This window comes from Microbacterium testaceum, from assembly GCF_020781835.1.
Taxonomy (GTDB): domain Bacteria; phylum Actinomycetota; class Actinomycetes; order Actinomycetales; family Microbacteriaceae; genus Microbacterium; species Microbacterium testaceum_H.
Genome location: NZ_JAJGNJ010000003.1, coordinates 113,709 through 170,472 on the forward strand (window position 1 = coordinate 113,709; position 56,764 = coordinate 170,472).

A 56,764-nucleotide genomic window follows, 5' to 3' on the forward strand; every position below is an offset into this window, starting at 1 on the left:
TGTGCGCTGATCACCCGGGACTCGCGGTAGATCACCTGCGACCGGCCGTAGAACCACCGCATCAGGAGGTACAGCGGGATCCCCATGACGGTCAGCACCAGGCCCGACTGCCAGTCGATGAGGAACAGCGCCCCGAGGGTGAAGAGTCCGTACAGAACGCCCGACACGAGCTCGTTGAGGCCGCCGTCGAGCAGTTCCCGGATCGTGTCGAGGTCGCTGGTCTGTCGCGAGATGATGCGCCCCGACGTGTACGACTCGTGGAACTCCAGGCTCAGGCGCTGCGTGTGCAGGAAGATGCGCTTGCGCAGGTCCAGCATGACCGCCTGGGTGAGTCGCGCGGCGACGACGACGTACCACCCGATCAGCACCGCACCGCCGATGCCCGCCGTGAGATAGATCGCGACGACGAGGATCGTCGGCATCCAATCGTTGTTCTGGATCACCGCGGGCAGGGCCGTGTCGATGCCGATGGCGATCAGCGCGGGGCCGGCCACGCGCAGCGCCGTCGAGACCACGAGCACCGCGGCGGCCAGCACAAGCTGCCCGCGCAGCGGCGACACGAGCGAGCCGAGAAGCCGCAGAGAGCGCTGGCGGATCGCGCGGCTCTCCTCGCGCGTGTAGTCCGAGCGATCCTCGCCGCTGGTCCCGGTGACGGTGGTGGTGCTCATCGGGTCGCCTCCTTCGTGGACGAGGGTTCGTCGGCGGATGCCGCGGTGTCGGTGCCGGTGCGGATCACGGGGATCGCGCCCGTCTGCGCCTCGCGCTCGGCCTCGGCCTCCTCGAGGCTCGAGATGACGTGACGGTAGGCCTCGCTCTCCCGCAGCAGGTCGGAGTGGGTGCCGACGGCCGTGATGCGGCCGTCCTGCAGCAGCGCGACCCGATCGGCGAGCGTCACCGTCGAGGGACGGTGGGCGACCACGAGCGCGGTGGTCTCGCTGAGCACCTCGCGCAGCGCATCCTCGACGAGCGCCTCGGTGTCGACGTCGAGGGCCGACAGCGGGTCGTCGAGGACGAGCACGGCGGGGCGCGCCGCGACCGCCCGGGCGAGCGCCAGGCGCTGGCGCTGTCCGCCGGACAGGCTCAGGCCCTCTTCGCCGATGACCGTGTCTAGGCCGTCGGGCAGATCATGGACGAAGTGCGCCTGCGCGACCTCGAGGGCCTCGCGGAGAACGGCGTCGGCTTCGGGCGATCCCGGTGGGAGGTCCTCCCGACCGAGGAGCACGTTCTCGCGCACGGTCTGCGAGAACAGCGTGGCGTCTTCGAACGCCATCCCGACGTGCCGCCGCAGCTCGGCGAGCCGGAGCTCGCGGACGTCCACGCCGTCCAGCAGCACGCGACCGCCGGTGACGTCGTACAGCCGACCGGGGAGGGTCGTGAGGGTCGTCTTGCCCGACCCGGTCAGGCCCACCAGCGCCATCGTCTCCCCCGGGCGCAGACGCAGGTCGACGCCGTCGAGAAGGTCCGGCTCGGTGTCCGCGGCGTCCTGATAGCGGAAGTGCACGTCCTCGAGCACCAGTTCGCCGCGGGGCTCGGTGATCGTGCGCGGCTCGGCCGGGTCGACGATCGCGTTCTGCTCGTCGAAGACCTCGAAGATGCGGTCCGTCGCGGTGCGCGCGTCGAGCAGGAAGGAGAAGAGGAAGCCGATGGACTCCATCGGCCAGCGCAGCACGGTCGCCATGGCGAAGAACGCCACGAGCTCGGCGACCTGGATCTCTCCGAGCTGGGTCAGGACGATGCCCGCGCCCAGGCACACGGCGAAGGCGATATCCGGCAGGAGCACCAGCCAGAACCAGACCCAGCCGATCGCCCGTGCCTTGCCGAGTTCGGTCTCGCGCAACGACTCGGCCTGCCGCGTGAACTTCTGCAGCGCGTGCTTCCCGCGCCCGAAGGCCTTGAGGACCCGGATGCCGTGGACGCTCTCCTCCACCGAGGTCGCCAGGTCGCCCGCCTGGTCCTGGCTCTGTCGCGCGAGCGCGCCGTAGCGCTTCTCGAACCGGTAGCCGGCGTACCACACCGGTGCCGAGGCGATCAGGAACAGCGTTCCCAACAGCCAGTGCCAGCGGAAGAGCAGCACCGCGCCGATCATGATCGTCAGCACGTTGACGACGAGCAGGATCAGGCCGAACGCCAGCCAGCGGCGCAGCATGCTGATGTCCTGCATCATGCGCGAGAGGAGTTGCCCGGACTGCCAGCGATCGTGGAACGCCACCGGCAGGCGCTGCAGCCGCGAGTAGAACGACTGCCGCAGGTCGTATTCGACCTTGGTCGCCGGGGCGAGGACGAACCACCGGCGCAGCCACACCATGCCGGCCTCGGCCAGACCGAGTCCGAGGACCAGCAGCGCGCCCCACGCGAGCTGACCGGGGTCGCCCGAGCCGATGGGACCGGCGACCAGCTGCTCGAGCACGAGCGGGATCGCAAGGGCGAGGACACTGGCGCCCAGCGCGCTGACGGCACCGAGGGCGAGCCGTGGCAGCACGGGCCGCGCGATGGGCAGAAGCCGCGCGAGAGAACGAAGCGTCGACAGGTGAGGGCGGTTTTCTGCGGTGGTCATGATCCTCGTGGGGTCGAAGCGACGCGCCGGTGTGTGGCGCGGGAAAGGGATGCCAGAGTGCGGCGGGGGTCCGCCGGGACGTGCGACGCGGAAGCGGCGGAGCGCTACGGGCGACGGGCGGGGCGGGGCGCGACGGAGAAAGAGGCACCCACGACGGTGGCGTCGATCTGGTCCATGGCATCCTCCTCGGTCGGTACGCAGCCGCCGGGGGGCGCGGCAGCTTTTCAGAATATGCCTGGGAGTTGGCTGAGGGCAAGACTCGAAATCGTGAGCAGGGATGCCTCGAACCCGTGGAATCTACGCCCCGGGCCGTCGGTCGTCGCCGTGCTCGAGCGCTCACCCGACTTTCGCACGGCAACGTGCGAGCTCTGGCTCCCCGTCGAGCGGGTCTGAGGACTGCCCGGTCAGGCCGCGGCTTCGCGCGCGAGCAGACGGCGCTTGATGTCGACGCCCCAGGCGAAGCCGCCCATCGTGCCGTCGCCGCGGAGCACGCGGTGGCACGGCACGAACAGCGCGGGCGCATTGCGCGCACAGATGGATGCCGCCGCCCGGACGGCTGTGGGCGATCCCAGGGCCGTCGCGAAGCCGGTGTAGGTGAGCGGCTCGCCGGCGCGGATGGCGCGCAGCGCCGCCCACCCGCGCTGCTGCAGCGGGGTGCCGAACTGCACGACCTCGACGTCGTCGATCGCGCCGAGGTCGCCGTTGTAGTACGCCGCGACGGCCGCGGCGGCCCGCGTCTCGCCCGTGACGATCTCGGCGGGGCGGTTCCTCGGGTGCAAGCGCGCCAGCACGGCATCCGCGTCGTCCGTCCACCCCGCGACGATCACGCGGTCGCCGTCGTCGGCGAGGATGGCGAACGGCCCGTCGGGGGTGTCGAGGAACTGGAGGGTCGCGGTGCTCACGGCGCGGGCTCGCTTTCGGTCGAGGGTGTCGGGGTGCGCCATGCCTGGGTCACGGGGGCGGCGTACCAGTAGTGGGCCATCGCATAGCTGCGCCACGGCGCCAGCCGCTCGGACCATGCCGTGAACGCGGCCGGGTCGAAGGGCAGTCCGAGCGAAGCGGCTCCGGCGCGCGCGGCGACATCACCGGGAAGGAGAACATCGGGGTCGCCGGTCACCCGCATGCGGACGTAGTCGGCGGTCCAGGGCCCGATCCCCCGCATCGCGAGGAGTCGCGCGCGTTGCTCCGCGCCGTCGTCGCCCGGCCCGAGCGGCAGAGAGCCGTCGGCGAGGGCCGCTGCCGCCTCCACGATCGCGCGCCGCCGCGCCGCGGGCCCGCGGAGCACGTCGAATCCCCGCTCGGCGATGACCGCCGGGTCGGGGAACAGTGTCATGGCGGTGCCGCCGATCTCGGTGCGCTCACCGAGTTCGGCCGACAGCCGCCCCTGCAGCGTGCGCGCAGACGCAACGCTGATCTGCTGGCCGATCATGGCTCGCAGCAGCATCTCGGCGGCATCCATCGTCCCGGGTACGCGCACGCCGGGGATCGCGGCGACAGCGGGAACGAGTTCGGGATGCCGCGCCAGCGCCTCGTCGATCGCGAGCGGGTCGGCGTCGAGGTCGAACAGACGACGGACGCGTGCGATGAGGGTGCCGAGGTCGGCGAGCGCCGTGAGTCGTGCCCGGAGGCGCAGGCGGGAGTCGGCGTCGCGTCGCACTTCGAACCACGTCGGGCCTCCCGGCATCCGGACCACGCGCGCGAAGGATGCGTCGCCGCCGACCTCGACCCCGGGCACCGCGTGCGCCCGCATCCAGCCGAAGAGGCCGACCGTATCGATGGGTCCGCGTGCGGGGAGGGCCAGGTCGATCTCGCCGGCGGGGATCTCTCCCGCCGCGCGCGAACGGCGCGCGCGGAGAGCGGTCGGCGACATGCCGAAGACCTCGCCGATCGTGTCGGTGAACTGCCGGACGCTCGAGAACCCCGCCGAGAACGCGACGTCGGCGGACGACAGATCGGTGCCGACGAGGAGGGCGCGGGCGGTGTGGGCGCGCTGCGCCCGAGCCAGGGCGAGCGGGCCGGCACCGAGTTCTGCGGTGAGAAGTCGACCGAGGTGCCGCGACGAGTAGCCGAGACGACGTGCGAGCCCGGGGACGCCCTCGCGGTCGACGACCCCGTCCGCGATGAGGCGCATCGCGCGGGCGGCGACATCACCGCGGACGTCCCAGGCCGGCGAGCCGGGCGCGGCCTCGGGAAGGCAGCGCTTGCACGCGCGGTACCCCGCCTCGTGCGCTGCGGCCGACGTCGCGTAGAACGTCACGTTCGCCTCTTTCGGCGTGCGCGCGGGACAGCTCGGCCGGCAGTAGATGCCGGTGGAACGGACGGCAGTGACGAACTGCCCGTCGAAGCGCCGGTCGCGCGACTGGATCACCCGGTAGCGCTCGTCGAAGCCCCGGGCTCCTGTCGCGGTGATCGTCATGGCATCCACCCTGCCACCGACCGCCGACACGGTCCGGCGGAAATCGGACATGAGGATGCCCGACGCGCGGGGTGCGGCCCCGGCGCCGCGCCCCCGGGCGCCGCGCCCCGCCGAGTGTCCAAGACACGCCGCATCGGGCCCGGCGTATACGGCGTGTCCTGGACACTCGACAGTGTGGGCGGGTGCCGCGGAGCACGGGCAGGGGCTGCGACTCAGGCGGTCGCCGAAGTTTCGCGCAGGATCACCGCGCCGCCCCAGACCACCAGGGCCAGCACCAGCACGACGAAGCCGAGGAACACCGGCACGAGCGGGAGCGCGAGGAGTGCGACACCGACCGCGAGGGGCGGCAGCGTCATCCCGGCGAAGGCGAGGAGGAACACTCCGGAGGTGATCTCGCCGCGGGTGCGCGGGTCCGCGAGCGCCCCGGCGGTCGCGAGGGCGCCGCGGAAGAGGAGCCCGACGCCCGCGCCGGCGACGATCCCGCCGACGACGAACAGGATGCCGGAGGTCAGGAGGTCGGCGGCGGCCAGGCCGACGAGTCCGGTGATCATGGCGGCGAGCCCCAGCCGCAGCTGCGTGCGGGTCGTACGGGACGCGAAGACCACCTGAGCCACCGCAGCCGCGCCGAAGACCGAGAACGACACGGCCCCGGCGACGAGATGATCCGTGACGCCCAGCCGCCCGGCGAGGAAGGTCGGAGCGACCGAGCCGAACAGACCCGTCACCGCGAAGGCGGCGAACGCCGCGGTCCCCGCCGCCCAGTAGGCGCGCCGTCCGTCCGCGGGGATGCGCACGCGCTGGGGGTGGTAGCGGAAGGAGCGGTCGACCTCGACGGTTTCGGGGACGAAGACGTAGGCGAGGCCGAGGGCGAGGAACCCGACGAGGAAGACGACGTACGGGAGGACGAGCGGCGCGGGGGTGAACTCGGCGAAGAGGCCGCCGATCAGGGGTCCGAGGGCGAGACCGCCCATGTTCGCCACCCCCGCGACGGTCGCCGCGAACCCCGGGGATGCCGGGTGCGACACGCGCCGCAGATCGGCCAGGTGGGCGGTGGCCGAGGCCGTCAGGAGGCCGATGCCGAGCCCCGCGACGAGACGGGCGGCGATGACGCTCCCGACATCGGCGCGCAGCACGAACACCACGGCCGCGGCGATCTCGAGCACGGTGGCCGCGAGGATGAGCGGGCGGCGGCCCAGCCGGTCGCTGAGGTGGCCGGCGAGGTACAGCGACGCCATGACGCCGATCGAGTACGCGGCGAACATGACCGTGATGAGGAACGTGGGGAAGCCGTCCCGCTCCTGGTACAGCGCGTAGAGCGGGGTCGGCACCGTGTTGAAGGCCATGAGCGCGAGGAACGTGGCGGCCGTGACCCAGAACCCGGTCCGGTGCGAGAGGCGCGCGGAGGTCGCCGGAGCGGCCACCGGAAGGGTGATCGAGGAAGTCATGACGTCAGGATGCCGCGTGCAGAGCATCGAGGGAAACGAACGTTTTCGATTGCATCAATCGTTCACGTCTATGATCACGTCATGGAGACCCGACTGCTGGAGTACTTCGTGGCCGTGGCCGACGAGCGCAACGTCACGGCCGCGGCGGGCCGCCTGTTCGCCGCGCAGTCCACCGTGTCCGCGGGCCTGGCGAGCCTCGAGCGCGAGCTGGGCGTGCGCCTGTTCGAGCGCTCGACGAAGGCGGTGCGGCCGACCGCGGAAGGAGAGGCGCTGCTCGCCCACGCCCGCGCGGTGCTGGCCGGCGTCGAAACGCTCCGCGGCGTGGCATCCGAGTCCGGGACCGGCGTTCGCGGGCTGGTGCGGATCGGGACCTTCGCGGGGTTGCGGGTCATCGACCTCCCCGAGATCCTCGGCCGTCTGCGCCGTTCGCACCCGCTCGTCGACGTCCGGGTCACCGTCTCGGCCTTGGGCTCGCGCGGGCTGTTCGACGACCTCGATCGCGACCGCCTGGATCTCGCGCTGACGGCGCTCCCTCCGGCATCCGGTGCCGTGTCCCGCCCCCTCGGCTCGTTCCCGTACGTCGCGGTGCTGCCCGAGGCGCACCCCCTCGCCCGCGTCGACGGACCGATCGCCCTGGCGGAGCTCTCCCGCGACGACTGGATCGATGTGCTGCCCGGCTTCGGCAATCGCGTGCAGCTCGACGGCGAGCTCGAGCGGCGCGGCGTGACCCGGCACATCGTGGCCGAGGTCGGCGAGCTCGCCACCGTGCCCGAGTACGTCGCCGCCGGGCTCGGCGTCGCCGTGATCCCCGACGTGGTGCCGAAGGCCGGATGCCGCGTGCGCGCCGTCGCCGACGACCTTCCGCCGTGGACCGTCTCGCTGACGGTGGGCCCGTCGGCCGCGCATCGCCGGCACGTGCAGGCGGTCGTCGAGGCGATCCACGCCCCGCGCTGAGGCGTCCCCCGCCGGGTTCGGGGCGTCGTTCCGGGCCCGGCGCCCCCGGCTGCCGGGCACCCGGATGCCACCGCGGCGCCGACCCGTGCGAGGTCGACGCCGCGGTCCGGCAGCGGCCGGGAACTCAGCGCTCGGCGACCGCGAAGCCGCCGGGCGGGAGCACCACCGCGGTCTCGCCGTCGTACGCGGTCGTGCGCAGCAGCGCGCCGTGGGCGTCATAGACCCGGACCGTCCCGCCACCCGAGACGGTCGTCCGCTGCGGCGTCGGCGCACTGGAGTGCACGAGCTCGCTGCGGCTGTCGCCGCCCTCGAGGACCAGGCGCGAGACCCACGGCCGCACGATGAGCCCATCGAGCACGAGGTCGCCGCGCTGCGCGGTGACGTTCACCTCGGTCCGGCTCTCGGGAACCGAGCCGGTCAGCGCATGCGGGAGCAGCGCGCCGGACGTCGGCGAGATGCCCTGCACGGGACCGGTGATCTTGAGCACTCCGTTCCCCCGCCAGCGGGAGAGCGACTGCTCCCCCGGCCGCGAGAACACGACGGGCTCGACCCAGCGCCGCGAGTCCGCGGGACCGATGTCCCACGTGGCGCTCTGCCGGGGCTCGAGGGTGAGAGCGTCGCCCGACCAGCTCGACTCCCCCGTCCACGATTCCGGCGTCGACACCGTGCCGTCGGTGGACGTGGCATCCTCGGCCTGCACGAAGGTCAGGCCGACGCGGTCCGTGACGGAGGTGAGCGCCACGGCGCGCGCGGCGATGTCCGGGTGCGCGTCGAGGGCGAGCGCGGTGAGCTGGCCGTGGATGGTCGACTCCGCCCCGCTGTTGCGGTTCACCGTGCCGTCGGGCTGCAGCCCGTCGAACGTCACGCCCGTGGCGGGGTCGTACATCCGCGCGCCGGCGTGGTTGCCGCCGAAGAACCACGCCGCCTGGATGCCCGCCAGGTCGGCGAACGCCGGAGAGCCCGTGGTCTCGGCGAGCGCGACGAGCGACTGCACGCGCGAGTCGGCGCCGTACGCGATCTGCACGCGGTCGGTGGGGCTCGGGAACCAGCCGTTGTCCGGTCCACCCGCGGTCAGCAGCGTCGTCGTGAATCCCGTCGCATCCGCGATCGCGGGTTCGGCGAGCGAGGGAGCATCGAGCACGTCGGCGGCCACGGCGAGCGCCGCGGGCATCTGCGAACCCCACGCGTGCCACATGGCGGGCGACTGCGCCCACGGCAGCACGGCTCCGTACGGCCACTCGCGGGAGGTCCCGGATGCCATGGCCGCCACGCCCTCGGCGAGCTGACGCGCCGCGGTGGCCGAGGAGTCGTCACCGGCCCGCACGGCGGCTGCGAGTCCGAGGACCGCCTCGGCCGAGGCATCCGCCCCGTCCACGATGAGCCACGCGGGGACCTTCTTGCCGTCCGCCTCGACGTACTGGCCGTACTTGCTGAGGACGTCGCGCTCGATCGCGCCGCGGGAGAGCGCCAGGCGCGCCTTCAGGAAGGCGGCGAAGTCGGGGTCCTCCTCGGCGAACGCCGCATACCCCTCGCCGAGCGCCCACACCGTGCGCGCGAGCCAGTAGCTCGGGCCGGAGTCCGACGGGTCGGGCAGCTCGACCGGCTCGGCCGACGGGTTCAGTTCGCCGTCCGGCTGCATCCACAGCACGACGTTCCCGGCATCCGGGCCCTCCGTCGTCTGGTGGTAGGCGACCGTGCGCAGCAGTTCGTAGGCCTTGTGTCGACTGTCAGCATCGCCGGTCTGCTGCCAGTGCCGCAGGTAGACCACGGCGGCCCGCGTGGTGTCGTCGGCGTTGTAGGCGCCCTGACTCCAGTCGCCCGTCGCGGGGTCGAGGCTGCCGCCCCCGATGCGCTCGAAGGTGCCGCCGTCGCGGGCGTCGGCGTAGGTCCACGGCGCGAGGAGCGTCGGTTCCTCGGCGAGGCGGTACGTCGTGTGCCCGGCGACGCCCGGAGGCGGAGCCGGTGAGCCGAGCAAGAAGTCGAGGTGGTCGAGGTTCGGCAGCGGCGCGGCCGCCGCCGACGCAGCCGGGGCGGTGGCGGGCGCCAGTGCCGACGCCGGCGCGGCGCTCAGCGGCACCGCCAGGGCGACCGCGCCCGCGAGGGCCAGGCCGCGCGCACTCCATCGTGCGTTCATGGGGGGGGGATCCTTTCGATGGGGGTGGGACACAACTCCTGCAGAACCGCCCGTGACTCGCCCGGGGGCGGTGGTGACGGCGATTCCGCAGGAGTTGTGCGGGGCGCCGTCCGCGAGCTGCGGCCGACGCGCGACTCACTCAGTCGGTGCGCTCGAGCAGGGCGACGCCGATCTTCGAGTCCGCCATGCCGTAGAACACGAAGTGGCGGCCGTCGATCTCTTCGATCGCGGTGGGGAAGACGACGTTCGGCACGATGCCGCTGCGTTCGTCGTCGGTCTCGGGGGCCAACAGCGGCTCGGGCGTCCGCGTGATCACGCGGCTGGGGTCGTCGGCATCCAGGATCAGAGCGCCCGCGGCGTAGTTCACCTTCTGCTGCTGCGAGAACGCGCTGTCGATGACGCCCGTCACGCCGTGGTGCAGCACCAGCCACCCCTCGGGGATGCGCAGCGGCGGCGGCCCTCCGCCGATCTTCACCGCCTCGAAGGGGAACTCCGGCCCCGCGACGAAGCGGTGCTGCTCCCACAGGGTCAGGTTCGCGAGGTCCTCCCGGACGGATGCCACGGGCACGTAGCTGATCCAGATCGACTGCCGCTCGTCCTCGATGCCCGCCGGCACACGCACGCCCTGTCCGGGCTTGGTCTCGCCGAGGTCCCACATGGGGCGGTGGAGGACGGCGAACGCCTCGGTGCCGTCGGGGGCGGTGACCGGCTCGGGGAAGAAGACCGTGTCCTTGTTGTGGAACAGGTTCAGGTCCATGTCCAGGTCCTCCTGGTAGCGGAACAGCACCGGACCGAGACGCCGCCACTCGCGCAGATCCTCCGACACCGCCACGGCCGTGCGCGGACCGAGCGGTCCGTAGGCGACGTACGTCATGACGTGCAGGCCGAGGGCCTCGACCCATGTCGTGCGCGGGTCCTCGGTGCCGGCGTTGTCGGCACCGCGCTCCCACCCGCGGTCGGGCTGGAGCACCACGCCCTCGCGTTCGACGGCGACGGGCACACCGTCCTCGACGACGACGCGGGCGAGGCCGACGCGCGAGACGTTGCCCTCGGCCACCAGGCGCGGCAGCAGGTACAGCTCGCCGTCCGGGCCGCGGCCCGAGGCCGGGTTGAGCACGCCCTCCGCTTCGTCGATGTTGCCGGGCTCGGGGGTCATCACCACACCCACACGTGTGAGGCGGTAAGGGACGGGGGAATCGGGGGTCATTGTCATCCTTTCACTCCGGATCCGAGGTCGTTCGAGGTGAAGTAGCGCTGGAAGATCAGGAACAGCGCCACCGCGGGAGCGGCGAGCACGACGGCGCCGGCCATCATGGCGCCGAAGGGGTTGGCGGTGGATGCCGCGATGGTGGAGATGAAGTTCGCGAGCGAGACCGCGAGGGGCTGCATCGCGGCGTCCTTCGTGATGAGGAACGGCCAGAGGAACTCGTTCCACGGGCCGATGAACGTCAGCAGCACCGCGGTCAGCAGCGCGGGGCGCACCAGCGGCAGCGCGACGTTCCAGAGGAGGCGGAACTCCCCCGCGCCGTCGATGCGCGCCGCGTCGAACAACTCCCGAGGCAGCTGCAGGAAGTACTGCCGGAAGATCACCACCGCGGTGGAGTTGATGAAGAACGGCAGGATCATCCCGAGGTAGCTGTCGGAGAGCCCGTAGTCGCGGGCGATCATGACGTACAGCGGGATCATCAGCAGCTGGAACGGGATCACCTGCACCAGCAGCACGAGCGCGAAGGTCGCCGACCGCCCGCGCCACTTCAGCACCGCCAGCGCGTACCCGGCGAGCACCCCGAACACGATCGTCCCGAGGATCACTCCCCCGGTGAAGATCCCGGAGTTCACCAGGCCGCGCAGCATGTTGATGCGCCCGTCGATCGCCGTGTAGTTCTCGAGGGTGAGGTTGGACGGGTGCGGGAAGGCGCCCGCGATCGAGGGGTCGGGACTCGTCTGCAGCGACCCGACGACCATGTAGTAGAAGGGGAACAGGAACGCCAGGGCACCCACGGTCAGAACGCCGTACGTCACGAATCGCGTCCTCATGATTCCTCCCTCCCCACGAACCGGCGCTGGAGCGCCGCGATGATCAGCACGAAGATGATCAGCACCACCCCGATGGCGGCGGCCACGTCGGGGTTCTGCTGCTCGATGCCCTTCTGGTAGATCAGCAGCACGGGCGACGTCGACGCCCCGTTGGGGCCGCCGCCGTTGGTGAGCAGGTACGGCTCGGTGAAGAGGTTCGCGCCGGTGATCGTCGCCAGCAGCACCACGAGGAACGTCGCCGGACGCACACCGGGAACGGTCACCGAGAAGAACTGCCGCAGGCGTCCGCCGCCGTCGACGGCGACCGATTCGTACAGCTCGCGCTGCACGTTCTGCAGTGCGGCGAGGTACAGCAGGATGTAGAACCCCAGCCCCTTCCACGTCACGAAGAGTGCGATCGTCGGCATCGCGAGCGCCGAATTGACCAGCCACGACGGGCTCGGGGCGAGGGGCCCCAGGGCGTTGTTGATGAGTCCCGAGTTCGAGAACAGGAACAGCCACACCGCGACCACGGCGACGGATGCCGTGACGTAGGGCACGTAGAACGCGACACGGAAGAACGCGCGGGCGCGCACGACCCGGTCCAGCGCCGTCGCGAGCAGGATCGACAGCACCACCGTCAGCGGGACGTTGATGAGCAGGAAGATCCCGACGTTCCCGAACGACCGCCAGACCGCGGGGTCGGTCAGCGCGGTGACGTAGTTGTCCAGCCCGACGAACGGCCGATCCACCTGCGCGCCGGGGGCCGTGAAGAAGTAGTCGTGGAACGACATCCACACCGCGAAGACGATCGGGTACGCGAAGACGACCGCGATGAAGATCAGGTAGGGCGCGGAGAAGAGGGTGCCGAGCGGCTGTGCGCCGAACGGGCGGCGCCGCTTCTTCCCGGCATCCGTCGTTCCCCCGGCACGACCGGACCGGCCGGGGTCTCCCCCGGTGCGATCGGTCGTGCCGGTGAGATCGACGGTCATGTCAGTTCCCCGCCGCCAGATCGTCGATCTGGGTCCTGGCATCGGTCAGGAAGGTCTCCACGTCGCCCTCGCCGAAGATGACGGCCTTCGAGTAGCCGTCGCGGAACGCCTGCCAGATCTCGACGGAGTTGGGGACGTTCGGCACCTCGACGGTGCGCGCGGCCTGATCGCCGAACTGCTCGTACGCGGGGTTCGCGGCGAAGTAATCGGCGTAGGTGGAGGTCAGATCGGTGCGCAACGGCATCTGCCCCGTCTCCTCGAGCCAGATGCCGTCCTGCTCCTGGCTCGTGGCGAACTTCAGGACGTCCCACGCGGTGCCCTTGTTCTCACAGGCGGTGAACAGGCCGATGTTCTTGGCGTCGCTGAAGGTCCAGGTCTCCTCGGCCGCGGTGCCCTGTTCGGTCGGCACCGGCACGGCGCCCCAGTTCACCTTGTCCTTGTACACCGACACGGCCCACGGCCCGACGATCGCCATCGCGGCCTGACCGTCGGCGAACGAGTCGCCCTGGTACGCCTCGTTCCCGGCCAGCTGCTCGGCGTAGATCGTGCGCCAGAAGTCGGCGACGGCCCGCCCGTCGGCATCGTCGAAGGTGGCCTGGCCGTCCTCGACGAGCTGCTTCCCACCGGTCTGCGCCGCGTAGAGCGGATAGAAGTCGAACCACGACTGGAAGAACTCGCTCGTGGGCGCCGGGTTGATCGCGTACGGCGCGACACCGGCTGTCTTGAGGGTGCGCGCCGTGGTGAGGAACTCGTCGTAGGTCGACAGCTGCGGGCTCTCGGGGTCGAGGCCCGCCCGGGCGAACAGGTCCTTGTTGTAGAAGATCATCACGGGGTTGCTCTTCCACGGAAGCTGGTAGAAGCCGCCGTCGTCCGAGCGGTACTGCTCGGCGAGGTCGCCGCTGCGCTCGGTGATGTATTCCTCGCCGTCCGGGAAGTCCGAGAGGTTCACGAGTCCGCCCTGGCGCTCGAAGCCCGGAACGGCCGCGGGCGAGGTGTTGAAGACGAGGCACGGCGCGTTGCCGGCGGTGATCGCGGCGCCGATGACCTCCTCGCTCGAGGAGCCGGCGGGGATCTCCTGCGCGGTGATCTGCTCGTCCGGGTGGTCGGCGTTCCACGCGTCGACCATCTGCTGCCCCCACGCGATCTCGGCGTCGTTGTTGGAGTACCAGATGGTGATCGGGCCGCGGGCGTCCATTCCGGCTGTTCCACCGCCGCCTCCGCTGCACGCGGAGAGGGCGAGGATGCCGGTGGCGGCTACTGCTGTGGCGAGAATGCGTCGTCGCATGTCTTCCTCCTTGTGGGGCGGGCGGGGGCCCGCGGGTGTCAGCTTCGGATCGGCGGCGCGGTCGAGTCGCGCACCCGGAGCACGGGGTCGGCGAGAGCCAGGCTCTCGGGCTCCGCGCCGGCGATGGCCCGCAGAAGAGCGCGCGCGGCGGCCGCGCCCCACCCGCGGGCGTCGGTGGAGACGCTCGTGAGCGCCGGGAACAGATGCCGGCCGAGCTCGGTGTCGTCGAAGCCCGTCAGCGAGAGGTCGCGGGGCACCGACAGGCCGCGACGCTGCGCCGTGCCGAGCCCCGCGACGGCCATGTTGTCGTTGGAGTACACGATCGCCGTGGGCGGGACGTCCGCATCGAGCAGAGCCGTGGTCGCCCGCGCACCGTCGGCGGCGGAGAAGTCGGTCTCGATGACACGGGCCCGGATGCCGCGCGCTCGGGCAGCGTCCTCGAACGCGGCCGCGCGGTGACGTCCGTGGAGCATCGCGGAGGGCCCTGCGACATGGGCGATGTCGGTGTGACCGAGGTCGGCGAGGTGGTCGACCGCGAGCCGGATCCCGGCGCCGTCGTCGACGGAGACCGATGTGAAGGGGCTGTCGACATCGGGGACGCCGAGCGTCACGGCGGCGAGGCCGAGGCCCGCGACGAGGTCGATGCGCGGGTCGTCGGCGCGCAGGTCGGAGAGGATCACGCCGTCGATACGGCGGTCCTTCGCGAGCCCGCGGTAGGTCTCCTCCTCTTGGCGACCGGGGGTCGCCGCCGCGAGCACCAGGACCTGACCGGAGACGGAGAACTCGTCCTCGACACCGGCGATGAACGACGGGAAGAACGGATCGGCGGCGATGACGTCGGGGCTGCGGCCGATGACGAGGCCGCACGCGAAAGCGCGGCCCACGCTGAGGGAGCGCGCCCGCAGGCTCGGGCTCCACCCCATCTCGGCGGCGACCGAGAGGATGCGATCGCGGGTGTCGGGCGCGACACCGGCCCGTCCGTTCAAGGCGAACGACACCAGGCCCTTGCTGACACCCGCGCGGCGCGCGACGTCGGCGATCGTGGGTCGCGTCTCGTTCGTCATGCGGCACCTCTTCGTGGCATCCGGCGATCTAAACCGGTTCAGTCATCGTAGCCTAAACCGGTTCAGTCCTCCGCGTCAACCCTCCGCGCCCCACATCCGCAGCCGCTCTCCCGTTGCCGCAACCCCTCCCCGATGTCGGCGGCCGTCGATAGCGTGAGCGGCATGAGCGAACGCGAATACGACCTCATCGTCATCGGCGCCGGCCCCGTGGGCGAGAACGTCGCCGACCGCGCGGTGCAGGCCGGCCTGACCGCCGTCATCGTCGAATCCGAGCTCGTCGGGGGCGAGTGCTCCTATTGGGCGTGCATGCCGTCCAAGGCGCTGCTGCGCAGCGGCGCGGCTCTCCGCGCCGCCCGGGCCGTCGACGGAGCGAAGCAGGCCGTCACGGGCGACCTCGACGTCGCCGCGGTCCTCCGCCGCCGAGACTCCATGACCAGCAACTGGAACGACTCCGGGCAGGTCGAGTGGCTGCAGGGCGCCGGCATCGAACTGGTGCGCGGACACGGCCGCCTCACCGGCGAGAAGACGGTGCGCGTCACCGCCGAGGACGGCACCACGACCGATCTCGTCGCCCGCCACGCGGTCGCGGTGTGCACGGGCTCCGCGGCATTGCTCCCCGACATCCCGGGTCTGGCCGACATCGAGCCGTGGACCAGCCGCGAGGCGACCGCGGTGCAGAGCATCCCGGGGTCGCTCGCGATCCTCGGTGGCGGCGTCGTGGGCGCCGAGATGGCGACGGCGTTCGCGAGCCTCGGCTCCGAGGTCACGATCATCGCCCGGTCGGGTCTGCTCGGAGGCATCGAGCCGTTCGCGGGCGAGATCGTGGCCGACTCCCTGCGCGAGCGGGGCGTGACGGTCAAGACGGGCGTGGATGCCACGGCCGCCCGCCGCGACGACGACGGGAGCCGAGTGCTCGAGCTGTCCGACGGCACGACCGTCACCGCCGACGAAGTGCTGGTCGCCACGGGCCGCGTACCGCGCACCACCGATCTCGGGCTCGCGACCATCGGACTCGAGGAGGGTTCCTGGCTCGACGTCGACGACACGCTGCGCGTGCACGGCTTCGACTGGCTGTACGCCGTCGGCGACGTCAATCACCGAGCCCTGCTCACGCACCAGGGCAAGTACCAGGCGCGTGCCGCCGGTGACGTGATCGCCGCCCGCGCGAAGGGCGACGAGGTCGACGACGCCCCCTGGGGCGCCCACGTGGCCACCGCCGACCACGACGCGGTCCCCCAGGTCACTTTCACCGACCCGGAAGTGGCATCCGTCGGCCTCACCGCGACGAAGGCCGAGGAGAAGGGCCTCAGAGTGAAGGTGCTCGACTACGACCTCGCCCACGTCGCCGGCTCGAGCGAGCAGTCCGACGCGTATGTCGGGCGCGCCCGCGCCGTCGTCGACCTCGACCGGGGCGTGCTGGTGGGCGCGACGTTCGTCGGCCCCGACATCGCAGAACTGCTGCATTCCGCGACGATCGCCGTCGTCGGCGAGGTACCGCTGAAGCGGCTGTGGCACGCGGTGCCCTCGTACCCCACGGTCAGCGAGGTGTGGCTCAGACTGTTGGAGACGCTGGGCCGCGACTCGGCCTAGGGAGACGCCGTCGGATGCCGCGCGTCCGCCCGGGGAAAAACAGTCTCGGCCCGAGTTCACGGTGTCGTACGATTCATGCGGTGGATCGGACGTCCACCGCTACTCTCGGGGGTTGGCAAGGTGCCGTTTCGCAGCAAAGAAACGTTGCAGGTATGGCTCGACGAGTTCGCCGCGGATGAGGCGAACGGGAGCGGTGCCGCGTACGTGGCCGACCAGGAACCCGTCGACGGGCGCGACAGCGGCCTGGTGATCTTCCCTCTGCACAACGCCACTACCTCGGTCTACATCCAGCCGACCGAGGCCGGCGCCCCCGACTGGCGCGTCACGTTCGAGCCGCAGCCCGAAGCGACCGAACTCTCGCCCGACGCGCTCTACGACCTGTGCCGGGAGTTGGCGAACGCGGCCGCGCTGTGCGCGTTCCTCCAGGCGAAGTCGGTGGAGCACATGGCCCAGCTGAAGGCACGCGCAGGCGGGACCGACTAGGCGACCGAGGTCTCCGTCGAGGCCCCGGGGTCGACCTGTCGAGCCTCGTCCCGCGCCGCTTCGGTCGTGTGGGTCAGAAAGGCCGCGAGATCGGCCTCGACCTGCGGGTCGAGCCCCCCGATGATCCGCTCGCACGTGCGGTCGAAGCGGGCGAGCTGCGACCACGGCTCCTTCTCCAGATCAACCACCAGGTGGATGTGGTTGACCCGGCGATCGTCGGCATCGAATTCGCGACGCAGGATGCCGCGTCGCACGAGTCGTTCGACCATCGTGGTGACGCCGGCGGAGGTCACCCCGAGGTGGCCGGCCAGTGCGGAGGGCCGGATTCCGGGGTGGGTGCCGACGTAGGCGAGTGCCTTGGCGTCAAGTTCGTTGACGCCGAGCTGCTTCCTCGCCTGGGCCGCGGCCTTGTCGCGTTCCCGGATGTAGAGGGCGAGCGCCGCCATCAGAGGCGACGAATCACCCGATCCCTCCGTCATCGAACGGCTCCCTACCTTGCTCATACCCCGAAGCACTATACCTAACTCCCTAAAGTTCCGTACCTGACCATCGCGTTCAGTGACTGTCAATCATCATGACACTCAACTGAGTTTACTAACTGAGTTGATTACCTGCTATGTTGATGATCACCGGGGTTGACACCCCGACGAGCAGGACGGAAGGAAAGCCCCGATGGTTCGCAGTCTTCTCAGCCGGATGCACGCCGCCCCTGCACGGCGGTCCACGTTCGTCCCTCTGGCCGGGCGTACGGCCCTCCCCGCACTGCCGTCGCTCGTCGTCGCCGCGGCCATCACCGTCTCGCTCGGCGCCGCCGGCGTCGTCGTCCCTCTCGTCCTTTGAACCAGCCGCACACGCCAGGAGTCATCATGGGAAAGCTCTTCTACGGTTCCGACCCGCAGCCGATGGAAATCGACGACCGACTGCTTCAGTATCTCCAGGTCGTCTTCTCCACGAAGCTGCGTCGCAACGAGTCGTTCACTCTCACGTGGACGGATGCCGAAGCCTCGCACGCGCGCACCACACTGTGGATCCAGCCCTCGATCCCGCTGCGCTTCCTTTACTCGCGGCCAGAGACCGAGCGCCTCTCCGGCGCGTACCTCCGCCAGCTCGCGGACCAGGCGGCGATGTCGTCCGGCCTGATCCTGAATGCCTCGACGTGGCAGCACAACGAGGGTGCGCAGCGCGCACCGCTGGCCGCCGCCGCCTGAACCACCCCCGGTAACCGCACCCCGGTCTCGTGCTCGAGACCGGGGTGCGGTCTTTTGCGGGTCCTCCCCCGCACGAGTGCGCCCGCTCGCCCCTCCTCCGCGTAGATTTACGCGCATGACCCGTTCGATCGGTCTGCTCCGCGGTGTCGGCGGTCCCACGGCGTTGAAGATGCCCGCCCTGCGCGAGGTGCTGGCATCCGCGGGCCTCGGCCAGGTCACCACACTCCACGTGGCGGGGAACATCGTCCTCGACGACGGCGGGCGCTCGCCCGACGAGATCGCGCGGACGATCCGGGATGCCGTGCGCGTAGCGTTCGGCTTCGACCTGCCCGTGCTCGTGCGTTCGCACGCCGAGCTCGCCGACGCCCACGCGCGCAACCCCTTCGCCGACGCATCGGAGGGGCGATGGGTGCAGACGGTGTTCCTCGACACCACCCCCGCGCGGCCGCTGGAGGTGGCCGCCGGCATCCCGGAGCAGGCCGTGCTCGACGGCCGCGAGGTGTTCGTCCGCTACCCGGAGGGCATCGGGGGCTCGAAGCTGCAGGCCGCGTGGTTCGAGAAACGGCTGGGCGGGACCGGCACCGCGCGCAACGCCAACACGATCGCCAAGCTCATCGCACTGAGCGCCTGACGCCCCGTCCCCCGCGGTGAACGCTCACCGCACTGAGACAGCGCGCGGCGAGCAGATGCCGGTACAGGACGCGTTCATCGCGGGGAGGGCCGGAGCAGCAGCGATCACGGGGGCGCACGGGCGCCCCCGGGGTCCGCGCCTCAGTGGAAGAAGTGGCGCTCGCCCGTGAAGAACATCGTCACGCCGGCCGCGCGGGCGGCGTCGATGACCTCGGCGTCGCGCACGGAGCCACCGGGCTGGATGATCGCCGAGATGCCGGCATCGATGAGCACCTGTGGTCCGTCGGCGAACGGGAAGAAGGCATCGGATGCCGCGATGGAGCCGGCGGCGCGGTCACCGGCGCGCTCGACGGCGAGGCGGCACGAGTCGACGCGGTTCACCTGGCCCATGCCGATGCCGACGGTCGCGGAGCCCTTCGCGAGCACGATCGCGTTCGACTTCACCGCGCGGCACGCCTTCCAGGCGAAGATGAGGTTCGTCATGTCCTCGTCGGCGGGACGCTCGCCCGAGACGAGCTCCCAGTTCTTCGCGACCGACTCGATGTCGTCGGGGAAGCGGTCGGCGTCCTGCAGCAGCAGGCCGCCCGAGACGAGGCGCACGTCCATCGGCTCCTGCCGCCAGTCGGCGGGGAGCTGCAGCACGCGCAGGTTCTTCTTGAGCTTGAACACCTCGAGGGCTTCGGGCTCGAAGTCGGGGGCGATGATGACCTCGGTGAAGATGTCGCGGAGGTTCTCGGCCATCTTCAGCGTCACGGTGCGGTTCGCGGCGATGACGCCGCCGAACGCCGAGACGGGGTCGCACTCGTGCGCCCGTAGGTGGGCCGAGGCGATCGGGTCGAGCGCGTTGGGGGCCGTGACTGCGATTCCGCACGGGTTGGCGTGCTTGATGATCGCCACCGCCGGCTTGACCATGTCGAACGCGGCGCGGAGGGCGGCGTCGGCGTCGACGTAATTGTTGTACGACATCTCCTTGCCCTGCAGCTGCCTCGCCTGGGCGATGCCGTGGCCGCCGACGCGCGTGTAGATCGCGGCGCGCTGGTGCGAGTTCTCGCCGTACCGCAGGGTCGACAGGCGCTCGGCCTGGATCGTCAGGTGCGCCGGCAGGTCGATGTCGTCGCCGATCGTGCCCTCGGCGAACCACGTCGAGACCGCCGTGTCGTACGCCGCGGTGTGCGAGAACGCCCGTGCGGCCAGCTCGCGCCGCTGCACCAGCGAGGTACCGCCGTCGCGCTGGAGGGCCTCGACGATCGCCGGGTACGACTCGGGCGAGACGACGATGGCGACGTTGGCGTGGTTCTTCGCGGAGGCGCGCACCATCGCGGGGCCGCCGATGTCGATCTGTTCCACCACGTCGTCGCCCTCGGCTCCGGATGCCACGGTCTCGACGAACGGGTACAGGTTCACCACGACGAGCTCGAACGGGAGGATGCCCAGTTCCTCCAGCTGCGCCTCGTGGCTGGCCAGGCGCAGGTCGGCGAGCAGCCCCGCGTGCACGCTGGGGTGAAGCGTCTTCACACGCCCGTCGAGCGACTCGGGGAAGCCGGTCACCGACGAGACATCGGTCACGTCGAACCCGGCGTCGCGGATCGTCGCGGCGGTGGAGCCGGTCGACACGATCTCGACGCCCGCGCCCGCGAGGGCCCGGGCGAACTCCAGCAGTCCGGTCTTGTCGCTCACCGACACCAGCGCGCGGCGGATCGGGACGACGTCACGGGGACGGTAGTCGGCGGGGTCGTGGCGGGGTCCGGCCATGGCTGCGGCTCCTGTGTCTCGTGTCGGGGTTCGGCGCGGGCGGATGATCGCCGCGGGGGTCAGGGAGTGCGGGATGCCGTGGCATCCAGGTCGAGGTCGCCCTCGGCGATGCGACGGACGACGTCGATGAGCAGACGTCGTTCGACGGGCTTGATGCGTTCGTGCAGGCTCGCTTCGTCGTCGCCGGGGAGGACGGCGATCCGCTCCTGCGCGAGGATCGGGCCGGTGTCGACGCCCGAGTCCACGACGATGACGCTCGCGCCGGTCTGGGTGACACCGGCGCGGAGAGCGTCGCGGACGCCGTGCGCTCCGGGGAATTCGGGCAGGTACGCCGGGTGGGTGTTGATGATGCGGGGCTCCCACTCGGCGACGAGGTCGGCGGGAAGCAGCCGCATGAGCCCGCTCAGCACGACCAGGTCGGGCTGCCAGACGCGCAGCTGCGCCCCCAGTTCGGCGCCCCACTCGGCCCGCGAGGCGAACGCATCGAAGGGGACGAGGAAGGTCGGGATGCCGAAGTGCTCGGCGTGGGCGAAGCCGTCGGCTTCGCGATCGGCACCGACCGCGATCACGCGCGCCGGGAAGTCCGGGGCGGCAGTCGCCTCGAGCAGGGCGCGGAGGTTGGAGCCGGCGCCGGAGATGAGGACGGCGACCGTGAGCACGGAGGTCAGTCTACGGGGCGCGCGTCGCGGGCACCGGTCGGGCCGGTCTCGGGCCCGTCACCCCACTCGCGCGGCACCGGTTCGATCTTCGACCAGGCCTCGCGGATGCGGGCCTGGACGTCGTCATCGGCGTCGACGGGACTCGCGTTCGTGGCGGTGGGGCGGTCCGCGAGCAGGGAGGGCCGATCGTCTCCGGTCTCTTTCTCGGAGTGGTCGACCAGCCACGGCGCGGGGGCGGCCGCGAGCAGGGCGTCGGACGGGCGCTCCCGGGCTGCGCGCGTGCTCTCGAATGCGCGGTCACCCGAGCCGGCCGCGATCCTGTCGCCCCGCGCCCCGCGCCGCGGAAGCGGCGCGAGCAGGAGGACCGCGAGCCCCACCAGCACCTCGAGCCCGAGCGCGAGGGCGAGGGGTCCGGGCTGCGGCCCGGTCTCGGCGAGTCTGCCCGGTCCGATGGAGCCGTGGGAGAAGACCGCCATGAGCGCTCCCACGCCGCCGGTGAGGGCCGCGACGGAGACCGCGACGGTCAACCGCGGGGCGACCGGCTCGTGGCCGTCGCGTTCCGGCGTCTGCGCGCGCAGGATCCATCCCGCGAGGGCCCCGACGGCGAGCGGCAACAGCGCCAGGAGAAGAAGCCACGACGTCGTCGACTCGGGCACGATGCCGAGGATCGGGATGCCGGGCACCGCGCCGACCTGCGTGCCCGCCGGTGTCACGGAGGTATCGGTGCCGAGTGCGAAGCCGGGGCCTGCGGCGAACGCCACCGCCCAGAGCACGAGCGTCGGAAGGTACACCAGCTGCCCGAGCGCGAGGACGGTGGCCCCGATCGCGTCGACGTTGCTGGCCTGGAACAGCGTGATGATCTGGGTGCCGCGAGCCAGCAGCCCCGCGACGACGATCACACCCCCCACCGCCACGAGGCCGAGGGTCGTGAGCGCCACGCCGCGCAGGACCAGGGCGGGCACGCCGGCCCAGGCCGACGGCATCCGGCCGAGCCAGGCGCGAAGGCGGTCGATGGGGCCGTCGTCACCGACCCGCCATGCTCCCGCGACGGCGCCGATCAGCGCGGGGACGGCGAAGATCAGGGCCGGGAACAGGATGGCCTGCCACGTCTCGAACGACACCAGCGGAGCCGACGATGTCATCGCGATCAGCGTGGCGATCCCGGCGAAGACGAGGGATCCGGAGATCCACCCGGTCAGCGCGGAGCCCGACTCGGCCGCGCGGACGCCCGAGCGGGCGGCGAACAACCCCGTGAAGGCGGCGAAGGCCAGCGGTGCGAGCGACAGCGTGAAGGTCGCGAGCGCCGGGTCGACGCCCGTCGCCGCGAGGTAGGCGTCGGGCAGCGTCACCGAGATCGGCACGAGATGACCCAGGTGCCACACCGCGGCGGCGGCGGGCCACAGCGCGGACCACTCGGCGTCGCCCAGGGCGACGACCCACATCAGCGCGAGCGGCGCGAGCACCACGGCGACGCCGACCGCGGCGGCCAGGAGCGCGTCGAGGGCGGCGAGGAGAGCGACGAGGAGACGATGCATGAGCAGACCGACCCTACCCGCGGCTGCCGACACCGCCCCTCAGGCGCGGCGGTGTGGTGCCGCTCCCCGCAGATGACGCGAACGGGCGTCCCGCCAGCGTTCCCAGACGATCTCGGCGATCCGCGCGTCGGCTCCGATCGGAGCGGTCGTGAGGTCCGCCCCGGACCCGTCGATGACGCGCGAGAAGTGGCCGGGTGCCAGGACGTAGCTCGCGGCGACGGCGCGCGAGCCCGTCGAGCGCGCGGCGTTCACGGCGTCGGCGATCCGCGGTTCGGATGCCGCGGCGTAGGCGGGCACGACGGGACCGGCGACGCCGGTCTCGGCCAGGAGCTCGACCATCCGCTCGACGTCGACGACCGCGCCCGCCCGGGTCGAACCCGCCGCGGCGAGGACCACGGTGTCGGAGGGCTGCGCGCCGACGACACGGAGACGATCGGCGAGGATCTCGGCCAGCAGCGGGTGCGGGCCGAGGGCCGGAGCCACGGGCAGTCCGGCGGCGGCCTCCACCAGATCCACCTCGGTGTGGTACCCGGTCGAGAGCAGGAGCGGAACGATGACGATGTCGTCGGTGACCTCACGGGCCGCGGCGACGACGTCGGTGACGAACGGCCCGTGCACGTCGACGTAGGCCTCGTGGACCTCCACGTCGGCGGGAGCCGTGTCGCGGAGCAGTCCCAGGATCGCTCGGACGACCTCGCGGCCCTCCTCGAATCGCGTTCCGTGCGCGCAGGCGATGAGCACCGCGGTCATGAGTCCTCCTCGTCGGCCGCGTCGAGACGGTACCCCCGCTTGTACACGGTCCGGATCAGGTCGAGCCCGCCGAGAGCCTCCCTCGTCCGAGCGACGGCGACTTCCACAGCGTGCGCGCTGACCTCGGCCTTCGACAGCGCAGCCACGAGGTCGGCGCGAGAGACCACCGCGCCGGGTTCACGGGCGAGAGCCCGGAGGATCTCGACGCCCGTTCGGGGCAGCGGGATGAACGACCCGTCCAGGACGGCACCGGACGAACGGATGCCGAGAGCCCCCGCCGTCGTGCGGATGACCGGGGCGTGTGCACCGCCGTAGTGGGTGACGACCGCACGCACGAGAGCGCCCAGCCGGCCCCGGTCCGGCACGAGCGGCGTGATCCCCGCCTCGGTGAGGGGCGACGCCGTGATGGGACCGACCGCCGCGATGAGCACGTGTCCCGCGCGTGCCCGGGCGGCGACGCCGTCGAGCGCGCCGGCGCGTTCGGCGGCGAGGAGCCACTCTCGGGCGGCCGGGGCGGAGGTGAACAGCACCGCGTCGATCTCTCCGCGCGCGACGAGCTGCGCGGAGGCGGCGACCAGTGCCGGGTCCGGTGGCGGACCCCAGCGGTAGATCGTCAGGCTCGTCACGCGTGCTCCCGCATCGAGGAACGCCTCGTCCAGGCCGTCGGCGCCGGAGCCGTGGTGCTGCACGGCGACGTGCAGGCCCTGGATCCCCTCGGCGATCAGGAAGTCGCGGAGCTCGGCCGCCGTCTCGGACTCCGCGACCCAGTCGGCCTCGAACCCCGCCTGCTGGATGGCGCCGCGCGCCTTGGGACCGCGCGCGACGATGCGCGCGCGCCCGAGGACGTCGGCGAGCGCGTCGTGGAGGCCGGCTTCGTCCGCGGTCTCCATCCACCCGCGGAATCCGACGCCCGTGGTGGCCACGACGACATCCGGCGGGTCGTCCACCAGGAGCCGCGTCTGGGCGATGAGCTCGTCGTCGTCGACGTGGGGCACGATCGTCAGCGCCGGAGCCACACGGACACGGGCGCCGTGACGCTCCAGCGCGGCCGACAGCTCCCCGGACCGACGATCAACGGGAAGGAGGACGGTGCAGGCCTGCAGCACCGTCGAGATCGTCCGTTGCGGAACGGTCACCCCGTGCCCTCGGCGTGCGGCACCGCGACGGGCAGAAGCAGCTCGGGGCGTGCGACCTCGCCGAACACCAGCACGGCGGGATTGGCGAGACCGTGGGCCTCGGCATCCGCGACCGCCGACCCCAGTGTGGTGCGGATGGTGCGCTGCGCGGGGGTGTGTCCGTTCTCGACGAACGCGACGGGTCGATCGGTCGGCGCCCCGGCGGCCAGCGCGGCACCGGCGAAGCGGGGCAGAGCGCTCACTCCCATGAGGGCGACGACGGTGGCGGTGTCGTCACGGAGAGCGGCGAGAGTCGCCGCGGTCGGAGCCTCTTGCCCGTTCACGATGTGAAGCGTACCGGCCACGCCGCGGTGCGTCACGGGCACCCCTGCCGCTTGCGGAACGGCGATGGCGCTGCTGATGCCGGGGACGACCTCGACCGGGATGCCGGCTGCCCGGCACGCGAGGACCTCCTCGCCGCCGCGGCCGTAGACGAAAGGGTCGCCGCCCTTCAGCCGCACGACCCGCAGCCCCCGGGCGGCTCGATCGATGAGGAGGGCGTTGATCTCGTCCTGCGGCACGGGGTGATGGTGCGGACGTTTGCCCACGTCGATGAGTTCGACGTCGTCGCCGAGCTCGGCGAGGACGCCGGTGGGCCCGAGGCGGTCATGCACGACGACGTCGGCCTCGGCCAGGAGCGCACGCGCGCGCACCGTGAGCAGGTCGACGGGACCAGGGCCGCCGCCGACGAGCGCCACGCTCCCCACGAGCGGGCGACGTCGGCGGCGGAGCGGGAGGGCGCCTTCGGCGAGGCGGTCGGCGATGGCGTCGCGCACCGCCGCGCTCCGGCGCGGGTCGGCACCGGCGGTGGAGACCACGCCGATCATGACGTCGCCGCTGCGGGTCTCGGCTGCCAGGCGTGCGGTGCCCTTGCCCCCGTGACCGGCGTTGATGCACCACACCCGGCGTGCGTCGGCGGCCGAGACGACACGGGCATCGATGGCCGCGTGGCCGGTCGCGGTGTGACAGAACCACGCCTCGTCGAGGTCGCCGTCGACGAACGTGCGGGCGAGCCATTCCACCTCGCCGGCCGCGGCGAGAGCCGCGATGCCGTCGGTGGCGTCCGGGGCGATGACCCGCACGCGCGCACCGGCTGCGCGCAGGCGCGAGATCCGACGTTCGGTGACGCTTCCCGCGCCGACGCAGACCACGAGCTTGTCGGTGAGGTCCAGTCCTGCCAGTGCGATCATCGGGGATCTCCTTCCGTGCCGCCGGGAGCGGGGGCGTCGCCGGGAGCGGACGCGATCTTCACGAACACGTCGCCATCGTCCACCGTCACGGGATGAACCTGCACCACGTGGGGGTCTTCGCCCTGCGTGTCGAGGCACACGCCCGTGCGCAGATCGAACACCTGCTTGTACATCGGGGATGCCACGGTCGGCACGCCGCTGCGATCCCCGACGATGCCGCGCGAGAGCACCGCGGCCCCGCAGTAGGGGTCGATCTGATCGATGGCGTAGATGCGGCCGTCGAACGTTCGGAACAGCGCGATCTGCCGGTCACCGATCAGGGCGGCCGCCCCGCGCTCGACGAGGAGGTCGTCGACGCGGCAGACGCGGACCCAGCCGGGCGTGGCTCCGGCGGCGGCGCCGGGGGGCGTGGCATCCAGGATCGTCATGAGCGCACCGCCAGCGTCGTGCCGCCGATGAACACGGCACCGGATGTCCGCTCCTCGGCCGTCGCCGGACGCGGCTGGCCGCGCTCCGCCACGTACGCGAGCGAGGGGTCGGCCGCGTCGGGAGCGTTGACGAAGCTCTGGAACCGCTTGAGCTTCTCGGGGTCGGCGAGGGTCGCGGCCCACTCGTCCTCGTACGCGTCGATGTGGGTGGCCATGGCGGCGTCGAGGTCCTCGGCGATCCCGAGGGTGTCGTCGAACACGACGCCTCGGAGCGCCTCGATGCCCCCCTCGTACTCCTCCATCCAGGGCGCGGTGCGCTGCAGCCTGTCGGCGGTGCGGATGTAGAACCCCAGGAATCGGTCGATCGCCCGCAGGAGGCCCTCGTCGTCGAGTCCCTCCGCGAAGAGCACCGCGTGGCGAGGAGTGAAGCCGCCGTTGCCGCCGACGTAGAGGTTCCACCCCGCCTCGGTAGCGATGACGCCGATGTCCTTCCCGCGGGCTTCCGCGCACTCGCGCGCACAGCCGGAGACACCGAACTTGAGCTTGTGCGGCGAGCGGAGGCCTCGGTAGCGCAGCTCGAGTTGCACCGCCATCCCGACGGAGTCCTGGACGCCGTACCGGCACCAGGTCTGCCCGACGCACGACTTCACGGTGCGCAGCGACTTGCCGTAGGCCTGACCCGACTCGAAGCCGGCGTCGACCAGGCGGCGCCAGATCGCGGGGAGCTGCTCGAGGCGGGCACCGAACATGTCGATGCGCTGACCGCCGGTGATCTTCGTGTACAGACCGAAGTCGCGGGCGACCTCGCCGATCACCACCAGCCCCTCGGGCGTGATCTCGCCGCCCGGGATGCGCGGGACGACGCTGTAGCTCCCGTCGCGCTGGATGTTGGCCATGACGTGGTCGTTGGTGTCCTGCATCGTCGCGAGCTCGCCCTCGAGCACGTGTTCCGAGTACAGGCTGGCCAGGATGCTCGCCAGCGCCGGCTTGCAGATGTCGCAGCCGCGGCCCCGGCCGAAGCGCTCGACGATGGCCGTGAAGGTGCGCAGACCCGAGATGCGTACCGCGTCGAAGAGCTGCGCCCGCGTGAAGGAGAAGTGCTCGCACAGGCCGTTCGAGACCTCTTTGCCGGATGCCGCGAGCTCGGTCGCGACGAGCTTCTTCACGAGCGTGAAGCAGGAGCCGCACGCCGCACCGGCCTTCGTGCAGGCCTTCACCTCGGCGGCATCCGCGCACTCGTGTTCGGTGACGGCGCCCCGGATCGTGCCGGCGGTGACGCCGTTGCACGAACAGACGATGGCATCCCCGGGCAGGTCGCCCTGGGGTGCGGGGGCGAGGCCCTCCGGCATGAGGTAGGCGGCGGGGTCGCCGCCGAGAGCACGGCCGACCAGCGGACGAAGCGCGGTGTAGGCGGACGCGTCGCCGACGAGGATGCCGCCGAGGAGCGTCTGCGCGTCATCGCTCAGCACGAGCTTCTTGTACACGCCCGAGATCGGGTCGGCGTAGACGACGTCGAGGGCGTCGGGGGTCTCGGCGAAGGCGTCGCCGAAGCTCGCGACCTCGACGCCGGACAGCTTCAGCTTCGCCGAAGTGTCGAAACCGCCGAAGGCCGCCTCGCCACCGAGCAGTCGTGTGGCGGCCACCTCGGCCATCGAGTAGCCGGGCGCGACGAGTCCGATGCACTGACCCTCGAAGCTCGCGACCTCACCGATGGCGAGGATCGAGGGGTCCGAGGTGTCGCAGCCCGCGTCGATGACGACACCGCCGCGCGGGTCGACGGCGAGGTCCGCGGAGCGCGCGAGCTCGTCGCGAGGGCGCACGCCCACCGTGAAGACGACGATGTCGACCGGCTCCCACGTGCCGTCGCGAAGCTCCAGGCCGCACACGGCGCCCGTGACGTCGGCATCCACTCGGGTCGTCACGGACGAGGTGCGCACCTCGATGCCGCGTGCCTCGATGAGCCGCTGCAGCGCTTTCGCCCCGCCCAGATCGAGCTGCGCGGACATGAGCCGCTCGTTGGACTGGAGGACGAAGGGGGCGACGCCCTCGGCCTGCAGCGCACCGGCCGCCTCGAGCCCGAGCAGGCCGCCGCCGACGACGGCACCGCGCAGGGGCCGACCGAGCTGCGCCGACCGCTGCGCGACCCAGTCCCGCATCGCCGCCACGTCGTCCAGCGTGCGGTAGACGAAACAGCCGCGGTGGTCGAACCCGTCGAGCGCGAGGCGCGCCGCATACGAACCGGTGGCGAGAACGAGGCGATCGTAGGCGTGGACCGCACCGGATGCCGTCGTGACGGTGCGAGCGGCACGGTCGATGGCGGTCACACGCGCCCCCGTCTCGACGCGGACGCGTTCGTGCCCGAGCACGGCGGGATCGAGAGCGAGCTCCTCGGGTGTCTTCCCGGCGAAGAACCCCGTGAGGCCGACGCGATCGTACGGCCCTCGCGGCTCATCGCCCAGAACGGTGACGGTCCAGCGGCCGTCGGTGTCGCGGCTGGTCAGGCTTTCGACGAAGCGGTGAGCCACCATGCCCGCGCCGACAACGACGACGGAGCCGGATGACGCGGGGTGGAGCACGCCGTCACCGTACGCGGCGGACTTTGCGCGGCGGTCAGCGGCGCGTTTCACGCCGGTTGCGGTGTCGGAGCGGGCCATGCCCCGACGCTAGGGAGCGGAGATTTCCCCGGAGGTCCCGCGCGCGTTACCCCCGGGGAACGTTTCTCTCACGGCATCCCGCCGCGCGTGTGAGATTCGCGTGGGTCCGGAAGGGGCGATCAGGCGACGGGTTCGAGGACGAAGATCTCGATGCGCCGCTCGGTCTTGCGCTGGTACTCGTCGTAGTCGGGCCATACCGCCACGGCACGCGCCCACCACTCGTCGCGTTCGGTGCCCTCGGCCTGGTGCGCCTCGTACTCGCGCTTGACGTCGCCGTCCTGCAGCTCGACGCGCGGGTTCTTCACGATGTTGTGGAACCACGCCGGGTGCTCGGGCGCGCCGCCCTTGGATGCCACCACGAGGTAGCGACCGTCGTGCTCCACGCGCATGAGGGCCGTCTTGCGCAGGCCGCCGGTTTTTGCTCCGACGGTGGTGAGGACGATGATGGGAACGCCCCGCAACTCCGCGGCCTCCTGACCCCCCGTGGCCTCGAAGGTCTCGGCCTGCGTGCGGGCCCATTCGCTGGTGCTGGGCAGATACTCTCCTGAGAGCGGCATGTCCCCCACGATAAGCCCGCGTTCCCCTCCCGGCACCGACTCTCCCCCTTTTTCTGGAGCTTCCATGAGCACGCCCGCTCCCGAGACCACCGCCGCCCCCGCCCCGAAGAACGCGCTCGACCGCTTCTTCGAGATCACCGCGCGCGGCTCGTCCGTCGGCGCCGAGGTGCGCGGCGGCGTGGTCACGTTCGTGACGATGGCCTACATCGTCATCCTGAACCCGATCATCCTGTCGGGCACGCCCGACGTCGCCGGTGACGCGCTCGGCTTCCCCCAGGTCGCCGCCGTCACCGCTCTGACCGCGGGCGTGATGACGATGCTGTTCGGCCTCGTCACGCGCCTGCCGTTCGCGTTCGCCGCGGGCCTGGGTATCAACTCGTTCCTCGCCGTCGGCATCGTGGGCGGGGTCACGTGGCCCGAAGCGATGGGTCTCGTCGTGATCAACGGCCTGATCATCGTGCTGCTGGCCGTCACGGGCCTGCGTCGCATGATCTTCGAGGCCGTCCCGCTCGCGCTGAAGACCGCGATCACGGTAGGCATCGGCCTGTTCATCGCCTTCATCGGTTTCGTCGACAGCGGCCTGGTCACCGCGACCGGTCTGTCGTCGCCGCCCGTGGGTCTGGGCGTCCAGGGCTCGATCGCCACGATCCCGACCGCGCTGTTCGTGCTGACGCTTCTCATCACCGCGGTGCTGATGGTCCGCAAGGTCAAGGCGGCCCTGCTCATCGGTCTGCTCAGCGGTACGGTCATCGCGGTCATCGTCGAAGCGGTGGCGCGACTGGGTGCCCGCTCGGACGAGAACCCCGGCGGGTGGGGCCTGAGCGTCCCGACCCTGCCCTCGCAGTGGGTCGGCCTTCCCGACCTCTCCCTGGTGGGCCAGGTCGACCTGGTCGGCTCGTTCGGACGTATCGGCGTGCTCGCCGCGCTCATGCTGGTGTTCACGCTCGTCTTCACGAACTTCTTCGACGCCATGGGCACGATGACCGGGCTGTCGCGCGAGGCGGGCCTCGCCGCCCCCGACGGCACGTTCCCGCGCCTGCGCTCGGCGCTGGTCATCGAGGGCATCGGCGCCGTCGCCGGTGGCGCGACCTCGTCGTCGTCCAACACCGTGTTCATCGAGTCCGGCTCGGGCATCGGCGAGGGTGCTCGCACCGGTCTCGCGAATGTGGTGACCGGCGCGCTGTTCCTGCTCGCGATGTTCTTCACGCCGCTCACGAGCATCGTGCCGACCGAGATCGCCGCCGCGGCGCTCGTGATCGTCGGCGCGCTCATGATGGGACAGATCCGCCACGTGGACCTCAGCGACCTGTCGGTGCTCATCCCGGTGTTCCTCACCGTCGCGGTCATGCCGCTGACGTACTCGATCGCGAACGGCATCGGCGCGGGCTTCGTCAGCTGGGTCGTGGTCCAGGCGCTGTCCGGTCGCGCCCGCCGCGTCAGCCCGCTGCTGTGGATCGTCGCCGCCGGTTTCGTCGTCTTCTTCGTCCGCGGCCCGGTCGAGTCGCTTCTCAGCTGACGCGTCGCCCTCTCCCCCGCCGCGTCCCGCCGCCGCGCCCGCCGTGCCCGGCCCGGGGACCCCGGGCCCCGCGCCCCGGGCCCCGGGGGCCCCGGAGCCCCGGGGGCCCCGGCGAGTGTCCAAGACACGCCGCATGCCCCCGACCCGATGCGGCGTGTCTTGGACACTCACGGGCCACACGCCGCACGCCACACGCCACACGCCACACGCCGACGCGCGATGCGGCGGAACGCGAAAGGGCCCGGATGCCAGTGGCATCCGGGCCCGGTGAACGAAAGCGTCAGAGGCTCTCGATGATCTCGCGCATCAGTGCGGCGGTCTCGGACGGCGTCTTGCCGACCTTCACGCCGGCGGCCTCGAGGGCCTCCTTCTTCGCCTGAGCGGTACCGGCGGAGCCGGAGACGATGGCACCGGCGTGGCCCATGGTCTTGCCCTCGGGGGCGGTGAAGCCCGCGACGTAGCCGACGACCGGCTTGGTGACGTTCGCCTTGATGAAGTCGGCCGCGCGCTCCTCGGCGTCGCCGCCGATCTCGCCGATCATGACGATCGCCTTGGTGTCGGGGTCGGCCTCGAACGCGGCGAGCGCGTCGATGTGCGTGGTGCCGATGATCGGGTCGCCGCCGATGCCGATGGCGGTCGAGAAGCCCAGGTCGCGCAGCTCGAACATCATCTGGTACGTCAGGGTGCCCGACTTCGACACGAGGCCGATGGGGCCCTTGCCGGTGATGTTCGCGGGCGTGATGCCCACGAGCGCCTCACCGGGGGTGATGATGCCGGGGCAGTTCGGGCCGATGATGCGGGTCTTCTCGCCCTTCGACTTCGCGTATGCCCATGCCTCGGCGGTGTCGCCGACGGGCACGCCCTCGGTGATCACGACGAGCAGCGGGATCTCGGCATCGATGGCCTCGACCATCGCGTCCTTCGTGAAGGCCGGGGGCACGAACGCGATCGACACGTCGGCGCCGGTCTCGCGGATGGCCTCTTCGACCGAGGCGAAGACGGGAAGCTCGACGTCGTTGCCGGCGGCATCCTTGTGCGTGACGGTGGTGCCGGCCTTGCGGGCGTTCACGCCGCCGACGACCTGCGTGCCGGCCTTGAGCATGAGCGCGGTGTGCTTGGTGCCCTCGCCGCCGGTGATGCCCTGGACGATGACCTTGGAGTCCTTGTTGAGGTAGATCGACATAGTCCTAGTTCCTTGTTCCGATGTCGCGGCTCAGGCGTTGGCCAGCTCGGCGGCCTTGTCGGCGCCCTCGTCCATACCGGCGGCGAGGGTCACGAGCGGGTGGTTGGCGGCGGCGAGGATCGCGCGACCCTCTTCGACCTGGTTGCCGTCGAGACGGACCACGAGCGGCTTGGTGGCGGTGTCGCCGAGGATCTCGAGCGCCTTCACGATGCCCTCCGCGACGGCCACGCACGAGGTGATGCCACCGAAGACGTTGACGAACACGCTCTTGACCTGCTCGTCGCCGAGGATGACGTCGAGCCCCGCGGCCATGACGGTGGCCGAGGCGCCGCCGCCGATGTCGAGGAAGTTGGCGGGCTTGACCCCGCCGTGGTTCTCGCCGGCGTACGCGACGACGTCGAGGGTCGACATGACCAGGCCCGCGCCGTTGCCGATGATGCCGACCTGACCGTCGAGCTTGACGTAGTTGAGGTCGTGCTGCTTGGCCTTGGCCTCGAGGGGGTCGGCGGCATCCTTGTCTTCGAGCTCTTCGTGCTCGGGGTGACGGAAGCCGGCGTTCTCGTCGAGCGAGACCTTGCCGTCGAGGGCGATGATGTCGCCGTCCTCGGACTGGATGAGCGGGTTCACCTCGACGAGCGTGGCGTCCTCGCCCTTGTAGACGTTGTAGAGCTTGACGAAGACGTCGGCGACCTTGGGGGCCAGCTCGTCGTCGAACTTCGCGGCCTTGGCGATCTCGAGCGCCTTCTCGGGCGTGATGCCCTCGAGCGGGTCGACCTCGACCCGGGCGAGCGCCTCGGGACGCTCGACGGCGAGCTCCTCGATCTCCATGCCACCCTCGACGCTGGACAGCGACAGGTAGGAGCGGTTGGCGCGGTCGAGCAGCACCGAGAAGTAGAACTCCTTGGCGATGCGGGCGCCCGCGGCGACCATGACGCGCTTGACGACGTGGCCCTTGATGTCGAGGCCGAGGATGGCCTGAGCCGCCTCGAAGGCCTCGTCGGGGGTCTTGGCGACCTTGACGCCGCCGGCCTTGCCGCGGCCTCCGGTCTTGACCTGAGCCTTGACGACGACGACTCCGCCGAGCTTCTCCGCGGCCGCCTTCGCCTCCTCAGGGGTGTCGGCGATGATACCGGCGAGCACCGGCACCTCGTACTTCTCGAACAGATCACGTGCCTGGTACTCGTACAGATCCACGGACAATCCTTCGCTGGGCGATCGGTGGTGGGAGGAGACGAATCTCTCGATATCAAGAGATCTCGCCAAGCGTCCACCCTACTAGACGGCGCTGAACGGACCGGACGGGTGCACGTCCGAACGGAGGGACATCAGGATGCCGGGCGTCGGGCGACCAGCTCGTCGGGATCGACGCCGTGGCCGCGGTGCGGGGATCGCTCGGCCGTCAGTCCCAGAACCCGCGATGCGGCTCGGCGGCCGCGTCTTCGAGGTGCGGGCCGGACACCTCCACGACAGGGATGCCGCGCGCGAACACCTCACGCGACGGAAGGTCGAGTTCGCGCCCGCCGTCCTCCGACTCGGCGAGCGCGATGAGCCCGGTGCCCGAGAGGGCGTAGACCATGCGCCCGATGCCCGCCCAGAACATCGCCCCGGCGCACATCGCGCAGGGCTCGCACGACGTGTAGAGGGTGGATGCCGCCAGCTCGGTGGCATCCAGTTCTCTCCAGGCGAGGCGCACGAGGTTCGTCTCGGCGTGCGCGGTGACGTCGCGGTCGGTGATCACGGTGTTCTCGGCCTCGAGCACACGCCCGTCAGCGGTGACGAGGACGGCGCCGAAGGGGTGGTTGCCGTGCTCGCGCGCGCTCACCGACAGCGCGATCGCGCGGCGGAGGTGGGCGAGTTCGGTCCCGTCGAGGTCGTCAGCCATGCGTCGATGATGGCAGCAAGCCGGCCCTCGTGACGGGCTGACGGAGCAGGGTGCGGAGCTTGTCGGGGGCGACCTTGCGGACGTCGCTGAAGTAGATCTCGTGATGCTTCCCGCTCATGCTGAGCCCCTGATTCGGAATGAACTGGTGGTGCATCTCGTCCAGCACGGCTGCTTCCTCATCGAAGGATCCGCGGTGCAGTGTCTGCACGCACAGTCCCTCGTCGAGGGTCTCGATCCGCACGTCATCCAGCCGATCTGCCGACCCGGTGGCGCGGACGACGTCGACGGCCGCGCGGAACATCGCCTCGTCGATCCACTCGGGAACCAGGAGCATCATCGTCCAGTCCCACTGCGACTTGTCCCTGGCCACGGTGAAGGCATCCATGTCCTCCGCCCACCACAGACCCTCCAGCGGCGGCACCACGTAGTCGCGACCGAGGTCGCGTTTGCTCGCGAACTTCAGCTTGTACGCCACGGGGTAGAGCGCCTGCAGCGCCTGCGTATAGGCCGACGAGGTGTTGGGGTCACCGTGCCCGTCGATCATGAGATACCGCATCGCGGGGATCTCCAGAACTCGGAACTGGCCGGCCCTGGCCTGATAGCTGTCGAGGGCCTTAAAGTCGATCTTGTCCGGCATGGTGTTCCTCCCCTCGCCCCGCAAGCCTGGCAGGCCGCACCGATCACGCGATAGTGCGGGAGTGCGCCCCGTTCCTGTCGACGCCCGCGCACAGACAGCACCCGGCAACCACCGTGCGGAAACGCGCATAGCGCTTCCATAGCTTCTCTGGGCCCGGGGAAGGGATGCGTTAGGCCGCGATGAGGGCACGGCACCTTTCCTGGTGCCATGGACCCCGCATCCCCCGCTCCCGACACCGCCCCACACGGTGCCCCGACTCCGGCCTCGGCCCCCGGCCGGGCGACGCCGTCGCCCGAGCCCCGCCGCGCCCGGCGCTCCGTCACGCGCCGCGCGTTCGTCACCGGCGGGCTCGCCGTTCTGCTCACGGCCGGAGGTTCCGCGGCGTGGGCCGCCAACCGCTTCCTCGTCCCCCACGTCGAGGTCAGCGACGTCGCCGCCTACGAAGCGGAGCACTCCACGGCATCCGCCCCGGCGACCGCCACGCCCGACGCGGAGCCGGAGACGCTCACGGCGACCCGCTTCAGCGACGGGTCCACCTCTATCGACGTGTCGACGGTGACCACCGACACCCTTACCTATTACGTCGCCGACGTCGTGCTGGGCGATGCCACCGACCTGCGCTCCGCCTTCGCGAACAACCAGTTCGGCGAGAACATCACGCAGACCACGAGCGAGATCGCCGCGGCCAACGGCGCGGTGTTCGCCGTCAACGGTGACTACTACGGCTTCCGCTCCACAGGTATCGAGATCCGCAACGGCGTCGTGTACCGCGACGAAGGCGCCCGGCAGGGTCTCGCCTTCTACACCGACGGTCACGTCGAGGTGTACGACGAGACGCAGACCACGGCCGCCGAGCTGCTGGCATCCGGAGTCTGGAACACCCTCAGCTTCGGCCCCGCGATCGTCGAGGGCGGGCAGGTCGTCGACGGCATCGACAGCGTCGAGATCGACACGAACATCGGCAACCATTCCATCCAGGGCGACCAGCCCCGCACCGCGGTCGGCGTGATCGACGACAACCACCTCGTGTTCGTCGTGGTCGACGGCCGGCAGGAGGGCTACAGCGAGGGTGTGACGCTGCCCGAGCTCGCCGACATCATGCTCTCGCTCGGTGCGACGACGGCCTACAACCTCGACGGCGGCGGCTCGTCGACCATGTACTTCAACGGCCAGGTGATCAACTCGCCCTCCAACGGCGGCGAGCGCGGTACCAGCGACATCCTCTACGTGGCGGCCTGAGCGATGTTCGTGCTCATTCCCGCGTTCGAGCCGGGCCCGCGGATGCCGGCTCTCGTCGCCGAGCTGCTCCGCACCGATCCCGACCTCCAGGTGCTCATCGTCGACGACGGCAGTGGCCCCGTCTTCGCTTCGGTGTTCGCCGCGGCCCGCGAGGCGGGCGCGCACGTGATCACGCACGCGAGCAACCGCGGCAAGGGCGCGGCGCTGAAGACGGGCTTCTCCCACATCGCCGGTCACGATCGGGATGCCGACGTCGTCACCGCCGATGCCGACGGCCAGCACACGCCCACCGATGTGTGCCGGGTGGCCGAGGCGCTGCGCCTCGACGCCGCCGACGGCCGCAGCGCGCTGGTGCTCGGCGTCCGCGGCTTCGCGGGCGAGGTCCCCCTGCGCAGCCGCCTCGGCAACACGGTCGCCCGCGGAGTCTTCCGCCTCGCCACCGGGCGCCGGGTGACCGATACGCAGACGGGGCTGCGCGGCATCCCCGCCGATCGCCTGGACTGGGCACTCGGCATCCCGGGCGAGGGCTTCGAGTACGAGCAGCGGATGCTGCTGCGCCTCGGCCCCGACCAGGTCGGCGCGCACGAGGTTCCGATCGACACGGTCTACCTCGAGCGCAACGCCTCCAGCCACTTCCGTCCGGTGCGCGACTCGCTGCGGGTGCTGCTGCCGGTGCTGTTGTTCGCGTCGTCGTCGCTCGCGGCGTTCATCGTCGACACCGTGGCGCTCCTCGTGCTGCAGGCGCTGACCGGGTGGCTCGTTCCCTCGATCATCGCCGCGCGGGTGCTGTCGGCCACCGTGAACTTCACCGTGAACCGTCGCGTGGTCTTCCGCGCGGGGGGCGGATCGATGACCGGGCAAGCGGTGCGCTACGGCGTGCTGGCGCTGGCGCTGCTCGCGTCGAACATCGCGTGGATGTCGTTCCTCACCGACAACGGTCTGGCGCTGCTGCCCGCGAAGGTCGTGACGGAGGGGGTGCTGTTCATCCTCAGCTACGGCATCCAGCGGGCGCTGGTCTTCCCGCGGGCGGATGCCGAGCCCCCGGCGCGGTCGCCGACCTCACGACCTCGTCGCCCGGGCGCCGCAGTCCCCCACCCCGCCGAAGCGACCGGCACCCGGGCTTCCGACCCCGCCGAAGCGACCAGTACCGCGCCGTCCCCCCGTCCCTCTCCCCACACCCCCGCAAGGAGCACCTCATGACCACCACCGCCCTGATCCTCGCCGCGGCCGACCTCGTCGCCGCCGTCCTGCTCAGCGCCGTCTACTTCCGCCGTCACCGCCGCCGCGACCTCGTCGTCGCGTTCCTCGGCGTCAACGTCGGTGTGCTCGCCGTCGCGTCCGTCCTCGGTACCGCCGAGATCGCGCTCGGCCTGGGGCTCGGGCTGTTCGGCGTGCTGTCGATCATCCGCCTGCGTTCGAGCGAGATCACCCAGCGCGAGGTGGCGTACTACTTCGCCGCCCTCGCGATCGGCCTGATCTGCGGGCTGCCGCACACCGACCTCGTCTCACCCCTGGTTCTGCTGGGCCTGATCGTGGCCGTGCTCGCCGTCGCCGACCACCCGCGCGTGCTGTCGCGGTCGCGTCACCAGACCGTGCACCTCGACCGCGCGATCGCCGACGAGACCGAGCTGCGCGCCGAGCTCGAACGCCTGCTCGGCGGCGAGGTCACCGGCCTCACCGTGCAGCAGCTCGATCTGGTCGACGACACGACGCTGGTCGACGTGCGGTACCGGGTCACGGCCGCGTCCGCCGCGACGGGTTCCGCCCGCGGCGAGGGTGACGGGCGAGCTCCCGCCCCGCGGCGCGAAGGGGCCGAGCCCACCTTCGCCGACCTCCTCGGGGGCACCCGATGACCGCCCGCGACCTCGCCACCACCGCCATCGCCGCCTTCCCCACGATCGGCCTCGAGGCCCTCACCACCGACGCCGCGCTCCTGACCCGCGTGGACCGCAAGTACGTCGTGCCGGTGGATGCCGCGGCATCCCTCCTCCACGACCTCCGGCGATCCGCCGACGCTCCGGCGGCGCTCGAGATCGACGGGGAGCGCGAGCTGGCGTACCGCTCGGTGTACTTCGACACCCCGGATCTGCTGAGTTTCCGCCTCGCCGCTCACGGGCGTCGTCGTCGATTCAAGCTCCGCACCCGCACCTACGTCGACACCGGCGCCGCTTTCCTGGAGATCAAGACGCGGGGAGCGCGGGGCCTCACCCGCAAGGAGCGCGATGCGTACGATCTCGACGCCGCCGACCGGCTCACCGCTCAGGCCCGAGACGAGGTGGCGGGCGCGCTCGACGCGATCGGGGTCGCCCCGGCGCGCGCCGACGATCTCGACGCTCGCCTGCAGACCCTCTACCGCCGGACGACCCTCCTGCTCCCGGGCGCGATCCCCTCGCGCGCAACGATCGACCTCGACCTCGGCTGGGTCGACGCCGACGGCACCGGCTTCACCCTCCCCCGCTACGCGATCGTCGAGACGAAGTCGCCCGGTCAGGCGGGTGCTCTCGACCGGGCGCTCTGGCGGGCCGGATACCGCCCGCAGCGCGTCAGCAAGTACGCCACCGGCCTGGCGGCGCTGCGCCCCGACCTCCCCCGCAACCGCTGGACCCGAGTGCTCACGGGTCCCTTCGCGTCATCCCTCCTCACTCGAAAGGACGCCTCATGCGCCGCCTGATCCCCCTCGCCCTCCCTCTCACCCTCGCGGGCCTCGTGCTCGCCGGGTGCGCCGTCACCGCGCAGCCCGCCGCGAGCCCGTCGGCGTCGTCGCTCAGCGCCGAATCGAGCGCCGAATCGAGCGTGCAGTCCGCCGCCGAGGTCGACACCGCCATCGCGACGGCCGCTGCCGAGCTGCTCGAGGCGAACGCCGACGGCACCGTCGTGAACGACGACGAGTGGGACATCGCGGATGCCGAGACCGTCACGCTCTCCGGATCGACCGCGTCGAGCGACTCGGCGGGTGTCCGCATCGACGGCTCCACCGTTACGATCACCGCCGCGGGGGTGTACCGGCTGACCGGGACGCTCGACGGGCAGGTGGTCGTCTCCGCCCCCGATGACGCGCAGGTCGTTCTGGTGCTCGACGGTGCCACGATCGAGAGCACCTCCGGCGCGGCGATCCAGGTCGTGACCGCCGACGACGTCGCCATCAACCTCGCCGCGGGCTCCACGAACACCGTCACCGCCGCCACCTCGGCCGACGCGGACGCGAGCGCGGCGATCTACGCCGACAGCGACCTCACCCTCTCGGGCTCGGGCGCGCTCACCGTCACCGACACCGGCAACGACGGCATCTCCGCCACCGACGACCTCGCGATCATCGGCGGCACGATCACGGTGGATGCCGCCGACGACGCCCTCCGCGGCAAGGATTCGATCGTGGTGGACGACGGCACGCTCACCCTCACGGCCGGCGGCGATGCGCTCAAGAGCGACCAGACCGACGACGCCACTCAGGGCTACGTCTGGATCGCCGGCGGCACCGTCACGGCCACCTCGACCGACGACGGCATCGACGCGCAGACGGATGCCGTCGTCACCGGCGGCACCGTCTCGATCGCGGCCGAGGGGGATGGCATCCACTCCGAGATCGCGCTGGCGATCGCCGGCGGCGACGTTACGGTCAGCCGGTCGTACGAGGGTCTCGAGTCGGCCGACATCCGCATCGCCGGCGGCACCACCCGCGTCACCTCGTCGGACGACGGCATCAACGCGTCGGGCAGCTCCACCTCGGCCGGCGGCGGCATGGGCGGCGGGGGCATGCAGGACACCGGCGAGACCGTCACCATCTCGGCCGGCACCCTCATCGTCGACGCCGACGGCGACGGACTCGACTCCAATGGCAGCATCACGATGACCGGCGGAGACGTCACCGTTTACGGCCCCACCGCGCAGAACAACGGCGCCCTCGACTCCAACGGCGGCATAGACGTCTCGGGCGGCACCCTCGTCGCGATCGGCAGCAGCGGCATGGCCGAGTCGCCCGACGAGTCGTCGGCGCAGGGCTGGCTGGCCGCGACGGTGTCGGGCTCCGCGGGATCGACGGTGCAGATCACGGATGCCAGTGGCTCGGTCATCGCGGAGTACACGGCCCAGAAGACCTTCGCGACGGTCGTGTTCTCGTCGTCGGCGATCACCGACGGGCAGACGTACACCGTGACCGTGGACGGCACGGCGACGTCGGTCACCGCCGGTGTCGCGGTGGCCGGCGGGATGGGCATGGGCGGAGGTGGGCGGCCCTGAGCGTCGCGCGAGGGTCCTCACCTGCACCGGCGATGCCGAGGGCGTAATACTCCTCGAGGAACAGCTGACCCGACGTGTAGAAGCCGTGGGTCAGCGGGCCTTTCTGTTTGAGGAGTTCCTGGCTGCGCTCGACGATGCGTGACATCGCGCTGTCCCAGTCGGTCTTGACCAGTTCGCCGTTCTCGCGAATCAGCGGACGTGTGAGCCGGTCGGGGTTCGCCATGCCCTGCCAGCTGCCGAACAGGCCCTTCGGTCCGAGGCAGCCGTGATTGACGATGTCGACCGCGCGGCCGCGCACGCCGACCATCTGGCCGTCTTTCACGGCGATGTCGGTGGCGCACCCGTTGCTACACAGCACGCATGCGGACTGCACCCAGCGGTCGACATCGTTCTCGGTGAGGCCGTCGGCGAGCTTCAGGTCGACGCGGACCGGCCACCGCTCCCCTCGCGCGTACGGCGTGCGCGTGCCCTAGATGTGCTCGATGCGGTCGACCATGTGTCCTCCTCGCCGGTCCGCGCGGAAACGTACGGCGGAGGATCGCTCTCATCGAGAGCCTCGACGGGGGGTCGGCGCAGTGCCAAGGTTCTCCCGGCTGACAGACTCGGTGGGGCGCCACAGAAAGGGGACGGGCGAATGGACATCGAACCCGGCATCTACGAGCACTTCAAAGGCCAGCGGTACGAGGTGTTCGGCATCGCGCGCCACTCCGAGACCGAGGAGGTCTTCGTCTCGTACCGCAAGCTCTACGACGACTACTCGTACTGGGTGCGTCCGGTGGAGATGTTCCTGGGGGACGTGGAGCGGGACGGGTACGTGGGGCCGCGGTTTCGGCACGTTATTTGAGCAGTGGCGCAGTTCACCTGGACCAGCAACAGGCGGAAGGCGGCGACCGAACTGACGGGCGCGACTACCTCATGCACCGGCATTGCGGCATTACCCACCACGACATGCGGCTCGCGCTCTTGCGGGACCTGCGGGTACTCGCCTTCCGACTGAATCGCCACGCGATCTCCCGCACAAGCAAGACCAGACAACGCGGACTCTTCGCGCGCACGCGTGCCAAAGGGCGAGCTCACCCGCTACGGTCCGCAGATCAGATGAGCGCGAAGACGAATCAGGAATTCCAGTGGTTGGCCCGCCATCGAAACTGCAGGCCGCTATCTGACGAGAGACCGACATCTTCATTCCCCGATCGCCCCCGGATTATTTGGCACGAGGAATCTCTGCGAGCGGGCTCTCAGAGACTTCCCTCAGCGAACCACTTTCCGGACGAGCCTTCGACACAGCACACGAAGGCTAACCGCCAAGCGTTCACCTCAAGAGTGGCGCGGCCCGGACATACCGCTGCTTGTCAGGCGAGCGGAATGTAACTTCAGCGCACCTACCGGAGAGCATACTCCTCCGGGCAGTCGCGCCCCCCAGGATTGATTGTACATTTCCATCAAATGCTCAGCGGCCAACCATAGCCCCGGCGCAGCGCCACTCGATGAAGTCGCACAAACTCCGGTCGATCCTCCCAGTCATCAGGCAGCGGGAACGGCGGGAGAGAAAGGGCAGTTACAGTGAGCTTGTCGTGAACGTCCAAAGCCCCGAGCTGCCGCACAATCAGCGCCTGATACATCGTCATCAGGCTGCGAGCATCGTCGCCGTCTTTATCCGCGGCATCCGCCGCGGCCCGGTAGAGCTTCATCCCGACCTCAACGTCACCAGCAGCAAGATGCGCCAGCCCCAACGTGGCTTTCAATTCGTAACTTTCATCCGCGTGGTTGCGGATCAAATCGATAGCGCGCCAACTCCGTCCCGACATTGCAAGAACGTAGGCGGCGTTATTCTTGGAAGCGCCGTCGTTAAGCACCCCTGACGAGAGCGCATCAAGAGCGATAGCAGCCGCCTCTTCCCACCTTTCCTCGCCAATTCCAAGGGCCACCAATGCCGCGGTCACCGCCCGCGGGTTAAGAGGCTCAATCTGGTACCACTCACGAGCGAAATTAGCCGCTTCAACGCTCTCACCCCGCAACGTTGCAAGGGTGTATCGGATAAATGCCGCACGGGCGGGAAACGTAGTGTCTTTAACCCGGTCAAACGCAGAGGAGAGAACTGCAGCGTCACTCGTGCGCCAACACACTTGTGCGAGGTTGCTCACCACGACGTCGCTCTCCGGAAATTTTAGACTCAGATCGAGAATCTCGCGAACGCTGTCGGCGCGACTCTCCCGGCTAGATGCAGCACGAATCCGGACCAGATTGCTCCGAACTTCCGCCTCTGTTTCACGATCATTAGCTTGCTCAGAGTACTTTGCAGCCTTCTCAAGCAACCTGATTGCAGACCGAAGATCAGCATTCGCGAGAAATAGACGCGCCTGCATTATTAGCATTTGCGGTGAAGAATCACGGTACTGTGCATCCAACTTCCGCATCTCACGCTGAACCGCCTTGAAGTCACCCTGCGCGAAAAGCAGATCCAGCAGCAAGCAGAGCGCATCTTCCCGGCTCGGGTCTGCCTCCCGCGCGTGGCGGGCAGCCGAAACAGCTTTGCGCCTGGACCCCGAACGCCAAAGAGCGATTGAGAGATTCAGCGCCGACACCGCGTCGTCTGGCGAGTTACGTAGAGCGTCACGAAGTCGGGAGATAGCCTTATGATTTTCACCTTCGAGAAGGTGAATGTAACCAAGAGCCGCGTTCTTGGAACTCGCCTCACTGGAGAGGATGAATCCGCGCGCCTCAACGAAATGCTCCGCGTCAGCCAACGCAACAGCCAGGTCGACCTTTAGATGATTACTGAGTGGGATGTTCTTTGCGATTTCACGAACCTCTTCCAGTCGCCCCTTACGAAGCAGGAGCTCGCAAGCCAAGCGAACCCCGGTTCGATCGAGGTCTGCAGCTACGCGGTCCGAGGAGTACACGTCAAGCGCTTCAAGGGCAGCCTCCACCGCCTCGTCCTCTTCTCGGGCAATTTCCAAAGCCTGCGCCAAGGCGACCAGGTTGTGCGGTCCGCGCACTGCTTCGACTGCGAGTCGGGCCTCGAGCAGCGTTTGCGAAGACGCAGAATCTATTGCTTCGGCGATCCGCCCCGTGACCTCCTGAAAGGGTCGTCGAGATGTCGAGACCTCGGACACACGCCTGGAACGACCTGGCGCCGCAGGCTTAACTGCGTCGCGGGAGAATGCAGCGTCAGCCTCAAGGATGTTCGTAACACCAAGTGCGCTCATTAGGCTGTCCTCAATCTCATGCGACGACGCTCTTCCCGGGATTGAATTTCAATTCGGCGAATCATTATGTCGGCCCTTCGAATCACCCAATCGAGCGGGTGCCGTGCAGCTCTGTCCTTGCTGAATGGTCCAGATGTGACTCTTCTGAATGGTTCGGGATTACACAAATACTCCAGAACCACCCGAAGGTCATCACGTATGATGCGCGGCACATTCTCTATCACGTCATCGACAGCAGAGCGATATTGCATGCTTAGGCTCGCTAACGGTCTTTTCCGACCCATCGAGATATCAGCTTGCGCCTGCCCCATCACCGCGCGGACGTCTCCCATAGCGGAGGCAGTCATAGGGAATCCGGTGATCAACTCCACAAGTATCGACCCCACACCGTAGTAGTCCGCGGCAATAAAGTCGGCCGCCTCGTACCCTCCCTGAAAGAGGAGATACTCCGGTGGCGCGAACCTCAAGTCCCCACGCCCGTTAACATAATCCGCAATAGATCTAGACGGCGACTGCGCCAGGTTCTTGGCGCGGCCTAGGTCGGCGAGCCGAACGCCTGCAGAGGATCCGCGGACCATCAACAAGCAATTGCTGGACTTCAGGTCTCGGTGGACAATACCGAGGTCGTGCATTTGCTTCAGCGCCACTACTGTGTCTCGCCACATGCCGATGCGATCCGCCCACCCCAGATCTCTTCGCGCAAGCGCATCTGAAACCAACTCGTCAAGTGAGCCGGATGCGATTGGCAGCACGTGATAACGAACGTCGACTGGGACCGTAACACCGATGAGACTTCGGAGCTGGACCTGTTCAGTCCCGCCGTCGATGTAGTTAATCACGCCGCTGCATTTCGCCAGAGCGCGGAGCAGTCGACCTTCATTCTCAAAGTCGACAACGTCATCACCAGCCACACCATGTTTCAGAATCTTTATTGCTACCCGCCCACCAGAATCGAGATGTTCTGCCTCAAACACATAGCCAAAACCTCCAATGCCGATACAACCAACAAGTCGGTAGCTACCAAACGGTTGCCCCAGCAGCAGAGCGACCCACGGGTCAGACGAAATGTTCACCGTCATTTGGCATATTTTTCGCGAAGCAAACGGAGTTCGTCGGGGTGATCTCGCAAGATTTGAATCACGTCTGCGGGTGCATTTCCTCGCGCGAGCTCGATGATCTCAGCATCAACAGAGTAGTGTTTGGAAAGTCGCCTCAATGTGTCGTCGTTGATCGAACGTTCTCCGCGCTCGAGCCGCGAAAGATGTGAAGGCGCAATCCCAAGTTCCGCAGCGGCCGATCTCAGGGTCTCCCCTTGTCTGCGTCTCAAGTCGCGAAGGACGGACGCCACGCCCAGATCTGACCCCATTCATGCATGGTAGAGGCTGTTGCCGGATCTGGCAACAACGAGCTGGGTTCTTCGGCATCCGCTGCTGAGCGCCGCGTGGGGCAACGACTTTGTAACGCCCACGTAAACTCCCCCTCTCCCCCATCCCCTGCCCCGGTGAGCACATCGTTACCCCACCGCCCCACCCGACGCCCTCCCGGGTAACGCCCCCTCCGTACGCTTGCGGCACGCCTCGCCGATGCGGGGCGCTGCACCTCCCCCATCGCTGACCGGAGGAACCCCGTGACCGTCACCGACCCGCGCCCCGAAACCGCAACGCCGCCCGCGGCCGCAACGCAAGAAGCAGCACCGCAACTCATCCACCGCCCCGGCCGCTGGATCGACAACTGGAACCCCGAGAACCCCGAGCAGTGGAACACCGTGGGCAAGGCCATCGCCGCCCGCAACCTGCGGTGGTCGATCTTCGCCGAGTTCCTCGGGTTCGTCGTCTGGCAGCTGTGGTCGGTCGTCGTCGTCTCGCTGCCGGCGGCGGGCTTCCAGCTCTCCACGGGCGAGATCTTCTGGCTCATCTCGATGCCGAGCCTCGTCGGCGCGACGCTGCGCATCCCCTATACCTTCATGGTCCCCCGCTTCGGCGGCCGCAACTGGACGATCGTCTCCGCCGGCCTCCTGCTCATCCCGAGCATCGGCCTCGCCATCGCGGTGTCGAACCCCGCTACTCCGTTCGGCGTCCTCCTCCTCATCGCCGCCCTCGCTGGCTTCGGTGGCGGCAACTTCGCCAGCTCCATGGCGAACATCACGTTCTTCTACCCGGCCGCACAGAAGGGGTACGCGCTCGGACTCAACGCCGCCGGCGGCAACCTCGGCGCCTCGGTCGCGCAGTTCGTCGTGCCGATCGTCATCACCGTCGGCGCCGCGGCCACCCTCAACCTTCCGCTCGCGGGTCTCATCTGGGTGCCGCTGATCCTCATCGCCATGGTCGGCGCGTACTTCCGCATGGACAACCTCTCCACCGCGAAGGCCGACATCGCGGCATCCCTCGCCGCCCTCAAAGAGCCGCACCTGTGGATCCTCGCCGTCCTCTACATCGGCACCTTCGGCTCGTTCATCGGCTTCGCGGGCGTCTTCCCGAAGCTGCTCGCCGACACGTTCCCCGACTTCAAGGGCATCGCGATCGGCACCGCCACCGTCACCCTCGCCTTCCTCGGCGCGCTCGTCGGGTCGCTCGCCCGCCCCTACGGCGGCAAGCTCGCCGACCGGTTCGGCGGCACCGTCATCACCATCGGTGCGTTCACGGCGATGGGCCTTGGCATCCTGAGCGTGATCCTCACCCTGGCGCTGCAGAACTTCGCCGTGTTCCTCTCGTGCTTCCTGGTGCTGTTCGCCGCGGCGGGAATCGGCAACGGCTCGACGTACCGCATGATCCCGACGGTGTTCGCCCTCCGCGCGAAGGACGGCGTCGGCGCGCAGCGCAAAGCCGCCGCGGCCCTCGGACTCATCTCGGCGATCGGCGCGTACGGCGGGTTCTTCATCCCACAGCTGCTCGGCCTGTCGAAGACGTCGTTCGGCTCGTACACCCCCGCCCTCACCTGGTTCATCGGCGCGTACGTCGTCTTCCTCGCGATCACGGCCGGGGTGTACCTCACAATGGCGAAGAAGACCGCCACCCGCATCTGATGTCCATGAGCTCCGTCGACACCCACTGCCCCTACTGCGCACTGCAGTGCGCCATGACCGTCACGCACGACAGCGCGACGACGGTCACCGGCCGCGCCTTCCCCACCAATCGGGGAGGCCTCTGCACCAAGGGCTGGACGTCGGCGGAGCTCCTGGCATCCCCCCACCGACTCCGGATGCCACTCCTCCGGCAGAGCGACGGCACCCTCGCCGAAGTCACCTGGGACGAAGCACTGGATGCCACGGCCGACGCGTTCCGCCAAACGCGAGCGAATCACGGGCCCGACGCGAACGCGATCTTCGGCGGCGGCGGACTCACGAACGAAAAGGCCTACCAGCTCGGCAAGTTCGCCCGCGTCGCGCTCGGCACCTCGCGGATCGACTACAACGGCCGATTCTGCATGTCGTCGGCGGCAGCGGCATCCAACCGGGCCTTCGGAATGGACCGTGGACTGCCGTTCCCGGTGACCGACCTCGACGACGCGCGGACGATCCTGCTGCTCGGATCCAACGTCGCCGCGACCATGCCGCCGTTCCTCGCGCACCTCGCCGGGGCGCGGGTGAACGGCGGCCTCATCGTCGTCGACCCGCGCCGCTCGGCCACCGCGCGCCTCACCGAGGACGGCGCCGGCATCCACCTCCCGGCCGCGCCGGGCACCGACCTCCCGCTCCTCCTCGGCCTCACCCACATCGTGATCACCGAGGGACTCGCCGACCGCACCTATATAGAAGAACGCACGACCGGGTTCGACGCCCTCCGGCGGTCGGTCTCCGCGTGGTGGCCCGAGCGCACCTCCGCCACCACCGGCGTCCCGGTCGCGCAGCTGCGCGACACCGCCCGTCGCCTCGCCGCGGGCAACGCGTACATCCTCACCGGACGCGGCGTCGAACAGCACGTCGACGGCACCGCCACCGCGACCGCCGCGATCAACCTCGCCCTCGTGCTCGGCCTCGTCGGCCGCGAAGGCTCGGGCTACGGCACCCTCACCGGGCAGGGCAACGGCCAGGGCGGACGCGAGCACGGGCAGAAGGCCGACCAACTGCCCGGCTACCGTTCGATCCGCGACCCCGAAGCGCGCCGGCACGTCGCCGGGGTGTGGGGCGTGGATGCCGACGACCTCCCGGATGCCGGCATCCCGGCCACCGCCCTGCTCGGCGAACTCGGCGGGCCGGTGAAGACGCTGCTCGTCGCCGGGTCGAATGTCGTCGTCTCGGCGCCCGACGTGGAGGCCGTGCGGGCGCGACTCCAGGCGCTGGACACCCTCATCGTGTGCGACTTCTTCCTCAGCGAGACCGCGGAACTCGCCGACATCGTGCTGCCCGTCCTCCAGTGGGCGGAGGAGGAGGGCACGATGACCTCCCTCGAGGGCCGCGTCATCCGGCGTCGCCGCGCGCTTCCCGGACCCGACGGCGCCCGCAGCGAGCTGTGGATCCTGTCCGAGCTCGCGCGGCGGCTGGGCGCGGCATCCACCTGGTCGACCGATCCGGCCGAGGTGTTCGACGAGCTCGCCCGCGCGTCCGAGGGAGGCGTCGCCGACTACTCGGGCCTGTCGCACGCGCTGCTCGATACCGGCGTCGAGGCGTATTGGCCGTTCCGCTCCGAGAGCACTCCGCGTCCGTTCACCGAACGCTTCGCTCACGCCGACGGCCGCGCGCGTCTCGTCCCGGTGGATGCCACTCCCCCGGCGCCCACCGACGGCGGCGGCGCGCTGACCCTCGTCACCGGCCGCTACCTGCAGCAGTACCAGTCGGGCACGCAGACGCGCCGGGTCGCCGAGCTGAACGCGGCACGCCCCGAGGCGCGGCTGGAGATCCATCCGGCGACGGCTTCGGGGTTGGGAATCCGCGAAGGGAGCCTGGTCGCGGTCTCGAACGAGCGCGGGACCGTGCGGGCGCGGGCGAGCGTGACGACCGACATCCGTCACGACACCGTGTTCCTGCCGTTCCACTACGCCGGCGATGAATGCGCGAACCGCCTGACCGAGGCGATCGTCGACCCGACCTCGGCGATGCCCGAGTTCAAGCGCACGCGCGTGCGCATCGCGGCGATTCCGGATGCCACGGACGGCACGGTCGCGATCCGGGATCACACCCCGGTCGTCGTGTCGGAGCACCCGGGCACCACCCACGACAAGGAGGCGATCCATGGCTGAGCGTGTGGTGCTGGTGGGCTACGGCCCCGTCGGGGCACGGCTCGTCGAGGGCCTCCTCCCCGCGGTGCGCGAGGGACGCATCGACCTCACGGTCATCGGTGCCGAGACCCACGACGTCTACAACCGCGTGCTCCTCGCCGAATATGCCGTCGGGCGCATGCAGCGCGACAGCCTCGACATGGGCGACCGTTCGGTCGCGGAAGCAGCCGGGGTACGTTTCGCGCTCGGAGCGACGGTGGTCGGAGTCGACCGCGACCGTCGCGTCGTGCGGTTGCACGACGGCATCCGGATTCCGTACGACCGGCTCGTGCTGGCGACCGGGGCGCGCGCGAACGTGCCGACGCTCGCGGGTCTGGAACGGGCGCAGCGGCACCGCGCGGCCCGTCCGGGGATCCCCGCGGAACTCGACCGCGGTTCGGCGCCGCTCCCCCGCGGGGTCGTCGCGCTGCGCGACCTCGCCGACGCCGAGCACGTGCGCGCGGCGGTGTCGGCCGGGCAGCGCATCATCGTGCTTGGCGCGGGAGTGCTCGGCATGGAACTGGCCCTGGCCGCCGCCGAGGCCGGTGCCGACGTCGTGGTGGCGTATCACTCCGCCGCCCCCATGAACCGCACGCTCGACGAGAACGGCGGGCGCGTGCTCGCCGCCGCCGCCACCGCCGTCGGCGTCGAGATGATGCACCACGCCCGCGCCGAGAGCATCGTGCAGCGCTACGACGACCACGGTCAGGCGTGGTTCGACGGCCTCGTGTGCGCCGACGGCAAGGTGGTCGCCGGCGACCTGCTCGTGCTGTCGTGCGGAGTCGCAGCGCGGACCGAGGTGGCATCCCTCGCCGGACTCGCCACATCCGCCGGCGTGCTCGTCGACGGATCGTCGCGCTCGTGGACCGACCCGCGCGTCTTCGCGATCGGCGACTGCGCGCACGTCGCCGATCCCGCGGACGCCGGAGCCGATGGCCGCGTTCCGGGCGGTCCGAGCGGGCTCGTCGGCCCCGGCTGGCGGCAGGCCGACCGGCTGGCCGCGCTCCTGTCGACGGGCGACGACGCCCCCGCCGCGTTCGAGCGTCCGGGCGTCGTCATGCTCAAGGCCGAGGGCATCGACGTCGTCGCCGGAGGCGTCGTCGACGCCGACCCCTTCTCGCACGCCCCCGGAAGCCACGGCCCCCAGGTCACTCTCTGGGCCGACCCCGCGCGCGGGGCGTACGTCAAGCTCGTCACCGTCGACGGCGTGCTGACCGGCTTCGTCGCGGTCGGGATGCCGCGGACCGGCGCCGAGCTGACGATGCTTTTCGAGCGAGGCTCGGAGCTGCCCGCCGACCGATCGACGCTGCTGCGGCTGGACGCACCCGACGTGGGGATGCCGGCCGTCGGCGACCCGTTCGCCGCGGACGCCACCGTGTGCTGGTGCAACGGCGTGAGCGCGGGGGCCATTCGCGAGGCGGCGGCCGCCGGGGAGCCGACGGTCGCCTGTGTGAAGGCGTCGACCCGCGCCGGCACCGGCTGCGGCGGCTGCGTCGGGCGCATCACCGAGCTGCTCGCGCGGGAGGCCGTGCCGGCGTGACGCGGGGGCGCCCGTCGGCGCGCGGGAGGACATCCCGGCGTGACGCGGGGGCGCCCGTCCGGCGCTCGGGAGGACGTGCCGGCGTGGCCCGTTCGGCACTCGGGAGGACGCCCCGGCGTGACGCAGGGCCGCCCGTTCGGCGCTCGGGAGACCTCCTCGGCGTGACGCAGGGCCGCCCGTCCGGCCGCGCCGTAGGCTTCCGGTCATGACCGACGCCCCCGCCCCTCCCGGCCGCACCGCCGTCGTGGCCGCCGCGATCGCGCTCTTCGCCGAGCGCGGCTACGACCAGACCTCGGTCGAGCAGATCGCCCAGGCCGCCGGGGTGTCGCGTTCGACGTTCTTCCGCCAGTTCGGCGGCAAGGAGGACGTGGTGTTCGCCGACCACGAGGTGCTCCTCGACGAGACGCGCACGTTCCTGTCGCAGTCCCACGACGATCCGTGGGCCGCGGTGTGCGACGCCTCGATGCGCGTCTTCCGTCACTTCGCCGCCGATCCCGAGCTCGCGCGGCGGCGGTACGCGATCGTGCGCGAGGTGCCCGTGCTCCGCGACCGCGAGATCGTGACGGTGTTCCGTTACGAGCGCCTCTTCGACGAGTACCTCCGCGAAGCGCTGCCGGGACTGGACCCGCTGGATGCCGTCGGGTTCTCGGCCCTGGTCACCGCCGTGCACAACCACGTGCTGCGCCGACTCATGCGCGGCGCGCGGGTGCCGGCATCCACCCTCCGCCGTGCCCTCGACGACGTGCTGCGCCGTTACGGCGTGCACCCCGACGGCGACGACGCCGCGGGCGACGACCTCGTCATCGCGGCGTTCCCCCGCCGCATGCCGGCGGCCGAGGTGACGCGCCGCCTGCGCGCGACGCTGCCGCACTGACGCGGGGGCGCGCCGACGCGCCGACGCGCCGATCCCGGTCGAGTGTCCAAGACACGCCGTTGAGCGCTCGACCCTTGCGGCGTGTCTTGGACACTCAGGCGGGCGCGGGCGACGGGAGCGGGGCAGACGGGGGTACGTGCGCGGAGAGTGACACCCAGTGCCACGATGCGCGATACTCAGTACATGAGCACTGACGCCCAGACCCGCACGCTCCCCGGCGAGCGCATCGCCTCGTACGACCTCCTCGGCCGCCGTGACACCGACTACTACGCGGTGTTCGCCGAGATCCCCGACGCCGACCGTGAGGCGTGGGACCGCGCGAAGACGTTCGTCGACGAGGTCGGCACCCGCATGCAGGCCGAATGGGATGCCGCCACCTACCCGATCGAGCTGCTCCGACGCATGGGCGAGCTCGAGCTGTTCACCGACGGCATCGAGCACCCTGACCTGCCCGCGTCCTCACCGCTCGCGGCCGGCCTGGTCAACATGGAGGTCTCGCGGGGAGACGGGTCGCTCGCCACCGCTCTCGCCGTGCAGGGCGGGCTGGCCCTGCGCACCCTCGCGATGTTCGGCTCCCCCGAGCAGCAGGCGCGCTGGCTGACACCGCTCGCCGACGGCACGGTGCTCGGCGCCTTCGCCCTGACCGAGCCCGACCACGGGTCCGACTCCGTCTCACTCGAGACGACTGCGACCCGCACGACCGAGGGCTGGACGCTCTCCGGCACGAAGAAGTGGATCGGCAACGGCGCTTCCGGCGGCATCACGTTCGTGTGGGCGCGCGTGGATGCCGAGGGCGACGACGACCACGACAAGGTCCGCTGCTTCCTGGTCGAGCAGGACACGCCGGGCTACACGGGCACCGTCATCACGGGCAAGGTGTCGTTGCGTGGCATCCACCAGGCGCACATCGCGCTCGACGACGTTCGCATCCCCGCGGATGCCGTGCTCCCGGGCACCCACACCTTCAAGGACGCCTCGGCGGTGCTGTACGCCACGCGCTCCGGTGTCGCGTGGTCCGCACTCGGGCACGCGACCGCCTGCTACGAGGCCGCGCGCACGTATGCCACCGAGCGCATGCAGTTCGGCAAGCCCCTCGCGAAGTTCCAGATGGTGCAGGAGCGCCTGGCCCAGATGCTCGACGAGCTCACCGCGATGCAGCTGTACTGCCGGCGGCTCGCCGACCTCGAGACATCGGGTGGTCTCCGCCCCACCCAGGCGTCGCTGGCGAAGTACCACAACACGCGCGCCGCCCGCCGCGTGGCCGCGATCGCCCGAGACCTGCTCGGCGGCAACGGCATCCTGCTCGAGAACGGCGTCATGCAGCACATGGCCGACATCGAGGCGATCCACACGTACGAGGGCACCGAGAGCGTGCAGGCCCTCCTCCTCGGCCGCGACATCACGGGCATGAGCGCGTTCGCCTGACCCCGGATGCCATGACCCCGACGCCTAATCCGCGCCGGGGTCACGCGCAACCCGCGCCCCGGATGTCGGGCGTCCCCGCTACCGTCGTGTCATGAGCCTGTTCTCTCGCCGTCCCGCGCACCGCGACGCCGTCGCGTCGGCGATCACCCACACCGAGCAGACCCCGCCGCACAGCCTGTGGTCCGACGCGTTCGGACGCCTGGCGGTCCGCGCGGTGCAGATCATCATCGTCGTCATCCTCGTCGCCGGCCTCATCTGGGGCATCCAGCAGGTGACGCTCGTCATCATCCCGCTGATCCTGGCGCTGATCTTCGCGTCGGCCTTCGGTCCGGTGACGATGTGGATGCGCAGACGGGGCGTACCGGCGGTCCTCGCCACGCTGCTGACCCTGCTCGCGGTCGTCGTCGTGCTCGGTGCGCTGGGCTGGCTCGTCGTCAACGCGGTCATCGATCAGTGGAGCTCGCTCAGCGCGCAGGCCGTCGAGGGGTTCCAGCAGGCACAGGACTGGTACCACACCCTGCCCTTCGCGATCCCGCCCGACCAGGTCGACGCCGCACTGCAGGGCATCGGCGACTTCGTCACGAGCGCCCAGTTCGGCACCGGAGCGCTCGCCGGCGTCAGCGCCGTCGCCTCCTTCATCACGGGCTTCGTGCTGATGGTGGTCATCCTGTTCTTCTTCCTCAAGGACGGCCCCCGCATGTGGGAGTTCGTGCTGCGCCCGTTCCGCGGCAGCGACTACGACCGCGCCCGTCGCATCGGCGACAAGACCGTGACGGTGCTCGGCTCGTACGTGCGCGGAACGGCGTCGGTGGCGGCCGTCGACGCGATCGGCATCGGGGTCGGCCTGCTGATCCTTCAGGTGCCCCTCGCGCTGCCGCTCGCGGTCCTGGTGTTCCTGCTCGCGTTCATCCCGATCGTGGGCGCGGTGACCGCCGGTATCCTCGCGGCCCTGGTGGCCCTCGTCACGAACGGCTGGGTCGTCGCGCTCATCGTCGTCGGCATCGTCGTGCTCGTGAACCAGCTCGAGGGCAACTTCCTCCAGCCGGTGCTCATGGGCCGGTCCATGAAGCTGCACTCCTTCGTCGTGCTGGTGGTGCTCGCCGGCGGCACCGCGATCGGCGGCATCCTGGGCACGCTCCTCGCCGTACCGCTCACCGCGGTGGCGTGGGGCATCGTCACGGTGTGGAACGGTCCCGACGAGCCCGCCGAGTGGGCGCGCCGCAAGAACCGCCGCGACCCGGTGCCCCTGGCCGGGGGCGAAAGCGAGGGCTGAGCCGATGCCGTACGACATCCCGGCACCGATGCTGGCGAAGGCGGTGCCCGCCGTTCCCGAACCGGGCAAGGTCGCGGGTGGCCTCTCGTACGAGCCGAAGTGGGACGGGTTCCGCGCTTTGGTCTCGTGGGACGGCACCGACGTCGAGATCGGCAGCCGGGGCGCGAAGCCGCTGACGCGGTACTTTCCCGAGCTCGTCGAGGCGTTCGCACGGCTGCTGCCCGAGCCGTGCCTCATCGACGGTGAGGTGGTCGTCGCGCGCGGCGAACCCGGCGGGCAGCGGCTCGACTGGGAGGCCCTGTCGCAGCGCATCCACCCCGCCGCATCCCGGGTCACGCTACTGTCCGAGCAGACGCCGGCGATGTTCATCGCGTTCGACCTGCTGGCGCGGGGCGACCGCGACCTGCAGTCGGAGCCCTTCGCCGAGCGCCGCGCGCAGCTCGTCGACCTGCTCGCCTCGGTGCCGCACCCCGTGCACGTCACGCGCACCACCGACGATCCCGACCTCGCCCGGCGCTGGCTCGCTGAGTTCGAGGGTGCGGGGCTCGACGGCGTCGTCGCCAAACCGCTCGCGCAGCCCTACGCGCCGAACAAGCGCGCGATGTTCAAGATCAAGCACGCGCGCACGGCCGACGTCGTCGCGCTCGGCTACCGCATGCACAAGTCCGGTCAGGGTGTCGGGTCGCTTCTGGTCGGGCTGTACGACGACGCGGGCCGCCTGCACGGTGTCGGCGGGGTCTCGGCGTGGACCGACAAGCGCCGCCTCGAGCTCATCGACGAGCTCGCGCCGCTCGTCGAACGGGATGCCGAGGGCGAAGCAGTCGTCGGAGAGACCGACCGTTCGCGCTTCTCGGCATCCAAAGACGTGTCGTTCGTGCGGCTGCGTCCCGAGCGCGTGCTCGAGGTCCGCTACGACCAGCTCGAGGGGATGCGCTTTCGGCACACCGTGCAGTTCGAGCGCTGGCGTCCCGACCGCGACGCCCGGTCCTGCACGTTCGAGCAGCTCGAGACGGTCGGAGCCTACGACCTCGGCGACGTCCTCGACTGAAGCCCGCCGCTGCGCGTCGTCACCGGAACAGGCGAAGCGACGAGAACGGGCCGATCTCACCGCGATCGACCTGTGCCGACGGCATCCCATGCTCTCGGCGCACCCGTGCGGCGCACCCCTGCGGCGCACCCCGCCACGAACACCACGGCCGCGCGACCGCCCGACTACTCCGTCGGTGTCTTCGCGCGCGAGGGCTGCACGCGCGGCGGCTCTCCCGGCATCTTCGGGAACTCGGGCGGGAACGGCAGTTCGCCCAGCCCCGCGTCGAGGTCGCGCTGCCACCACTCCAGCAGCGTGTCGATGCGACCGGGTACCGAGGCGAATCCCGCCCACGGATCGCCGATGGATGCCAGTCGCTCGGGCACCGAGCGCACCGTGAAGGCCGCCGGGTCCACGGCATCCAGTTCATCCCAGGTCACCGGCGTCGACACCGTCGCCGTCGGCAGCGCCCGCGGGGAGTAGGCGCCCGCCATGGTCCGGTCACGGTTGGCCTGGTTGAAGTCGACGAAGATCCGCTCGCCGCGCTCCTCCTTCCACCAGTTGGTGGTCACGGCATCCGGCATCCGTCGCTCCAGTTCACGGGCCGCAGCGATGACGGCATGCCGGACGTCGAGGAACTCGTGCGTCGGCTCGATCGGACAGAACACGTGCAGCCCGCGGTTGCCGCTCGTCTTGGCCCACGCCTCCAGCCCCGCCTCGCGCAGCACCTTCCGCAGCTCGTGCGCGGCAACGACCGCCTCGGCAAATCCGGTGCCCGGCTGCGGGTCGAGGTCGATGCGCAGCTCCACCGGGTGGTCGGGGTCGCTCGCGAGCGACGCCCACGGATGGAAGACGATCGTGTTCATCTGCGCCGCCCAGACGGCGGAGGCGATCTCGGTGAGGACGAGCTGCGGATGCCGCCGACCGCTGTTGTAGGTCACGGTCACCGCCTCGACGAACGCGGGCGATCCCTTCGGCGGGTTCTTCGAGAAGAAGCTCTCGCCGCCGACACCGTCGGGAAAGCGCTCGAGGGACACCGGCCGGTTGCCGTTCGTGGCGAGGAACGGCTCGGCTACGGCGATGAAGTACTCCGCCAGCTCGCGTTTGGTGATGCCGACCTCGGGCCAGAGCACACGGTCGGGGTTCGACAGACCGATCTCGCGGTCGCCGTCGGGGCCGGGCACGGTGAGCGTGATGCGCGGGGATGCCATGACCCGACGGTAACGGTCCGCGCGCGCCGTGTCTGCCCGTTGCGATCACGGACGCGGGCGTCTTCGGGTCTGTCCGACGCCCCGCCGATCGCGCCCGGCGAGAGCTCGCACCGCGCCGACGGCCGTGTCCAGCCCTCGTCCACGACACCCCCGCCCGCTTACGCTCGGACGATGACCAGCCGCGCCGCCCGCACCGCCCTCGATGTCGCCGATTGGCGCCGCCGCGTCTTCGCGCTGTACGCCGCCGTGCGCGAGGCCGAGGATCCGGAAGAGGCTCACGAACTGTGGCGGATCGAGCGGGACGCGCTGTTCGCCGACCACCCCGCCACTCCCCTGCTTCCGGAACAGCGAGACGGGTTCGAAGGGTTGCCCCTCGCCCCCTACGACGCCGCCTGGCGGTTCGAGGTACCGCTGCTCGACGCCGAGGAGGCCTCGTTCGTCGCCACGACCGGCACCGACGGGGATGTCGGCTTCGAACGCATCGGACGCGTCGAACTCCCGGACACCGGATCCCTCGACGTGTGGCGGCTGACCTCGTACGGCGGGGGGCTGTTCGTGCCGGTGCGGGACGCGTCGGCCGGCCGCCCCGGGGGCACGTACGGCGGGGGACGCTACCTCCTCGACACGATCAAGGGCGCCGACCTGGGTACGGGCGCCGCGCCCGGCACCCTCGTGATCGACTTCAACTTCGCCTACAACCCGTCGTGCGCGTACGACCCGGCGTGGGCGTGCCCGCTCGCGCCCGTCGGCAACGTACTGCCGGTCACCGTCCCCGTCGGCGAGCTGTACGGGGTCTGACCCCCGCGCGCCCGCGCCGAACTCCTGGAACTTCGCGGGTTCTTCCCGCC

General features: G+C 70.4%; 50 protein-coding genes and 2 pseudogenes (1 of these 52 running past the window's edge). 22 read left to right on the forward strand and 30 right to left on the reverse strand.

From position 1 onward, the window contains the following. Both LL239_RS05375 and LL239_RS05380 read right to left on the reverse strand, forming a co-directional pair. Window positions 1-668: the 5' portion of an ABC transporter ATP-binding protein gene (locus LL239_RS05375; protein ID WP_228162430.1), read on the reverse strand. It extends 1,150 nt beyond the left edge of the window; only the first 668 of its 1,818 coding nucleotides appear in the window; it begins with the start codon at window positions 666-668; the stop codon falls past the left edge of the window. Next, entirely contained in the window at window positions 665-2,554 is a 1,890-nt protein-coding gene (locus LL239_RS05380) for an ABC transporter ATP-binding protein (protein WP_228162431.1), read from the reverse strand. The genes LL239_RS05375 and LL239_RS05380 overlap by 4 nt, the downstream gene beginning before the upstream one ends. Before the next feature lie 282 nt (window positions 2,555-2,836). On the opposite strand from LL239_RS05380, the pseudogene LL239_RS05385 reads away from it, so the two are divergent. Beyond that, window positions 2,837-2,947: pseudogene (locus LL239_RS05385) on the forward strand (AraC family transcriptional regulator); the annotation flags it as partial. Between the two features lie 11 nt (window positions 2,948-2,958). Here LL239_RS05385 and LL239_RS05390 read toward each other — a convergent pair. The 3 genes from LL239_RS05390 to LL239_RS05400 form a co-directional block, all read right to left on the reverse strand. Then, window positions 2,959-3,456 carry a methylated-DNA--[protein]-cysteine S-methyltransferase gene (locus LL239_RS05390; protein ID WP_228162432.1) on the reverse strand — a complete coding sequence of 166 codons (498 nt, stop codon included), beginning with the start codon at window positions 3,454-3,456 and terminating at the stop codon, window positions 2,959-2,961. Further along, window positions 3,453-4,970, reverse strand: coding sequence for a DNA-3-methyladenine glycosylase 2 family protein (locus LL239_RS05395; RefSeq protein WP_228162755.1), 1,518 nt, complete (start codon window positions 4,968-4,970; stop codon window positions 3,453-3,455). The genes LL239_RS05390 and LL239_RS05395 overlap by 4 nt, the downstream gene beginning before the upstream one ends. 212 nt (window positions 4,971-5,182) lie before the next feature. After that, on the reverse strand, window positions 5,183-6,415 hold the full coding sequence (locus LL239_RS05400; protein WP_228162433.1) for an MFS transporter: 1,233 nt from the start codon (window positions 6,413-6,415) through the stop codon (window positions 5,183-5,185). Between the two features lie 81 nt (window positions 6,416-6,496). On the opposite strand from LL239_RS05400, the gene LL239_RS05405 reads away from it, so the two are divergent. Then, window positions 6,497-7,369: a LysR family transcriptional regulator gene (locus tag LL239_RS05405; protein ID WP_228162434.1), complete on the forward strand. Its 873-nt coding sequence runs from the start codon at window positions 6,497-6,499 to the stop codon at window positions 7,367-7,369. Between the two features lie 124 nt (window positions 7,370-7,493). Here LL239_RS05405 and LL239_RS05410 read toward each other — a convergent pair whose 3' ends face one another. The 6 genes from LL239_RS05410 to LL239_RS05435 form a co-directional block, all read right to left on the reverse strand. Continuing rightward, window positions 7,494-9,503, reverse strand: coding sequence for a hypothetical protein (locus LL239_RS05410; RefSeq protein ID WP_228162435.1), 2,010 nt, complete (start codon window positions 9,501-9,503; stop codon window positions 7,494-7,496). Window positions 9,504-9,642: 139 nt separating this feature from the next. After that, a complete protein-coding gene (locus LL239_RS05415) occupies window positions 9,643-10,710 on the reverse strand; it encodes a glycoside hydrolase family 130 protein (RefSeq protein WP_228162436.1) in 1,068 nt (355 codons plus the stop codon). A gap of 2 nt (window positions 10,711-10,712) precedes the next feature. Next, a complete protein-coding gene (locus tag LL239_RS05420; RefSeq protein ID WP_228162437.1) occupies window positions 10,713-11,540 on the reverse strand; it encodes a carbohydrate ABC transporter permease in 828 nt (275 codons plus the stop codon). Next, a complete protein-coding gene (locus LL239_RS05425) occupies window positions 11,537-12,511 on the reverse strand; it encodes a carbohydrate ABC transporter permease (RefSeq protein ID WP_228162438.1) in 975 nt (324 codons plus the stop codon). Before LL239_RS05425 ends, LL239_RS05420 begins: the two co-directional genes overlap by 4 nt. Before the next feature lies 1 nt (window position 12,512). Further along, a complete protein-coding gene (locus tag LL239_RS05430; RefSeq protein ID WP_228162439.1) occupies window positions 12,513-13,796 on the reverse strand; it encodes an extracellular solute-binding protein in 1,284 nt (427 codons plus the stop codon). 38 nt (window positions 13,797-13,834) lie between these two features. Beyond that, entirely contained in the window at window positions 13,835-14,860 is a 1,026-nt protein-coding gene (locus LL239_RS05435) for a LacI family DNA-binding transcriptional regulator (protein ID WP_228162440.1), read from the reverse strand. 162 nt (window positions 14,861-15,022) lie between these two features. Between LL239_RS05435 and LL239_RS05440 the strand changes: the two genes are divergently transcribed. Together LL239_RS05440 and LL239_RS05445 are read left to right on the forward strand one after the other, a co-directional pair. After that, window positions 15,023-16,450: a dihydrolipoyl dehydrogenase family protein gene (locus LL239_RS05440; protein WP_228162441.1), complete on the forward strand. Its 1,428-nt coding sequence runs from the start codon at window positions 15,023-15,025 to the stop codon at window positions 16,448-16,450. 120 nt (window positions 16,451-16,570) lie between these two features. Then, window positions 16,571-16,933, forward strand: coding sequence for a hypothetical protein (locus tag LL239_RS05445; RefSeq protein WP_228162442.1), 363 nt, complete (start codon window positions 16,571-16,573; stop codon window positions 16,931-16,933). Here the strand turns inward: LL239_RS05445 and LL239_RS05450 are convergent. Next, window positions 16,930-17,412: a MarR family winged helix-turn-helix transcriptional regulator gene (locus tag LL239_RS05450; protein WP_228162443.1), complete on the reverse strand. Its 483-nt coding sequence runs from the start codon at window positions 17,410-17,412 to the stop codon at window positions 16,930-16,932. The two genes, LL239_RS05445 and LL239_RS05450, sit on opposite strands and share 4 nt — an antisense overlap. Before the next feature lie 193 nt (window positions 17,413-17,605). Between LL239_RS05450 and LL239_RS05455 the strand changes: the two genes are divergently transcribed. From LL239_RS05455 to LL239_RS05465, 3 genes are all read left to right on the forward strand, one after another. Further along, window positions 17,606-17,773 (forward strand): hypothetical protein, encoded by a 168-nt coding sequence (locus LL239_RS05455; protein ID WP_228162444.1) that lies wholly within the window; start codon window positions 17,606-17,608, stop codon window positions 17,771-17,773. A gap of 26 nt (window positions 17,774-17,799) precedes the next feature. Then, a complete protein-coding gene (locus LL239_RS05460) occupies window positions 17,800-18,141 on the forward strand; it encodes a DUF7882 family protein (RefSeq protein ID WP_228162445.1) in 342 nt (113 codons plus the stop codon). Window positions 18,142-18,256: 115 nt separating this feature from the next. After that, window positions 18,257-18,772 carry a DUF1697 domain-containing protein gene (locus tag LL239_RS05465; RefSeq protein WP_228162446.1) on the forward strand — a complete coding sequence of 172 codons (516 nt, stop codon included), beginning with the start codon at window positions 18,257-18,259 and terminating at the stop codon, window positions 18,770-18,772. Window positions 18,773-18,912: 140 nt separating this feature from the next. Here the strand turns inward: LL239_RS05465 and purH are convergent, their stop codons facing one another. From purH to LL239_RS05510, 9 genes are all read right to left on the reverse strand, one after another. After that, window positions 18,913-20,523 carry a bifunctional phosphoribosylaminoimidazolecarboxamide formyltransferase/IMP cyclohydrolase gene (gene purH / locus LL239_RS05470; RefSeq protein ID WP_228162447.1) on the reverse strand — a complete coding sequence of 537 codons (1,611 nt, stop codon included), beginning with the start codon at window positions 20,521-20,523 and terminating at the stop codon, window positions 18,913-18,915. Between the two features lie 59 nt (window positions 20,524-20,582). Then, window positions 20,583-21,182, reverse strand: coding sequence for a phosphoribosylglycinamide formyltransferase (gene purN, locus LL239_RS05475; protein ID WP_228162448.1), 600 nt, complete (start codon window positions 21,180-21,182; stop codon window positions 20,583-20,585). A gap of 5 nt (window positions 21,183-21,187) precedes the next feature. Then, window positions 21,188-22,717: a cell division protein PerM gene (locus tag LL239_RS05480; RefSeq protein ID WP_228162449.1), complete on the reverse strand. Its 1,530-nt coding sequence runs from the start codon at window positions 22,715-22,717 to the stop codon at window positions 21,188-21,190. Window positions 22,718-22,756: 39 nt separating this feature from the next. Further along, window positions 22,757-23,467 (reverse strand): sirohydrochlorin chelatase, encoded by a 711-nt coding sequence (locus LL239_RS05485; RefSeq protein WP_228162450.1) that lies wholly within the window; start codon window positions 23,465-23,467, stop codon window positions 22,757-22,759. After that, a complete protein-coding gene (locus tag LL239_RS05490) occupies window positions 23,464-24,603 on the reverse strand; it encodes a uroporphyrinogen-III synthase (protein ID WP_228162451.1) in 1,140 nt (379 codons plus the stop codon). Before LL239_RS05490 ends, LL239_RS05485 begins: the two co-directional genes overlap by 4 nt. After that, window positions 24,600-25,832 carry a uroporphyrinogen-III C-methyltransferase gene (gene cobA, locus LL239_RS05495; protein ID WP_228162452.1) on the reverse strand — a complete coding sequence of 411 codons (1,233 nt, stop codon included), beginning with the start codon at window positions 25,830-25,832 and terminating at the stop codon, window positions 24,600-24,602. The genes LL239_RS05490 and cobA overlap by 4 nt, the downstream gene beginning before the upstream one ends. Then, window positions 25,829-26,260: a nitrite reductase small subunit NirD gene (gene nirD, locus LL239_RS05500; protein WP_228162453.1), complete on the reverse strand. Its 432-nt coding sequence runs from the start codon at window positions 26,258-26,260 to the stop codon at window positions 25,829-25,831. The genes cobA and nirD overlap by 4 nt, the downstream gene beginning before the upstream one ends. Beyond that, on the reverse strand, window positions 26,257-28,788 hold the full coding sequence (nirB, locus tag LL239_RS05505) for a nitrite reductase large subunit NirB (protein WP_374197617.1): 2,532 nt from the start codon (window positions 28,786-28,788) through the stop codon (window positions 26,257-26,259). The genes nirD and nirB overlap by 4 nt, the downstream gene beginning before the upstream one ends. Before the next feature lie 245 nt (window positions 28,789-29,033). Further along, complete coding sequence (locus LL239_RS05510; RefSeq protein ID WP_228162455.1) at window positions 29,034-29,471, reverse strand: nitroreductase family deazaflavin-dependent oxidoreductase; 438 nt, start codon at window positions 29,469-29,471, stop codon at window positions 29,034-29,036. Window positions 29,472-29,535: 64 nt separating this feature from the next. Between LL239_RS05510 and LL239_RS05515 the strand changes: the two genes are divergently transcribed. Continuing rightward, window positions 29,536-30,987 carry an NCS2 family permease gene (locus LL239_RS05515; RefSeq protein WP_228162456.1) on the forward strand — a complete coding sequence of 484 codons (1,452 nt, stop codon included), beginning with the start codon at window positions 29,536-29,538 and terminating at the stop codon, window positions 30,985-30,987. Between the two features lie 280 nt (window positions 30,988-31,267). Here LL239_RS05515 and sucD read toward each other — a convergent pair whose 3' ends face one another. The 4 genes from sucD to LL239_RS05535 all read right to left on the reverse strand — a co-directional run bounded on the left by sucD (window position 31,268) and on the right by LL239_RS05535 (window position 34,689). Further along, window positions 31,268-32,170, reverse strand: a complete 903-nt coding sequence (sucD, locus tag LL239_RS05520; protein WP_228162457.1) for a succinate--CoA ligase subunit alpha — start codon at window positions 32,168-32,170, stop codon at window positions 31,268-31,270. A 30-nt stretch (window positions 32,171-32,200) separates the two neighbouring features. Beyond that, window positions 32,201-33,364 (reverse strand): ADP-forming succinate--CoA ligase subunit beta, encoded by a 1,164-nt coding sequence (gene sucC / locus LL239_RS05525; protein ID WP_228162458.1) that lies wholly within the window; start codon window positions 33,362-33,364, stop codon window positions 32,201-32,203. A 205-nt stretch (window positions 33,365-33,569) separates the two neighbouring features. Further along, window positions 33,570-34,052, reverse strand: coding sequence for a nucleoside deaminase (locus LL239_RS05530; protein ID WP_228162459.1), 483 nt, complete (start codon window positions 34,050-34,052; stop codon window positions 33,570-33,572). After that, complete coding sequence (locus LL239_RS05535) at window positions 34,045-34,689, reverse strand: GyrI-like domain-containing protein (protein WP_228162460.1); 645 nt, start codon at window positions 34,687-34,689, stop codon at window positions 34,045-34,047. Before LL239_RS05535 ends, LL239_RS05530 begins: the two co-directional genes overlap by 8 nt. A 207-nt stretch (window positions 34,690-34,896) precedes the next feature. On the opposite strand from LL239_RS05535, the gene LL239_RS05540 reads away from it, so the two are divergent. The 5 genes from LL239_RS05540 to LL239_RS05560 are packed head-to-tail and all read left to right on the forward strand — an operon-like array spanning window position 34,897 to window position 40,164. Further along, window positions 34,897-35,928, forward strand: a complete 1,032-nt coding sequence (locus tag LL239_RS05540) for a phosphodiester glycosidase family protein (RefSeq protein WP_228162461.1) — start codon at window positions 34,897-34,899, stop codon at window positions 35,926-35,928. Between the two features lie 3 nt (window positions 35,929-35,931). Further along, on the forward strand, window positions 35,932-37,128 hold the full coding sequence (locus tag LL239_RS05545; protein WP_228162462.1) for a bifunctional glycosyltransferase family 2/GtrA family protein: 1,197 nt from the start codon (window positions 35,932-35,934) through the stop codon (window positions 37,126-37,128). Beyond that, window positions 37,125-37,781 carry a DUF4956 domain-containing protein gene (locus LL239_RS05550; RefSeq protein ID WP_228162463.1) on the forward strand — a complete coding sequence of 219 codons (657 nt, stop codon included), beginning with the start codon at window positions 37,125-37,127 and terminating at the stop codon, window positions 37,779-37,781. Before LL239_RS05545 ends, LL239_RS05550 begins: the two co-directional genes overlap by 4 nt. Next, entirely contained in the window at window positions 37,778-38,599 is an 822-nt protein-coding gene (locus LL239_RS05555; protein WP_228162464.1) for a polyphosphate polymerase domain-containing protein, read from the forward strand. Before LL239_RS05550 ends, LL239_RS05555 begins: the two co-directional genes overlap by 4 nt. Beyond that, on the forward strand, window positions 38,587-40,164 hold the full coding sequence (locus LL239_RS05560; protein WP_228162465.1) for a carbohydrate-binding domain-containing protein: 1,578 nt from the start codon (window positions 38,587-38,589) through the stop codon (window positions 40,162-40,164). The genes LL239_RS05555 and LL239_RS05560 overlap by 13 nt, the downstream gene beginning before the upstream one ends. A 25-nt stretch (window positions 40,165-40,189) precedes the next feature. On the opposite strand, the pseudogene LL239_RS05565 reads toward LL239_RS05560, so the two are convergent. Further along, window positions 40,190-40,660 (reverse strand): annotated as a pseudogene (locus LL239_RS05565) (molybdopterin-dependent oxidoreductase); the annotation flags it as partial. A 138-nt stretch (window positions 40,661-40,798) separates the two neighbouring features. On the opposite strand from LL239_RS05565, the gene LL239_RS05570 reads away from it, so the two are divergent. Further along, window positions 40,799-41,008, forward strand: coding sequence for a DUF1653 domain-containing protein (locus LL239_RS05570; RefSeq protein WP_228162466.1), 210 nt, complete (start codon window positions 40,799-40,801; stop codon window positions 41,006-41,008). Between the two features lie 598 nt (window positions 41,009-41,606). Here LL239_RS05570 and LL239_RS05575 read toward each other — a convergent pair. From LL239_RS05575 to LL239_RS18120, 3 genes are read right to left on the reverse strand one after another with little or no spacing between them, the layout of a single operon-like run. Continuing rightward, a complete protein-coding gene (locus LL239_RS05575) occupies window positions 41,607-43,373 on the reverse strand; it encodes a tetratricopeptide repeat protein (protein ID WP_228162467.1) in 1,767 nt (588 codons plus the stop codon). Next, a complete protein-coding gene (locus LL239_RS05580) occupies window positions 43,373-44,452 on the reverse strand; it encodes a protein kinase domain-containing protein (RefSeq protein WP_228162468.1) in 1,080 nt (359 codons plus the stop codon). Before LL239_RS05580 ends, LL239_RS05575 begins: the two co-directional genes overlap by 1 nt. After that, a complete protein-coding gene (locus tag LL239_RS18120; RefSeq protein ID WP_374197614.1) occupies window positions 44,449-44,739 on the reverse strand; it encodes a helix-turn-helix domain-containing protein in 291 nt (96 codons plus the stop codon). The genes LL239_RS05580 and LL239_RS18120 overlap by 4 nt, the downstream gene beginning before the upstream one ends. Window positions 44,740-45,000: 261 nt before the next feature. Here LL239_RS18120 and LL239_RS05585 point away from each other — a divergent pair, with 261 nt between their 5' ends. The 7 genes from LL239_RS05585 (at window position 45,001) to LL239_RS05615 (ending at window position 54,726) form a co-directional block, all read left to right on the forward strand. Then, window positions 45,001-46,395 carry an MFS transporter gene (locus tag LL239_RS05585; protein ID WP_228162469.1) on the forward strand — a complete coding sequence of 465 codons (1,395 nt, stop codon included), beginning with the start codon at window positions 45,001-45,003 and terminating at the stop codon, window positions 46,393-46,395. Between the two features lie 5 nt (window positions 46,396-46,400). After that, window positions 46,401-48,548 (forward strand): molybdopterin oxidoreductase family protein, encoded by a 2,148-nt coding sequence (locus LL239_RS05590; RefSeq protein ID WP_228162756.1) that lies wholly within the window; start codon window positions 46,401-46,403, stop codon window positions 48,546-48,548. Further along, window positions 48,541-50,106, forward strand: coding sequence for an FAD-dependent oxidoreductase (locus tag LL239_RS05595; protein ID WP_228162470.1), 1,566 nt, complete (start codon window positions 48,541-48,543; stop codon window positions 50,104-50,106). The genes LL239_RS05590 and LL239_RS05595 overlap by 8 nt, the downstream gene beginning before the upstream one ends. A 205-nt stretch (window positions 50,107-50,311) precedes the next feature. Then, window positions 50,312-50,980 (forward strand): TetR/AcrR family transcriptional regulator, encoded by a 669-nt coding sequence (locus LL239_RS05600; RefSeq protein ID WP_228162471.1) that lies wholly within the window; start codon window positions 50,312-50,314, stop codon window positions 50,978-50,980. 183 nt (window positions 50,981-51,163) lie between these two features. Then, window positions 51,164-52,405: an acyl-CoA dehydrogenase family protein gene (locus LL239_RS05605; RefSeq protein ID WP_228162472.1), complete on the forward strand. Its 1,242-nt coding sequence runs from the start codon at window positions 51,164-51,166 to the stop codon at window positions 52,403-52,405. A gap of 91 nt (window positions 52,406-52,496) precedes the next feature. Beyond that, on the forward strand, window positions 52,497-53,678 hold the full coding sequence (locus tag LL239_RS05610) for an AI-2E family transporter (protein WP_228162473.1): 1,182 nt from the start codon (window positions 52,497-52,499) through the stop codon (window positions 53,676-53,678). A gap of 4 nt (window positions 53,679-53,682) precedes the next feature. Further along, the gene (locus LL239_RS05615; RefSeq protein ID WP_228162474.1) at window positions 53,683-54,726 is read left to right on the forward strand and encodes an ATP-dependent DNA ligase; all 1,044 of its coding nucleotides are present in this window, start codon (window positions 53,683-53,685) and stop codon (window positions 54,724-54,726) included. 164 nt (window positions 54,727-54,890) lie between these two features. On the opposite strand, the gene ligD is transcribed toward LL239_RS05615, so the two are convergent. Beyond that, window positions 54,891-55,916: a non-homologous end-joining DNA ligase gene (gene ligD / locus LL239_RS05620; protein ID WP_228162475.1), complete on the reverse strand. Its 1,026-nt coding sequence runs from the start codon at window positions 55,914-55,916 to the stop codon at window positions 54,891-54,893. 171 nt (window positions 55,917-56,087) lie between these two features. Between ligD and LL239_RS05625 the strand changes: the two genes are divergently transcribed. Next, entirely contained in the window at window positions 56,088-56,714 is a 627-nt protein-coding gene (locus LL239_RS05625) for a DUF1684 domain-containing protein (RefSeq protein WP_228162476.1), read from the forward strand. The last annotated feature ends 50 nt before the right edge of the window (window positions 56,715-56,764 follow it).

Bases quoted from the DNA above. Each gene is read 5' to 3' on its own strand.
- LL239_RS18120 (WP_374197614.1), bottom strand. From the start codon at position 44,739: ATGGGGTCAGATCTGGGCGTGGCGTCCGTCCTTCGCGACTTGAGACGC.
- LL239_RS05510 (WP_228162455.1), bottom strand. From the start codon at position 29,471: ATGCCGCTCTCAGGAGAGTATCTGCCCAGCACCAGCGAATGGGCCCGC.
- LL239_RS05460 (WP_228162445.1), top strand. From the start codon at position 17,800: ATGGGAAAGCTCTTCTACGGTTCCGACCCGCAGCCGATGGAAATCGAC.
- LL239_RS05540 (WP_228162461.1), top strand. From the start codon at position 34,897: ATGGACCCCGCATCCCCCGCTCCCGACACCGCCCCACACGGTGCCCCG.
- LL239_RS05435 (WP_228162440.1), bottom strand. From the start codon at position 14,860: ATGACGAACGAGACGCGACCCACGATCGCCGACGTCGCGCGCCGCGCG.
- LL239_RS05575 (WP_228162467.1), bottom strand. From the start codon at position 43,373: ATGAGCGCACTTGGTGTTACGAACATCCTTGAGGCTGACGCTGCATTC.
- LL239_RS05545 (WP_228162462.1), top strand. From the start codon at position 35,932: ATGTTCGTGCTCATTCCCGCGTTCGAGCCGGGCCCGCGGATGCCGGCT.
- LL239_RS05380 (WP_228162431.1), bottom strand. From the start codon at position 2,554: ATGACCACCGCAGAAAACCGCCCTCACCTGTCGACGCTTCGTTCTCTC.
- LL239_RS05570 (WP_228162466.1), top strand. From the start codon at position 40,799: ATGGACATCGAACCCGGCATCTACGAGCACTTCAAAGGCCAGCGGTAC.
- LL239_RS05395 (WP_228162755.1), bottom strand. From the start codon at position 4,970: ATGACGATCACCGCGACAGGAGCCCGGGGCTTCGACGAGCGCTACCGG.
- LL239_RS05560 (WP_228162465.1), top strand. From the start codon at position 38,587: ATGCGCCGCCTGATCCCCCTCGCCCTCCCTCTCACCCTCGCGGGCCTC.
- ligD (WP_228162475.1), bottom strand. From the start codon at position 55,916: ATGGCATCCCCGCGCATCACGCTCACCGTGCCCGGCCCCGACGGCGAC.
- LL239_RS05415 (WP_228162436.1), bottom strand. From the start codon at position 10,710: ATGACCCCCGATTCCCCCGTCCCTTACCGCCTCACACGTGTGGGTGTG.
- LL239_RS05485 (WP_228162450.1), bottom strand. From the start codon at position 23,467: ATGACCGCGGTGCTCATCGCCTGCGCGCACGGAACGCGATTCGAGGAG.
- LL239_RS05625 (WP_228162476.1), top strand. From the start codon at position 56,088: ATGACCAGCCGCGCCGCCCGCACCGCCCTCGATGTCGCCGATTGGCGC.
- LL239_RS05465 (WP_228162446.1), top strand. From the start codon at position 18,257: ATGACCCGTTCGATCGGTCTGCTCCGCGGTGTCGGCGGTCCCACGGCG.
- LL239_RS05515 (WP_228162456.1), top strand. From the start codon at position 29,536: ATGAGCACGCCCGCTCCCGAGACCACCGCCGCCCCCGCCCCGAAGAAC.
- LL239_RS05615 (WP_228162474.1), top strand. From the start codon at position 53,683: ATGCCGTACGACATCCCGGCACCGATGCTGGCGAAGGCGGTGCCCGCC.
- nirD (WP_228162453.1), bottom strand. From the start codon at position 26,260: ATGACGATCCTGGATGCCACGCCCCCCGGCGCCGCCGCCGGAGCCACG.
- LL239_RS05535 (WP_228162460.1), bottom strand. From the start codon at position 34,689: ATGCCGGACAAGATCGACTTTAAGGCCCTCGACAGCTATCAGGCCAGG.
- LL239_RS05590 (WP_228162756.1), top strand. From the start codon at position 46,401: ATGAGCTCCGTCGACACCCACTGCCCCTACTGCGCACTGCAGTGCGCC.
- LL239_RS05480 (WP_228162449.1), bottom strand. From the start codon at position 22,717: ATGCATCGTCTCCTCGTCGCTCTCCTCGCCGCCCTCGACGCGCTCCTG.
- LL239_RS05555 (WP_228162464.1), top strand. From the start codon at position 37,778: ATGACCGCCCGCGACCTCGCCACCACCGCCATCGCCGCCTTCCCCACG.
- LL239_RS05405 (WP_228162434.1), top strand. From the start codon at position 6,497: ATGGAGACCCGACTGCTGGAGTACTTCGTGGCCGTGGCCGACGAGCGC.
- LL239_RS05580 (WP_228162468.1), bottom strand. From the start codon at position 44,452: ATGACGGTGAACATTTCGTCTGACCCGTGGGTCGCTCTGCTGCTGGGG.
- LL239_RS05530 (WP_228162459.1), bottom strand. From the start codon at position 34,052: ATGGCTGACGACCTCGACGGGACCGAACTCGCCCACCTCCGCCGCGCG.
- LL239_RS05410 (WP_228162435.1), bottom strand. From the start codon at position 9,503: ATGAACGCACGATGGAGTGCGCGCGGCCTGGCCCTCGCGGGCGCGGTC.
- LL239_RS05425 (WP_228162438.1), bottom strand. From the start codon at position 12,511: ATGACCGTCGATCTCACCGGCACGACCGATCGCACCGGGGGAGACCCC.
- LL239_RS05440 (WP_228162441.1), top strand. From the start codon at position 15,023: ATGAGCGAACGCGAATACGACCTCATCGTCATCGGCGCCGGCCCCGTG.
- LL239_RS05595 (WP_228162470.1), top strand. From the start codon at position 48,541: ATGGCTGAGCGTGTGGTGCTGGTGGGCTACGGCCCCGTCGGGGCACGG.
- LL239_RS05400 (WP_228162433.1), bottom strand. From the start codon at position 6,415: ATGACTTCCTCGATCACCCTTCCGGTGGCCGCTCCGGCGACCTCCGCG.
- cobA (WP_228162452.1), bottom strand. From the start codon at position 25,832: ATGATCGCACTGGCAGGACTGGACCTCACCGACAAGCTCGTGGTCTGC.
- LL239_RS05420 (WP_228162437.1), bottom strand. From the start codon at position 11,540: ATGAGGACGCGATTCGTGACGTACGGCGTTCTGACCGTGGGTGCCCTG.
- sucD (WP_228162457.1), bottom strand. From the start codon at position 32,170: ATGTCGATCTACCTCAACAAGGACTCCAAGGTCATCGTCCAGGGCATC.
- LL239_RS05450 (WP_228162443.1), bottom strand. From the start codon at position 17,412: ATGACGGAGGGATCGGGTGATTCGTCGCCTCTGATGGCGGCGCTCGCC.
- nirB (WP_374197617.1), bottom strand. From the start codon at position 28,788: ATGGTGGCTCACCGCTTCGTCGAAAGCCTGACCAGCCGCGACACCGAC.
- LL239_RS05455 (WP_228162444.1), top strand. From the start codon at position 17,606: ATGGTTCGCAGTCTTCTCAGCCGGATGCACGCCGCCCCTGCACGGCGG.
- LL239_RS05610 (WP_228162473.1), top strand. From the start codon at position 52,497: ATGAGCCTGTTCTCTCGCCGTCCCGCGCACCGCGACGCCGTCGCGTCG.
- purH (WP_228162447.1), bottom strand. From the start codon at position 20,523: ATGGCCGGACCCCGCCACGACCCCGCCGACTACCGTCCCCGTGACGTC.
- LL239_RS05600 (WP_228162471.1), top strand. From the start codon at position 50,312: ATGACCGACGCCCCCGCCCCTCCCGGCCGCACCGCCGTCGTGGCCGCC.
- LL239_RS05605 (WP_228162472.1), top strand. From the start codon at position 51,164: ATGAGCACTGACGCCCAGACCCGCACGCTCCCCGGCGAGCGCATCGCC.
- LL239_RS05550 (WP_228162463.1), top strand. From the start codon at position 37,125: ATGACCACCACCGCCCTGATCCTCGCCGCGGCCGACCTCGTCGCCGCC.
- LL239_RS05430 (WP_228162439.1), bottom strand. From the start codon at position 13,796: ATGCGACGACGCATTCTCGCCACAGCAGTAGCCGCCACCGGCATCCTC.